We start from the raw sequence: 56269 nt of genomic DNA, 5'->3' as shown, positions 1-56269 counted from the left end.
CGAAGCACAGACAATCTGGCTGGCCATGGCATCGTCGGCAAACATCCGGTGGGTGAACGGCCGGGGAAAGAAAATCAGCGACGGTTGGTCAAGACGGATTTCCCGCTCATTGCCCGGCTTGAGCAGCAACGCCCCCGCTTGCAGAACATGCACGTGGCCGACCGGTTCGCCTTCGTGAACGCTGACGCCGCAAAATGCGCCGCTGTGAAAGGTGCCGGCGTTCACGCCGAAGTGACTGAGTAACGTAGAAAGGCGATCCACGGCTGACTCCCGAAGGCATATCTGGACGATCTGCCGCATATCCTCGACGATTTGCCGCCAAAGCGCTATCGGCAATCCCTAAGATCTCTCCATCGCCGCTGCACTTCGCCGCGCAATCTGGAGAATCACCATGAGCCGCATCCCTGCAATCAGCCTCGACACCGCCACCGACGCCGTCCGTCCTGCACTGGAAGGCGTGAAGAAAAAAATCGGTTTCCTGCCCAACGTCTTCACCACCCTCGCCCAGGCACCGGTTGCACTCGACACCTACCTGCAAGCCTCGGCGATCCTGGGCAAGACCTCACTCAGCGCCCAAGAGAAAGAAGCGATTTATCTCGCCACTTCGCAGGTCAACGGCTGCGACTACTGCCTGTCCGCACACACCGTGTTCGCCGGCAAGGCCGGGCTGTCGACACAGGACATCGTCGCGGCACGTCACGGCGAACTGAATGCCTACGCCGCCCTCGCCCGCCAGTTGACTGAAACCCGTGGCCACTTGAGCGACGCACAATTGGCCGCTGCCCGCGCCGCCGGTATCGATGACCGCAAGATCATCGAAGTGATTGCTCTGGTAGCCGTGCAGACGCTGACCAATTACCTGAACAACACTGCGCTGACCGACATTGACTTCCCGGCCGTCGAGGCCTGAGCAGTCGCTCACGAACTGAAGAAAAATCCGCTGGCGAAAAGATGCTCTTTTCGCCAGCGCTGTTTTTTGCTGCCATGATGTATGTCAGAAAACTCGTAGCGCAAACAGTGTCTGGTGCGCTGAAACCAAACACCCTGCGCGCAGGTCTTTGTTCTCTGACAAATGCCCGGGAAGACACGAACCCCATGACAGACTGGTTGCAAGACAACGGCGAGATGGCGGGGCAGATCCGCCGTCACGACTGGGCAAAAACGCCCCTCGGCCCGTTGGAACACTGGCCCGATGTGCTCAAGACCACCGTCTCGCTCAGTCTTGCCTCACATTTTCCTCAGGCGATCGTCTGGGGCCCGCAGCTGATCACCCTGTATAACGACGCCTTCGTGCCGATTCTCGGCGACAAGCCACAGGCGTTGGGACGGCCTTTCAGCGACATCTGGAAAGAAGCCTGGCATGAGATCAGACCGATCGCCGAGGCGGCATTTGCCGGCCACGCTACCTATATCGAAAACTTTGCCCTCAACATCGAGCGCGGCAGCGGGCCGGAGCAGGCGTTCTTCACCTTCTGCTACAGCCCGATTCGTGACTCGCTGGGCAATGTCGTGGGCATGCTCGACACGGTCACCGAGACCACCCAAACCGTCTATCTCAATCAACGCCTGGCAGTACTCGACGCCATCGGCAACGCGGTGACCAATGCCACCGATGCGCAAGCAATCCTGGCGGCGAGCACGCGGCTGATGGTCGAGCAATTGCAATTGTCCAACTGCGCTTACGCCGACATGGATGCCGATGAGGATGGCTTCACCATTCGCGGCGACTATGCCGCGCCGGGCTCGCCCAGCATCGTCGGGCACTACCGCTTGCGCGATTTCGGTGAGAAGGCTGTACGTCTTCTGCGCGCCGGGGAGCCGCTGGTCATCCACGACAACCGTAGCGAACTGCCGCCTGAAGAGTCGGCGACCTTTCAGGCCATCGGCATCACCGCGACGATTTGTGTACCACTGATCAAGCAGGGCCGCCTGACTGCGCTGATGGCCGTCCACGACAAGGTACCGCGCGTCTGGTCGCGCTTTGAGCAGGCATTGATGAGCGAAGTGACCGAACGGTGTTGGGCGCACATCGAGCGGGTGCGCGCCGACGCCAATGTGCGCGAAGGTCTGTTGGCCCTGGCTGAACTCAATGCGACGCTGGAGCAACGGGTCGAAGAACGCAGCCTGCGCCTGGCCCAGGCGGAATCGGCGCTACGCCAGTCGCAAAAGCTCGAAGCCATCGGTCAATTGACCGGCGGCGTGGCCCATGACTTCAACAATCTGCTGACAATCATTCGTTCGTCAGTGGACTTTCTGCGTCAGCCCAACCTGCCGGAGGAACGCCGCCAACGTTATATGCGTGCGGTTTCCGACACGGTCGAGCGTGCCTCCAAACTGACCAGCCAGTTGCTCGCTTTCGCTCGGCGCCAGCCGCTCAACCCGCAAGTGGTCGATGCCGGGGAGCGTCTGGCCAACATCGGCGACATGCTCGAATCGGTCACCGGCGCGCAGATTCATGTGTGCGTCGAACGCCCCGCTCATCCCTGCTACATCCGCGTCGATCTCAGTCAGTTCGAAACCGCGTTGATCAATATTGCGCTTAACGCTCGCGACGCCATGAACGGCCAGGGCGAACTGAAACTGCGCCTGGAATGCCACATACCGCTGCCGTCGATTCGCGGCCATGCCGGTTCCAGCAGCCACTTCGTGTCGATCGCCCTCGCCGACACCGGTGCCGGTATCGACGCGCACACCCTCGAACACATCTTCGAACCGTTCTTCACCACCAAGCCTGTCGGCAAAGGCACGGGGCTGGGGCTGTCGCAAGTATTCGGCTTCGCCAAGCAGTCAGGCGGCAACGTCGACGTCTCCAGCGTGCTCGGCCAAGGCACCGAGTTCACCTTGTATTTGCCGCAAGTGCCAGCGAACGAGGCTGAAGTGGACGACTCCGAGGACGATGGCGAGGTGCAGCCGGCCTGCGAAAAGCGCCGGGTGCTGGTGGTCGAGGACAACCTGGACGTCGGCCGTTTCGCCAATCAGATCCTCCAGGACCTGGGCTATGAAACTGCGTGGGCGACCAACGCCGAAGAAGCCCTGCAACTGGCGGGCAGCGATGCCATGGCGTTCGATGCAGTGTTTTCCGACGTGGTCATGCCGGGCATTACCGGCGTCGCATTGGCTAAAGAGCTGCGCCAGCGCCGTCCGGATCTGCCGGTGATTCTGACTTCCGGTTACAGCGAAGAACTGGCGCGCAGTGGTTATGAAGGTTTCGAATTTCTTGCCAAACCCTACTCCGCTGAACAGGTCTCGCGGATTCTCGGCAAGACCTGGGCAACGCCCGCGACGTCAGTCGTGAGCGACGCCAGCGCGCTTGAGTAATTTCTTGCAGCGTTTCGACAGATGAAACACCTGTAGCTGCTTGCCGGCCTTGGCGTAGCGTTCCCGCAGGGTTTTCAACGCGGCAATCGCCGAGTAATCGACAAAGCTCAAATGCCGGCAGTCGAGAGTGACTTTGGCCGGATCGTTGGCCGGATCGAACTGGTTGAGAAACGGCGTGGTCGAGGCAAAGAACAGCGTGCCGTGCAGGCGATAGAGTTTGCTGCCATCGGCCTCAAGATGTTCATCGGCGTACAGTTCGCGCGCCTGCTGCCAGGCAAAGTTGAGCGCGGCGATGATGATCCCGCAGAGCACCGCCGTCGCCAGGTCGGTAAACACAGTGATAGTGGTCACGGCGATGATCACCAGCACATCGTGCAGCGGCACCTTGTTGATCACCCGCAACGACGCCCAGGCAAAGGTCTGTTGCGACACCACGAACATCACCCCCACCAGTGCTGCCAACGGAATGCGCTCGATCAGCGGCGACAGAAACAGAATGAACAACAGAATCAACACACCCGCGACCACGCCGGACAAGCGCCCGCGGCCGCCGGAGCTGAGGTTGATCACGGTCTGGCCGATCATCGCGCAACCGCCCATGCCGCCGAACGCGCCGGACACCATGTTCGCCGCGCCAAGCGCCACGCACTCGCGATCCGGGTAGCCACGAGTCTCGGTGATTTCGTCGGTCAGGTTCAGTGTCAGCAGGGTTTCCAGCAGGCCGACCATTGCCATCAGGATCGCGTACGGGGCAATGATGCGCAGGGTTTCGAAATTCCATGCAATGTCCGGCAAAGCGAAGGTCGGCAGACCTCCGGCGATGTGCGCCATGTCACCGAGGGTGCGGGTCGGCAGGCCGAACAGGTAGACCAGCAGACCAACGCCAAGAATCGCCACCAGTGCCGGCGGCACCGCTTTGGTCAGGCGCGGCAGGATATAAACGATGGCCATGGTCAGCAGCACCAGCCCGGTCATCAGGTACAACGGCATACCGCTGAGCCAGTGCTCGCCGCTTTTGAAATGCTCCAGTTGCGCCAGGGCAATGATGATCGCCAGGCCATTGACGAAACCGAGCATCACCGGATGCGGCACCATGCGCACCAGTTTGCCCAGGCGCAACAGCCCGAACGCCATCATGATCAGACCGCCGAGCAGCACAGTCGCCAACAGATACTGCACGCCGTGTTGCACCACCAGCGCGACGATCACCACCGCCATCGACCCCGCCGCGCCGGAGACCATGCCCGGTCGGCCGCCGAACAACGCCGTCAGCGTGCAGATAATGAAGGCCCCGTACAGGCCCATCAGCGGGTTGAGGTGCGCCACCAGCGCGAAGGCTATGCATTCGGGCAACAGGGCAAAGGAGGTGGTGAGTCCGGCCAGGACATCGGCGCGCAGACGAATCGGTTTCATGGCTTACCTGACTGAGCGGCCGATGGGCGGCCGCCGGTTTCGCGAAAAAAGAGGGAGGCGAATGTTACGGAATTGTTCGGCCTCGGGCCAGTGAAACGCTGACATGGGTTGGCTCGGGCCCTATCCTTGCAGGCTTGTCCATTGAATCGAGTTGCAGCATGTCAGCGTTTTTGTCCGCCCGGGATGTGTGTCAGCGTCTGCGCGATGCCGCGCTGGGTGTGCTGGCGTTCGAAGTCTGCGAGGTGATTTCCGAATCCGGGCTGATTGCCGTGGATATCGAGGGCTGGCATTTGCTGCTGGATTTCACCGAGGGACACTTGCATCACTGTGAATCCGCTCGCGACTGCGCCGGGGATGAAGCGACGCTGGACACGTGGCAGCGTTATGGCACAGACCCGGTGAGTCTGCTCAGCACATGGGAACTGGCGCAAATCGAGCGTTTTCTGCGTGAGGCGAATCGCGACCAGGCCTAGTGCATCATCTCCAACCGTGGTGTTCGCTGATGTGGAGACCGACCTAATCCTTGTAGGAGTGAGCCTGCTCGCGATAGCGCTTTGTCAGTCACTGCTGTTGCGACTGATACACCGCTATCGCGAGCAGGCTCACTCCTACAGGGGGGGCGTGTGTATCAGAAGGTGATGTCGGCTGCGGGTTTGACGTCGATTCGCGCTACGGAGCTGGTGAGCTGGGCGAAGTCCTTGTTGTGTTGGGCAATGATGTCGTCGGCGCTCATGGTGCCGTTGTCGACTGTCGAATGCGCGTCTCCCGCAACCACGATGTCGTAGCCCAGCGTATGCGCGCTGCGCACTGTGGCGTTGACGCAGTAGTCGGTTTGCAGGCCGCAGATGATCAGCCGCTCGAAATCCTCGCTGGGCAGCAGCTTGCCGAGGTCGGTCTGATAGAAAGAATCCCCGGTGGTTTTGCGTACACGCAGGTCTTGCGGTGATGTCTCCAGCCCTTCGGCCAGTTGCCAACCTTCGGCTTGGTAAGCCAACGGGCTGTCCTTCTCCTCGTGTTGAATCAGCACTACCGGAACGCCGGCGTCCCGGGCGCGCTGGCTCAGGTCATTGATCGTGGCGATCACGCGGTCGATCTCAAAACACTGATACTCACCAGCACACAGCGCCTGCTGGACGTCGATGATCAGTAATGCGGTGGTCATGTCGAGCCTTCCTTGATCAGTCCTTGAAAATGGGGCGGACTTGAGCCCGCCCCTTTTTACTCCGCTCAGTAACCCAATGACAAGCCGGTATTGCGCCGTGGATCATTGGCGCCGTAAAAGCGGTTCTTGCCAACCGGTTTGCCATCCAGCGACGGCGCGCCAACCAGAATCGCGGCGATATGGTTGGGATCCTGCGGGCCGGCAAACTTGTGGCCCCAGCTTTCAAGGATCTTTCGCGTATCCGGGCTGGCTGCGAAGTCTTCGAGGTTGGTTTCTTCCGGCATCCACTGCTGATGGAAGCGCGGCGCGTCGACTGCTTCCTGCAGGCCCATGCCGTAGTCGATGACGTTGAGCATGGTCAGCAAGGTCGCAGTAATGATCCGGCTGCCGCCCGGCGTGCCAACCACCATGACCACTTTGCCGTCCTTGGTGACGATGGTCGGACTCATCGACGACAGGGGTGCCTTGCCCGGGGCAATGGCATTGGCTTCGCCCTGGACCAGCCCGTACATGTTCGGCACGCCGACCTTGGAGGTGAAGTCGTCCATTTCGTCGTTGAGGATCACCCCGGTCTTGCTCGCCATCACGCCCGCACCGAACCAGTCATTGAGGGTGTAAGTGACCGAGACAGCATTGCCCCACTTGTCGACGATCGAATAGTGCGTGGTATTGCTGCCTTCATGGGGCGCTACACCGGGCTTGAGTTCAGCCGATACGCCGGCCTTTTGCGGCTGGATGGCGTTGCGCAGTTTGGTCGCATAGTTCTTGTCCAGCAGGTGCTCGATCGGATTCTTCACGAAATCCGGATCGCCGAGGTAGCTGTTGCGATCGACGTACGCGTGGCGCATGGCTTCGATCTGGTAGTGCATGCCCTGAGCCGAATGGAAACCCAGATCCTTCATCGGATAGCCTTCGAGGATGTTCATGATCTGGCAGATCACCACCCCGCCGGAGCTTGGCGGCGGCGCCGAGACCACGTGGTAACCGCGATAATCACACTCCACCGGGGCCAGTTCGCGAGTCTTGTACTTGTCCAGATCAGCCTGGGTGATGATGCCCGTGTTGGCCTGGCTGGAGGTGACGATGGCATCGGCGACCCAGCCTTTGTAGAAGCCGTCGGCGCCCTTGTCGGAAATCGTCCGCAGGGTTTTCGCCAGATCCTTTTGCACCAGTTTCTGCCCGACCTGCATCGGCTCGCCGTTGCTGAGGAAAATCGAGCCGGAATCGCGCATGTCCTTCTTGAACACATCCGTCGCGTATTCGAGCAGTTCGACATCGCCCTGCTGCAGTTCAAAACCATCTTCGGCCAGCTTGATCGCCGGGGCGATCATCTCCTTGCGCTGTTTGGTCCCGTATTTGCTCAGGGCCAGCTCCATGCCCGACACCGTGCCCGGTACGCCCACCGCCAGGTGACCGCGAGTACTCAGGTCCGGAATGACGTTACCTTCCTTGTCCAAATACATGTTCGCTGTCGCTGCCAGCGGAGCTTTCTCACGGAAATCGAGAAAGGTCTTGCGCCCATCCGCCAGCTGAATGGTCATGAACCCGCCACCGCCAAGGTTGCCCGCAGCCGGGTAGACCACCGCCAGTGCATAGCCCATGGCCACGGCCGCATCCACGGCATTGCCGCCGTTTTTCAACACATCGACGCCAACGTGGGTCGCCAGATGTTGCGCGGTGACGACCATGCCGTTTTCCGCCGCAACCGGCGCCACCGATGCCGCATGAGCCATGAGACAGCTGAGCGCCAGGGAAGTCGCAATGAGCGATCTGGCCAAAGGTTCGTACTTCATGAGTCGATCTCTTTTTTGTTTTTGGGGACTGCGCGAAACGCAGGGCAACGCTTCAGGAGCAACAAGCAGTATGGTCGGCTTTGCGTATTGCGCCTCCCCGTTCAGCCAGTATGCTGACCGCGTTATCGCCCCCGCTCCGGAGTCGCCGTCATGCCTTATACGTTCATCACCCTGCCCTCGCCGGTCGGCGCATTGAAGCTGGTCGCGAACGGCAGTCGACTCGCGGCCATCCTCTGGGAAAACGACAAACCGAACCGGGTACGGCTTGGGCCGATGAGCGAAGCACCGGACAATCCGATCCTCATGCTGACCGCTCGGCAACTCGATGAATACTTTGCCGGCACACGAAATCGCTTCGATCTGGAGCTGGAATTTGTCGGCAGTGAATTCCAGAAAAAAGTCTGGGCGGCACTGCTGAGCATTCCCTTCGGCGAGACGCGCACCTACAGCCAGATTGCTGCGCAGATTGGCCATCCGGCAGCGGTTCGAGCGGTCGGCGCCGCCAACGGGCGCAATCCGATTTCCATTGTTGCGCCGTGTCATCGGGTGATCGGCGCTTCGGGGAAACTGACTGGCTTCGCCGGTGGGCTTGACGCTAAAGAGCGCTTGCTGACGCTTGAGGGTGGCCAGTGGGCGCAGATCGGTAAAACCGGCGATCTGTTTTAGCCATTCAAGAAAGATCAGAAGATCGCAGCCTTCGGCGGCTCCTACATGAAGATCCGTTGAAGGCTGCGATGTTCATCAAGCGAACAGCTTGTTCATCGCTGCGTACTGCAACAACATGATGGTCTTGGCATCGCAGATGTCGCCGCGCTGGAATGCCGCCAGCGCCTCATCGAACCCCCACTCGAGCACTTCCAGTTCTTCGGTTTCTTCTTCCAGGCCGCCACCGTCGCTGACTTTGGACGCCGCGTCGTATTCGGCGATAAAGAAGTGCAGCTTCTCGGTCACCGAGCCGGGGCTCATATACGCCTCGAACACCTTCTTCACTTCATGCACTCGGTATCCGGTTTCCTCCTCGGCTTCGTCACGAATGCGTTGCTCGGGCGCGGCACCTTCGAGCAAACCCGCCGCCACCTCGATCAGCAAACCGTCATGGCCATTGACGAACACCGGCAAGCGGAACTGGCGGGTCAATACCACCGTGCGCTTTTCGCGGTTGAACAGCAGAATCGCCGCGCCGTTGCCCCGGTCGTAAACCTCGCGAGTCTGACGTTGCCACTCACCGTTGTTGCGGTGGTAATCGAAGGTGATTTTCTTCAGCAGATACCAGTCGTGGGACAACACTTGAGTGTCGACGATGTTGACCCGTTCGGCTGTGTTGGACATCGCGTCTGATCCTGTCTTCATGTGTGAACTGCCATGGTCGGACAAATGCGCCGACAACAAAAGCCCGGCAGCGCTACCGGGCTCGCTCAGCGTCCGCTGTTACTGGAAGTCGACGTCGAAGGCCTGATAGAAGGCGTTGCCGGTGTTGGCGACGATCCACATCAGCACAATGACGTGATGGCCCCTCTTGTGCGCCGGCAGCTTCACTTCATGATCGACCTTCGCCTTCAACTCACCGGCATGACTGTAATAAGGCACCTGCGGGTAGAAGTCTTCGAAGAAAGGCTGTGCTTCCAGTTGTGCACGCGTGATCCGTTGCTGAGGATCCCAGCCTTCCCGGGTGATCAACCAGCGATAACCACGGGTGGTGTGCGGCGCGGTGTAGGTCCAACTGACCTTGAGGATCTGGCCCGGATCGACATTGAGCAGCGGCCAGTTGAAGGAACGACCGAGCTTCTTGCTCATTTCGTCACTGGTGTAGTTCACACAATCGCGGGCATCGGTCTTGCCGCCGCTGAGAATGTAGCCGTCGGCTGGCGGCGCGACGCTGGCAGAGTCGGTTTCGAAAGGCGAAGGACACGGTCCGGCCTCAATCGCCGGGAAGTTCTTGCCGCCTTCCATTTCATTGACCTGCCAGCCGCCGAGCAAGCCAAGGTCAATGGCGACAGCACCGCGACTGGCGGGTGAGATGACGCGACCGTGCTTCAGTTCGGTTTGTGGAATTGCCTGATTCATTTTTTTCACTCCGTTGATTTGAGAACTCTCCTTCCCGAGGAGAGGCCTTCAAGCTAACGGAGACGGTTTTTTTGTCCATTGGCGCTTTTGTCGCAGCGTGATCATGCAAAACCCAAAAAATCCGCAAACACTGGATGGATAACCAGTGATCGACGACGCATCGCACTCAACGTGTGGCTGAACGCCTACACGCTGAGTTGACGAAATCGCCCTTGGGCGATTCAAGACAGTTGCGCCTGGTACTCCTTTTCGTACTGTCCGGCGAGTTGCGTTTTCTGTTTATCGTCGAGCAGCTTGCCGGCCATCTGGAAGAATTTGTGCTCTTCTTCCTCAAGGTGGTGATGGACCTTGTCGGAAAGCTTCTTCGCCGTGGCCAGCCACGCTGGGCTGGACATCTCGGTCTCGTCGAGTTCTTCCATCATCTCGTCCATTTCATGGTGCTCGGAGATGGCGTGGCGGCTCAGATCAACGCCTTCGTCGATTGCCATCAGCGGGATGTAGAAGTGCCGCTCTTCGGCGGTTTCATGGGCTTGCAGTTCTGCTTTGAGCTGTTTGTAGGCCTCGACCCGCTCAGGGCTGTCGCCGCTTGTCGCGATCAGCGCCTTGGCGTAAGCGCGCTGGCGCTCGTGGCTTTCGCGCAGGGCTTCAAAAATATTCACGGGATTTCCTCATCAATCGCGCTCAGGGAAAGGCGCGATGAAGCCTAGACCGCAGCGCTCGTTTGACGGTTCCGCTGGTTTGATCGAAGGGCTTGGAGGCGCCTGCATGGACGCGTTAGGCTGGACGCTCCATTACACAAGGAAGTCATGCATGAATTTGCGTATCGAGTTGACGCAGAATCCTACCGAGGAACAGCGCCAGGCCATTCTTCAACCATTGATTGAATACAACGACGCGAAAACCGGCATATCGAAAACAGAGCCGTTCGCCTTGATGGTCAAAGATGAGCATGGCGCGATACTGGGCGGCTTATACGGACGAGTGACTTTGCGCTGGATGTTCATCGATCTCCTGTCAGTACCGGAACAAGGGCGAGGACAGGGGATTGGCTCCCAATTGATGGCTCAGGCGCAAGCATTGGCCGAAGAGCAGAATTGCTACGGAATCTGGCTCGACACCTTCGACTTTCAGGCGCCGGAGTTTTACCAGAAACTGGGCTTCAGCCAGTTCGGTGAGATCGTTGACTATCCACCGGGACACAAGCGGCATTTCTTTCAGAAGCGCCTGATTGACTGATTGCGCCGTCGTCTTCGCGAGCACGCTCGCTCCCACATTGGAATGCATTTCAACTTGTGGGAGCGAGCCTGCTCGCGAAAGCGCCAGTCGCCTCGACACCCAATCAGAGGCAGGTCGCCATCGCCGCCATCCGCCGCATCGCGACAAAATCATCCTGCTGCGCGTAGTAGTTGAGGGTCGTACCGGAGGCTTCGGTGATCACATCGACGAACGACTCCGCCGAGCGGGTGTAGACCGTCGTGCCGCCGGACTTGCGCGGTTCCAGATAGGCCGCCGCGTCGACGCCGAATACCGCTTCGTCCTGCCAGGCGAATTGCACGCACTGGGCGACGTCTTTCTCCGGCTTGTCCGAGGTCAGGACCTTGTCAGGGCTCTTGGTACGAGCGTCGTTCATCACCGAACCGGCGCACCCGGCCAACAGGGCCGCCGCCAGCGCTACCATCAGCATTCGCATTGCATTCGCTCATCGAGAAAAAAGCGGACTGTAGCACTGCAAGGCGGCAAATCGTTCTGCTTTACTGTTTTTAGGCGCGACATGCGCGAGCAACTGCGCCACCCTACGTCTTCAGCCACACAAGGAAATTACATGGCGCCTAGCGACCAGCGACATGAACACGCTCTGAAATTGTTTCTCGAAGCACGACCCGAACTGCGTGAAACCCTCGACCATCTCAACCCGCTGCTGGCTCAGGCGAAGGGCGAAACCCAGGCGCAGTATCGCGAAGAACGCCTGCATGAGGCGTTTGAAGAAGAGGCGGAAAGACAGGGGTTGTTCGCCTGGGAACTGACGTTGCAGTTGACCGCTGCTTCCCCGGAGGACTATCAGGCACAACGGCTCGAGGTGCATCGCGAGGTGGCGGAAATGGCGGGGTTGGACTGGATCGAGTATTGCGATCTTTACGGCATTACCCCGTAGCTTTCCTGTAGGAGTGAGCCTGCTCGCGATAGCGGTGTGTCAGCGAACGTTTTGTGGATGACACACCGCTATCGCGAGCAGGCTCACTCCTACAAGGGCATCGCGTAAAACTGAGGTTTCGCGGCTGCTGCAATAAAGCTTTATCATGGCCGCAGTTTCGCTGATCGAGTCCATCATGAAGTTCGCCATTGCGCTGTTTTCCGCCGCCCATGCGCCCTCCTCGCGCCGTGCCCTGCTGTTTGCCCAGGCCGCGCTGGCCGGCGGGCACGAGATTGTCCGGCTGTTTTTCTATCAGGACGGCGTGTTCAACGCCTCCGATGCAGTAGTGACGCCACAGGATGAACTGGACTTGCCCAAGCAATGGCGCGCCTTCATCAACGATAAGCAACTCGATGGCGTGGTTTGCATCGCCGCCGCGCTACGCCGTGGTGTATTGAACGAAGAAGAAGCCAAGCGTTACCAGCGTGATGCGATTTCGCTCAGCGCGCCGTGGGAATTGTCCGGTCTTGGTCAGTTGCACGACGCCGTGCAGGACGCTGACCGTCTCGTCTGTTTCGGAGGCGCTTGAACATGGCCAAATCGCTGTTGATCATCAGTCGCCAATCGCCCTGGTCCGGCCCCGGCGCGCGGGAAGCGCTGGACATAGTGCTCGCCGGGGGCGCCTTCGATTTGCCGATCGGCCTGCTGTTTCTCGATGACGGCGTGCTGCAACTGGCCGCCGGGCAGAACGCCAAGGCCCTGCAGCAGAAAGACCTCAGCGCCAACCTGCAGGCGTTGCCGATGTTTGGTGTCGAGGAGCTGTTCTATTGCGCAGAAAGCGCCCACGCCCGCGGTCTTGGCCAACTGTCGCTGGACGAAGCGCAGCCGCTTGCCACCGATCAAATCACCGCCCTTATTGACCGTTACGACCAGGTGATCACCCTCTGATGTCGACTTTGCATGTGTTGTCTCATTCCCCGTTCGGCGACGACCGCCTGACCAGTTGCCTGCGCCTGCTCGGCAGCGCCGATGCGGTTTTGTTGGCCGGTGATGCGGTGTATGCCCTGCAACCGGACACTGTGCCGTTCTCTGCCCTGCAAGCACGGCCAGTCAATCTGTTTGTATTGGTTGAAGACGCTCAGGCCCGTGCGATCGAGGTTCCTGATTGGGCTGAGGCCATCGATTATCCGGCCTTCGTCGAGCTGTCGGTCCGTCACGCCAAGGTCAACAGCTGGCTATGAATTCGATGACCGTCGGCGCCCGCGCCATCGAACTGGACAAAGACGGCTTTCTCGTCGACCTCAGCGACTGGTCGGCCGAAGTCGCCAGCGCCCTTGCCGCCGCCGAGGACATCGAGTTGACCCCCGAACACTGGGAAGTCCTCGAACTGCTGCGCAGCTTCTACGCCGAGTTCCAGCTGTCCCCGGCCACGCGGCCGCTGATCAAGTACACCGCGTTGAAGCTTGGCGCGGACAAAGGCAACAGTCTGCACTTGAATCGACTGTTCAAAGGCACCCCTGCCAAACTCGCCGCGAAGCTGGCGGGCCTGCCCAAACCGACGAATTGCCTATGACCGACTTTCCAGCATTGACCCTCGAAACGCCTGCCGAACATCCGTTCGCGCAATTCGTGCGTATTCTCGGCAAAGGCAAACGCGGCGCCCGCGACCTGACGCGTGAGGAAGCCCGCGAGGCGATGGGCATGGTGCTTGACGATCAGGTTGAAGATACGCAACTCGGCGCCTTCCTGATGTTGCTGCGGCACAAGGAAGAAAGCGCCGAGGAAATGGCCGGCTTCACCGAGGCTCTGCGCGAACGCTTGCAGGCCCCGGCAATGAATGTCGATCTGGACTGGCCGACCTACGCCGGCAAAAAACGCCATCTGCCGTGGTACCTGCTGGCAGCCAAATGTCTCGCACAGAATGGCGTGCGCATCTTCATGCATGGCGGCGGTGCGCACACGGCCGGGCGTCTGTACAGCGAACAACTGCTGGGCGAACTGAACATTCCCCTGTGCCGCAACTGGCAGCAGGTCGGAACGGCACTGGACAGCGACGGCCTGGCCTTTATGCCGCTGGTGGACTGGGCGCCGCAGTTGCAGAAGATGATCGACCTGCGCAACACCCTCGGCCTGCGTTCACCGATCCACTCGCTGGCGCGGATTCTCAATCCGCTGGGCGCGCGTTGTGGCCTGCAAAGCATTTTCCATCCGGGCTACCAGGCGGTGCACCGCGATGCCAGCGGTTTGCTTGGCGATACGGCGATCGTGGTCAAGGGCGACGGCGGTGAAATCGAGATCAACCCCGACGCGACCAGCCATCTCTACGGCACTACCGGCGGTCAGAGCTGGGACGAAGAATGGCCACAGTTGTCAGCGCAACGCCACGTCAAACCCGCCTCGCTGGACATCGAACACTTGAAAGCCGTGTGGCGTGGCGACGTGGTCGACAGTTACCCGCAAATGGCCTTGATTGCGACCATGGCCCTCGCCCTGCGCGGCCTTGGTCAAAATCGTGAACAGGCGTTCATCACCGCCGAGCAATATTGGGCAGCACGCAACACATCGATCTAACCGATCATTAGCGCCCGATCTTTGCGCTTTTTGTTCGAACTCATCGGAATAGACTCGACTCCAACGCATATTGGTTTTGGGAGTCTTGATCATGGGTTTACTCGTCGACGGCCACTGGCAGGACAAGTGGTACGAAAGCAGCAAGGACGGCGCATTCCAGCGCGAGCAAGCGCAGCGACGCAACTGGGTAACCAGCGACGGCCAGCCCGGCCCCAGCGGCGAAGGCGGTTTCGCGGCCGAAGCCGGGCGCTACCACCTCTACGTTTCCCTTGCCTGCCCTTGGGCGCATCGCACGCTGATCCTGCGCAAACTCAAAGGGCTGGAAAGTATGATCGACGTTTCGGTCGTCAGCTGGCTGATGCTGGAAAACGGCTGGACCTTTGACACGACGCTCGGCTCGACCGGTGACAAGCTTGACGGCTTCGAATTCATGCATCAGCGCTATACCGCTGACACGCCTGACTACACCGGGCGTGTGACGGTGCCAGTGCTGTGGGACAAGAAACTCAAGCGCATCGTCAGCAATGAATCAGCGGAAATCATCCGCATGTTCAACAGCGCGTTCGACGATCTCACCGGCAACGATCTGGACTTTTACCCAGAGCCGCTACGCAACGAGATCGATGCACTGAACGAACGGATCTATCCAGCGGTGAACAACGGTGTCTACCGCGCCGGTTTTGCCACGTCGCAGCAGGCCTACGAACAGGCATTCGATGAAGTATTTGCCGAGCTGGATCATCTTGAGCAACTGCTGGGTGCCAATCGCTACCTGAGCGGGGAATACCTGACCGAAGCCGATGTGCGTCTGTTCACCACGATGATTCGCTTTGACGCGGTGTATCACGGCCACTTCAAGTGCAACCTGCGGCGGATTGCCGATTACCCGAACCTGTCGAACTGGCTGCGTGAGATGTATCAGTGGCCGGGGATTGCCGATACAGTGGATTTTCAGCACATCAAGCATCACTACTACGGCAGTCACAAGACGATTAACCCGACGGGCGTTGTACCGAAGGGGCCGGAGCAGGATTTCAGCATGGCGCATGATCGGGCGCGGTTGATTGGGAAAGGGGTTTGGCGCAGGGGCTAACCACAAAAGCAAAAGATCGCAGCCTTCGGCAGCGCCTACATGAGAATGCGTTCCCTGTAGGAGCTGCCGAAGGCTGCGATCTTTTTGCTTTGACTCAGATTTGCGCCTGCGCCCCTTCGAACCACGCCAGTTTCTCGCGCAGTTGCACCACTTCACCGACGATTACCAATGTCGGCGCATGCACTTCATGCTCCGCCACCAATCGCGGCAAGTCGGCCAGCGTGCCGGTAAAGACCCGCTGATTGATCGTGGTGCCCTGCTGAATCAACGCCGCCGGAGTTTCAGCTGCGCGGCCGTGTCTGATCAACTGCTCGCAGATGACCGGCAACCCCACCAGGCCCATGTAGAACACCAGCGTCTGCGCCGGGGCCACCAGGTCAGCCCATGGCAGATCGGTGGAACCATCCTTCAAGTGCCCAGTGACAAACCGCACGGACTGCGCGTGGTCGCGATGGGTCAGCGGAATCCCCGCGTAGGCCGCGCAACCGCTGGCCGCCGTGATCCCGGGTACCACCTGGAACGGGATGCCGTGAGCGGCGAGTTCTTCAATCTCCTCACCACCGCGGCCGAAGATAAACGGATCGCCGCCCTTCAACCGCACCACGCGCTTGCCGGCCTTGGCCAAATCGACCAGTTGCTGGTTGATCTGGTCCTGCGGCACCGCATGTTCGGAACGACGCTTGCCGACATACACCCGCTCGGCATCGCGACGGCACAATTCCAGAATCGCCGGTGCCACCAGACGATCGTAGAGCACCACGTCGGCTTGCTGCATCAGACGCAGTGCGCGAAAGGTCAACAGATCCGGATCACCCGGGCCGGCACCGACCAGATAAACCTCACCAGTGGTGACCATAGGCTCGCCATCCACCTTCGCCTGCAACAGACGCTCGGCTTCAGCGCCCTGCCCGGCCAGTTGCCGATCGGCGATCGGGCCCTGAAACACGTCTTCCCAGAAGCCACGACGCTGCTGCACATCCGGAAACAGGTTTTTCACCTGATGGCGGAAACGTGCAGCCAGCCCAGCCAACTGACCGTAAGTGGAGGGAATCCAGGTTTCAATCTTGGCGCGGATCAGACGCGCCAGTACCGGCGCATCGCCGCCGCTGGAGACGGCGATGATCAACGGCGAGCGATCGACGATCGCCGGGAAGATCACGCTGCACAGGGCAGGCGCATCGACCACGTTGACCGGCACGCAACGCCGATGCGCATCGGTAGAGACTTGCGCATTCAGCGTTTCGTCGTCGGTGGCGGCAATGATCAGCCCGCAACCGTCCAGATCCGTCTCGACGTAGCCGCGCAACAGGCATTCACCGCCGCTGCCAGCGACCAGTTCGGCCAGTTGCGTTTCGATTTCAGGTGCGACCACCCGCAGCAGCGCACCGGCATCGGCCAGCAGGCGGGATTTGCGCAAGGCAATTTCCCCCCCACCGACGACCAACACACGACTGCCGCGCAGGTTGTGAAACAGCGGCAGATATTTCATTTAGCCGATGACCTCAAGGCCACCCATGTACGGCTTGAGCACGTCCGGCACACGGATGGAACCGTCGGCCTGCTGATAGTTTTCCAGCACGGCAACCAGGGTACGACCGACCGCCAGCCCGGAACCGTTCAAGGTGTGCACCAGCTCAGGCTTGCCGGTTTCCGGGTTACGGAAACGCGCCTGCATGCGACGCGCCTGGAAGTCGCCGCAGTTCGAGCACGAAGAGATTTCGCGGTATTTGTCCTGGCTCGGGATCCACACTTCCAGATCGTAGGTCTTGACCGCGCTGAAACCCATGTCGCCGGTGCACAGTGCCAGGGTGCGGTAAGGCAGGCCGAGCAGTTGCAAGACTTTTTCGGCGTTGGCGGTCAGGCCTTCCAGCGCCTCCATCGATTGCGACGGCTCAACGATCTGGACCATCTCGACCTTGTCGAACTGGTGCTGGCGAATCATCCCGCGAGTGTCGCGACCCGACGCGCCGGCTTCGCTACGGAAGCACGGGGTATGGGCGACGAACTTGATCGGCAGCGACTTCGAATCGACGATTTCGCCGGCAACGATGTTGGTCAGCGATACCTCGGCAGTCGGGATCAGGTACAGATCCGCTTCGCCTTCGCGGGCGATCTTGAACAGGTCTTCTTCGAACTTCGGCAGTTGACCGGTGCCTTGCAGTGCCGGTGCCTGGACCAGATAAGGCGTGTACGCCTCTTCGTAGCCATGCTCGTTGACGTGCAGGTTGATCATGAACTGTGCCAGCGCGCGATGCAGACGCGCGATCGGGCCACGCAACAAGGCGAAACGAGCGCCAGACAGCTTGGCAGCGGTTTCGAAGTCCAGCCAGCCGAACTTTTCGCCGAGAGCGACGTGATCTTTCACTTCAAAATCGAATTGGGTTGGCGTGCCCCAGCGGCGCACTTCGACGTTGTCGTCTTCGTCCTTGCCGACCGGCACCGACTCGTGCGGCAGGTTCGGGATACCGAGCAGGATCGAATCGAGTTCGGTCTGGATCGCGTCCAGCTCGACCTTGCCAGCGCTCAGTTCGCCCGCCATGCGCTCGACGTCCGCCATCAGCGGCGCGATGTCTTCGCCACGCTGCTTGGCCTGCCCGATGGATTTGGAACGCGCGTTACGCTCAGCCTGCAGTGCTTCGGTGCGGGTCTGGACGGTCTTGCGCTGTTCTTCCAGCGCTTCGATGCGCGCGGTGTCCAGGGCAAAGCCACGGGAAGCCAGGCGGTCCGCTACGTCCTGAAGGTTGCTACGTAACAGTTTGGAATCGAGCATGTCGGTTTCTCGTTATCAAAGTTTGGTCAGGGACAGGCCAGCCCATGTTGCGAGCAGCCCGCCGAATACGCTCAGTGCCGCATAGCCGAGGGCCAGCAACACTTGCCCGCTTTCCAGCAGGCGCACCGTATCCAGTGAAAAGGATGAAAAAGTCGTCAGCCCCCCGAGGAAGCCGACCATCAACCCGGCACGCACCTCGATCGGCACTTCCGGGCGTATCAAAAACAGGCCATACAACACGCCAATCAACAGGCAGCCCACGATATTAACGGCCAGCGTCGCGGTATAGAAGTGCCGCGGCCAATTGGCGCTGACCCAATTGCCGGTGGCGAAGCGCAACAATGTGCCAGCGACGCCGCCGACCGACACTGCGATGATCAATTGGACCACTACTTTCTCCGCTGCCGAGGGCTCAGACGATCGAGTTGAGCGAGGTGATTGAGCTTCTCGCCGATCTTCAACTCCAGGCCACGGGGCACTGGCTGATAGAACGGAATCGGCTCGAGTTCTTCCGGAAAATAGTCTTCGCCGGCGGCATAAGCGTCCGGCTCATCGTGGGCATAGCGGTACTCGTCGCCATAACCCAACTGCTTCATCAGCTTGGTTGGAGCATTGCGCAGGTGCAGCGGCACTTCCAGGGAGCCGTTTTCGGCCGCTGCGCGCAGGGCGGTCTTGAAACCCATGTACACCGCATTGCTTTTCGGTGCGCAGGCCAGATAGGTGATGGCCTGGGCCACTGCCAATTCGCCTTCCGGGCTGCCAAGACGCTCCTGCACCTCCCATGCCGCCAGGCACAGGCTCAGCGCACGCGGGTCGGCATTGCCAATGTCTTCGCTGGCCATGCGCACCACGCGCCGCGCCAGATACAGCGGATCGCAACCGCCGTCGATCATCCGCGCAAACCAGTACAGCGCGCCGTCGGGATTGGAGCCGCGCACTGATTTGTGCAGCGCCGATATCTGGTCGTAAAACGCTTCGCCACCCTTGTCGAAACGCCGACGGGTGTCGCCGAGCAGGCTTTGCAGCAACTCGGTGCCGATCTCGCTGTTGTCTTCGGCCAGATCGGAGGCGTTCTCCAGCAGATTGAGCAGACGCCGGCCATCGCCATCGGCGGCGGACAGCAGCATCTGAAAACCTTCATCGCTCAGCGTCAGGTTGCGCTTGCCCAACCCGCGCTCTTCGGTCAGTGCGCGGTGCACCAGCTTGCGCAACGCCGCTTCGTCGAGGCTTTTCAACACATAGACCCGGGCACGCGACAACAATGCGTTGTTCAGTTCGAAAGAAGGGTTTTCGGTGGTGGCGCCGATGAAGATCAGCGTGCCGTCTTCAACGTACGGCAGAAAGGCGTCCTGCTGCGACTTGTTGAAGCGGTGCACTTCGTCGACAAACAGGATCGTGCGCTTGCCGTACTGGCCGGCCTGCTGCTTGGCGATCTCAACCGCCTGACGGATCTCCTTGACCCCGGCGAGTACCGCCGAGACGGTTTCAAAGTGCGCATCGGAGACTTCCGCGAGCAACCGCGCCAGGGTGGTCTTACCCACGCCCGGTGGGCCCCAGAAGATCATCGAATGCAGCGCGCCCTGCTCCAGCGCCTCACGCAGAGGCTTGCCGCGAGCGAGCACGTGTTCCTGACCGACGTACTCATCCAGATTGGCCGCACGCAGACGCGCGGCCAAGGGTTGGGCAATCGGTGCACTGCGAAACAGATCCATCACGTAGCGTTGAAACCTCTGATTTTTTAAACCTGTGGCGAGAGAGCTTGCTCCCGTCGGGGCGCGAAGCAGCCCCGCTCTTCATTCAGAAGCGGGGCCTGCTGCGCAGTCCAGCGGGAGCAAGCTCCCTCGCCACAATAGCTCCGACACGGAACCTGGCGTTTATTCCTGGATGACGTCAGCACCCTTGGGAATGTCGAATTTGAATTTGGATGCCGGCACCGCTTCGTTGGCCTTGACCCCGGTAAACAGGATATTGGTGCGCTGGCCGACGCTGTCGATCAGTTGCATGTCATTGAGCAGACCGTTGCGGAATGACAGGCGCAGATTGTCGAAGAGGGTGTCCTTGGTCTTCGGCTTGAGGGTGAAGTCGATCACACCGCCCGCCTCTTTCGCGCTGATATCGAAGCTCTGGCTGATCTTCGAGACATCACCGGACAGCAGCAGCGCCGGGGTCTGGGTCAGACGCTCGTCGAGCTTCTTGATGGTTGCCTGTTCCAGGTCCGGGTCCCACAGGGTGACTTTCTTGCCATCGGAGACCATGGTCTGCTCGGCCGGCGCGTTGGTGTGCCAGTAGAACAGGCCCGGACGCTGCAGGGTCATGTTGCCGGTGGTTTCCTGCAACTGCGTACCGCCGCCGTCGAGGGTCAACTGGGAAAAATTTGCCGACAGGGTTTTCGATGTTTCCAGCAATTGAGTCAGGCGCGCCACGTCCTTTTCATCGGCGTGGGCCGTGAGCGTGGTCAGCGCCAGTACTGGCAATAGCATGCGGATAAGGCGCATTGGAGTCCTCTTGAATACGTGGGAAAGCGGGCGGCGCGTCATTGCGCCGCCCGAGTCATTGCGTTTCAGTCGCGTACCGGGCCCGGGGCCAGGACTTCACGCGAACCGTTGGTGTTCATTGACGTGACGACACCGGCCATTTCCATCGCCTCGATCATCCGCGCGGCGCGGTTGTAGCCGATCTTCAGCTTGCGCTGAACAGCGGAAATCGACGCGCGACGGCTTTCGAGGACGAACTGCACCGCTTCGTCATACAGCGCGTCGGCTTCCGGATCATCACCGTCGCCACCACCGCTACTGCCTTCAAAGCCGCTGCCCGCCTCTTCGACACCGTTTAGGATGTCGTCGTTGTATTCCGGCGCGCCGCGCAGTTTCCACGCCTCGACCACACGGTGAACCTCATCGTCGGAGACGAACGCGCCGTGCACCCGGATCGGCAAACTGGTACCCGGCGGCATGTAGAGCATGTCACCGTGACCCAGCAGTTGCTCGGCGCCACCCTGGTCGATGATGGTCCGCGAGTCGATCTTGCTCGACACCTGGAACGCCATGCGAGTCGGGATGTTGGCCTTGATCAGACCGGTGATCACGTCCACCGAAGGACGCTGGGTTGCGAGGATCAAGTGGATGCCCGCCGCACGCGCCTTCTGCGCGATACGCGCGATCAGTTCTTCAACCTTCTTGCCGACGATCATCATCATGTCGGCAAATTCGTCGACCACCACGACAATGGTCGGCAGTTTCTGCAGCAGCGGCGCTTCGTCGTGAATGCTTTCACGCTTGTACAGCGGATCGCTCAACGGCTCGCCTGCATCCTGGGCTTCCTTGACCTTGGCGTTGAAGCCGGACAGGTTACGCACGCCCATCTTCGCCATCAGCTTGTAGCGCCGCTCCATCTCGGCAACGCTCCAGCGCAAGGCGTTGGCGGCGTCCTTCATGTCGGTCACCACCGGGCACAACAAATGCGGAATGCCTTCGTAGATCGACAGCTCGAGCATTTTCGGGTCGATCATGATGAGCTTGGCGTCGTCCGGGCCGGACTTGAACAGGATCGACAGGATCATCGCGTTCACGCCCACGGACTTGCCGGAACCGGTGGTACCGGCCACCAAAAGGTGCGGCATCTTCGCCAGGTCAGTGATGACCGGCTTGCCGCCGATATCGTGACCGAGCGCCAGGGTGACCGGCGATTTGAAATTGTCGTACTCGGGCGTCGACAGCACTTCGGAGAAGCGCACGATCTGACGGTCTTCGTTGGGAATTTCGATACCGACGGTGGTCTTGCCCGGAATCACCTCGACCACCCGCACACTGGTCACCGCCAGGGAGCGTGCAAGGTCTTTCGCCAGGTTGGCGATGCGGCTGACTTTTACCCCAGCGGCAGGCTGGATCTCGTAACGGGTAATCACCGGGCCCGGATGAATCGAATCCACCGTGACTTCGACACCGAATTCCTTGAGCTTGATTTCCAGCAAGTGGCCGACGGCTGCCAGCGACTCAGGCGAATAGTTGAGTTGTTTCTTTTCCGCAGGATCAAGAATCGAGATCGGCGGCAAGGTGCCTTCCACCGCGCTGTCGACGAACAACGGCGCCTGTTTCTCTTTCTGCACGCGCTTGCTCGGCTCTGGCGCCTTGGCCGGTGCCGGCGAGATGACCGGAGGCACCTGCTTCTCGCGATCGGACATGTGCTTGCTCAGCGCTTGCTCGCGCTCGATCAGGCGCTCCTTGACCTTGGCCTGCTCACGCTTGTCGGTGACAGTGGGTGCGACCACATCATGTACGCGGTCATCGACCTCACGCAGTTGCGCCACCAGTTGCTTGCGCTCGGTGCGCGCCGACCACCAGCGGTTGAGCGCGCCCTGGAACAGTTCGAACAGATCAAGGGTGATCTTGCCGGTGACATCCATCACCTTGAACCACGACAGGTCGGTAAATACGGTCAGGCCGAAGAGGAACAGAGCGATGAACAGCAGCGTACTGCCCTGAATGTTCAGCGCATTTTTCGCCAGATCGCCAAGGCTTTCGCCCAAGGCCCCGCCAGCGCCGGCCGGCAGACCGGTCGCGGCATGGAAATGAATGTGCGCCAGCGCAGCACCGGAAAGCACCAGGAACACCAGACCGATCAGGCGCCAGGAGAATAGCCAGCCGCTCCACTGCCAGGGTTCGTGGCGTTGACGGAAGATCTGGTACGCCTTGACCGCCAGCAGCAACGGAAAGATATAGGCGAAGTAACCGAGCACCATGAACAGGATATCGGCGCTGTACGAGCCTGCCGGACCGCCGAAGTTCTGCACGTCGTCGATCTTGCTGTTATGACTCCAGCCCGGATCGTCCTTGCCGTAAGTCAGCAAAGCCATCATCAGGAACAGGCACAAGGCGCCAATGGCGATCAATGCACCTTCCTTGAGCCGGTAGTGCAGCTGTTGGCGCCAGAGCGGAACGACTGTTTTGGGTGCTTCGGTGGTCTTCTTCAAAACGCTTCTTTTCCTGCGCCCGAGGCGCGTCCATCTATTGAATGACGATAAAAAACTGCCCGATCCAGGCAGGTAAAAAGGTGAAAAGCTCAACTGAGACTACTTTTAACACTGTGCCACTGGTTTTATAAACACAGCCATAAACACTCCGCACAGCGAAAAGCCCGTCACAACCCGGCATTGTACGGGTTTGTGCGCCCGACGCCATGCTTGAGCGCTCAGCCTTGAGCATAGCCAAACGCATGGGAATCGCGTTGCAATTGGAGCATGCATTGTCTTGCGTGACAAAGGCTTATGAGCTGTATTTGATGAACGTAGCGAGGCTGGTCAGATATGGCGGACAGAAATGCTAAGCAGGCATCGATACGGTGACGCTTACGACCACGGGCGACACATCAAGTTGCAGCTCGACAGTCATCGCCCCCGACATCTGTGCAGGACATCGGCGTCGTTTCGCGGCAAACTCTTTCGCGGGGCTGCGCGCCCTCCTGATCGCCCTCCCCTTCTGCAAGCCTGGATGCCATGCTGACTTGGTTACAACGTAATTCCCTGACCTTTCCGCCCCTGGAAAAAGCCATGCGCGAGCCAAACGGACTGCTCGCCGCCGGTGGCGATCTCTCCGCTGACCGGCTGATCCAGGCCTATCGCCACGGCTGTTTTCCCTGGTTCTCCGAGGGCCAACCGATTCTCTGGTGGTCGCCGGATCCGCGCACCGTGCTGTTTCCCGACGAACTGCACGTCTCGCGCAGTCTCGGCAAGTTGCTGCGCAAGCAACGCTATCAAGTGACCTTCGATCAGGATTTCGCCGCCGTCATCCAGGCCTGCGCTGCGCCTCGTGATTACGCCGATGGCACCTGGATCACTGAAGCCATGCAGGATGCCTACGTCGAACTGCATCGGCGCGGTTTCGCTCACTCGGTTGAAGTCTGGGCCGATGGACAACTGGTTGGCGGCCTGTATGGCCTGGCGATGGGTCGATTGTTTTTCGGCGAGTCGATGTTCAGCCGCGCCGACAACGCTTCCAAGTACGGCTTCGCCACCCTGGTGCAGCATTTGAAAGCCGCCGGCTTTGTCCTGATCGACTGCCAGATGCCGACCGATCACCTTCACAGCCTCGGTGCACGGTCGATTCCGCGCAGGGAATTCGCCGACTATCTGCAGCGCCATCTCGATCAACCGAATTCGGCGACATGGGTTTGCTGAGCGACTTTTGCGCAGGTGGCTTACACTTAATCCACCAGCTTATCCCGAGGGTTGATTCATGACCGAGTTGGCGCGTTTGAAGTTCTATGCCACTCAGCCCCACTCTTGCAGTTATCTGCCCGAGGAGCAGGCCACGACGCTGTTTCTCGACCCGAGTCAGCCCATGGATGTGCACGTCTACGCAGATCTGTCGGAAATGGGCTTTCGTCGCAGCGGCGATCACCTGTACCGGCCGCATTGCCAGAATTGCAATGCGTGCGTGCCTGCGCGCATTCCTTCGGCCCAGTTCATTGCCAACCGCCAGCAAAAGCGAATCTACAAACGCAACGCCGATTTGCAAGTGCAGCCAGTCAAACCGCAGTTCAGTGAAGAATACTTCGACCTGTACCAGCGCTACATCGAACAGCGTCATGCCGACGGCGACATGTACCCGCCGAGCCGTGATCAGTTCTCGACGTTCCTGGTACGTGATCTGCCCTTCTCGCGCTTCTACGAGTTCCGACTCGACGGACGGCTGCTCGCGGTGGCGGTCACCGACCTGCTGCCAAACGGTCTGTCGGCGGTGTACACCTTCTACGAACCGAACGAAGAACGGCGCAGCCTCGGTCGTTACGCGATCCTCTGGCAAATCGCCGAGAGCCAGCGCTTGGGCCTTGAGGCGGTGTACCTGGGTTACTGGATCAAGAACTGCAAAAAGATGAACTACAAGACGCAATATCGGCCCATTGAATTGCTGATCAATCAGCGCTGGGTCGTCCTGAACTAAACCCACGGCCTAAACCCCTTGGCGTAAACCCCATTTTTCGGGCACAATGCACGCCGCTTTTGCCTGGCGCAGTTGCACCGGGCCATTCATTGGATACCGAGGGCTTTACTGCATGTCGAAAGAAGACAGCTTCGAAATGGAAGGCACTGTCGTCGACACCCTGCCCAACACCATGTTTCGTGTGGAGTTGGAAAATGGGCACGTCGTAACCGCGCATATTTCCGGCAAGATGCGCAAGAACTACATTCGTATTCTTACCGGTGACAAAGTGCGCGTCGAGCTGACGCCCTATGATTTGAGCAAAGGGCGGATCACTTACCGCGCTCGTTAATCAAGTCAATACAGAACGCCCGGGTTATACCGGGCGTTTTTGTATCTGCGCTTTATTGGTTTGTGTGTATATCCATTTTTTCGGGTGCGGCCGCTGGCGGTTTCGCTCTTACAGCGAGTCACCTTTTCCAAACGCCAAAAAGGTAACCCAAAAGGCTTTGCCCCGGCGTTCAGCCCGCTCGCTGGGGATCGGGGTTCCTTCGTTACGGGATTGATCCCGTAACGAAGCCTGCCAAAGGGGCAAAAGATCAAAAGCCGGATCAAGAGCCCCTCACCCTAGCCCTCTCCCAGAGGGAGAGGGGACTGACCGCGGTGTTTAGGCGAGGTACGCCGACGTGAGATACCGAGTTGAATGCAGGTTTTGAACACCACACAAATCGGCCCCCTCTCCCTCGGGAGAGGGCTGGGGTGAGGGGCGAATCCAACGCAGATCCAAAGCAGACCACACGCTTTTCACCACTCAACAATGAGCGTTAGCTCGAGTGCTTCTGATCTTGATCCACGGGCGACGTCGGAAGGCTGAGCGGATCGATCCCGCAGCGAAGGAACCCGAGCCTGCGAGGGCCTAACGCAGGAGCAAGCGTTTTTTTGCTTACTTTTTTAGGCGTTTGTAAAAAATGTGAGTCGCCGTCAGGGCGAAACCCTAAGCAGCCGTAACCGCAGCAACGGATATTCACCCAAAACCCCCAAACGACAAACAGCAAAAAGGCGCCCGAAGGCGCCCTCTTGATACACGACCGTCAGGCCATTTCCGCAGTAGTCTCGAAGTCAAACGTCAACTCCCCGTCCTTGATGTCGATGTGCACCACACCGCCATGCTCGGCCAGTTCGCCAAACAGAATCTCCTCCGCCAACGGACGCTTGATCTTGTCCTGAATCAGACGCGCCATCGGACGTGCGCCCATTGCCGAATCGTAACCACCGGCCGCCAGCCAGCTGCGCGCCGCATCGGTAACCTCGAGCAACACGCGCTTGTCTTCCAGCTGCGCCTGCAGTTCGGTGAGGAACTTGTCCACCACGCTTTTGATGACCTCATGGCTGAGGCGACCAAACTGGATAATGGTGTCCAGACGGTTACGGAATTCCGGCGTAAAGCTCTTCTTGATCACTTCCATCGCATCGGACGAGTGATCCTGATGGGTGAAACCGATCGAAGCCCGCGCGGCCGTTTCGGCACCGGCGTTGGTGGTCATGATTACGATCACGTTGCGGAAGTCCGCCTTGCGCCCGTTGTTATCGGTCAGCGTGCCGTGGTCCATGACCTGCAACAGCAGATTGAAGACTTCCGGATGCGCCTTCTCGATTTCATCGAGCAGCAATACGCAGTGCGGCTGCTTGGTAATCGCCTCGGTCAACAGACCGCCCTGATCGAATCCGACATAGCCTGGAGGTGCACCGATCAGACGCGATACGGTGTGACGCTCCATGTACTCGGACATGTCGAAGCGAACCAGTTCGATCCCCAACGCTTTGGCCAGTTGCCGCGCAGCCTCGGTTTTACCGACACCGGTAGGTCCTGCGAACAGGAACGAACCGACTGGCTTGTCAGGCGACTTGAGCCCGGCGCGGGACAGCTTGATCGCGGTCGACAGCGAGTCGATCGCCGCGTCCTGACCAAACACCGTCAGCTTCAGGTCACGCTCCAGATTACGCAGCAGCTCCTTGTCGGAACTGGTGACGTGCTTAGGCGGAATCCGCGCGATCTTCGCAACGATGTCTTCGACCTGTGGCACTTCGATTCGCTTGACGCGCATCTCCACTGGTTGCAGACGCTGATAGGCGCCCGCCTCGTCGATCACGTCGATGGCCTTGTCCGGCATGTGCCGGTCATTGATGTAGCGCGACGCCAGTTCGGCAGCGGCACGCAACGACTCGTCGCTGTACTCGATGTTGTGATGCTGCTCGAAACGCCCTTTCAGGCCACGCAGGATACCGATGGTGTCTTCCACCGACGGCTCGACGACATCGACCTTCTGGAAACGACGCGCCAAGGCACGGTCCTTCTCGAAGATGCCGCGAAATTCCTGGAACGTAGTCGAACCGATGCAGCGAATGTCGCCAGACGACAGCAGCGGCTTGAGCAGGTTGGACGCATCCATCACGCCACCGGAGGCAGCACCCGCACCAATGATGGTGTGAATCTCGTCGATGAACAGGATCGCCTGCGGACGTTTCTTCAGCTCATTGAGCAGCGCCTTGAAGCGCTTCTCGAAATCACCGCGATACTTGGTGCCCGCGAGCAGAGCGCCAAGATCGAGGGAATAAACAACCGCATTGGCCAGCAGATCCGGCACCTGGTTGTCGACGATGCGCTTGGCCAGACCTTCGGCAATCGCGGTTTTACCCACGCCTGCTTCGCCGACCAGCAGCGGGTTGTTCTTGCGCCGGCGCGCGAGAATCTGCGCGACACGCTCGACTTCCGATTCGCGGCCGACCAACGGATCGATGCGACCCTGGCGCGCGAGTTCGTTGAGGTTGCTGGCATAAGCATCCAGAGGATTGCCTGAAGAAGAAGACTCACCGCCCTCGTCGTCCTGCATATCTTGTTCACCTTCAGAGTGATCGCCGTGCCCCGGTACTTTGGAAATGCCGTGGGCGATGTAGTTGACGACATCGATGCGCGCAACGCTCTGCTGTTTCAGCAGGAACACTGCCTGACTCTCTTGCTCACTGAAGATGGCGACCAGCACGTTGGCGCCGGTCACTTCGCGTTTGCCCGAGCTCTGTACGTGAAAAACAGCACGCTGCAGGACACGCTGGAAGCCCAGGGTTGGCTGGGTCTCACGATCCTCGTCATGCACGGGGATCAATGGCGTGGTGGAGTCGATGAACTCCTGCAGATCATGCTTGAGTTTGTCGAGGTTTGCGCCGCAGGCACGCAAAACGGTGGCGGCAGCCTCATTATCCAATAGGGCCAGCAGGAGATGTTCGACGGTCATGAACTCATGACGCTTCGAACGAGCCTCCTTGAAGGCTAGATTGAGGGTGACTTCGAGCTCGCGGTTTAACATAGCTTCACCTCATACCCAAGTGGTCGGCGATTAACCGTCCTTCTCGATTTCACAGAGTAGCGGATGCTGGCTTTCCCTGGCGTACTGGTTGACCTGCATGGCCTTTGTCTCGGCGATGTCGCGGGTAAACACTCCACATACTGCCCGGCCTTCTGTATGGACGGCCAGCATGACCTTGGTCGCCAGCTCGCGATTCAGGTTAAAAAACACCTCGAGCACTTCGACGACGAAATCCATCGGTGTGTAGTCATCGTTGAACAAAACCACCTTGTACATCGGCGGCGCCTGTAACGCGGGCTTTGCTTCCTGAACAGCAACGCCTGCCGAATCGTCGTCGTGCTCCTGTGGAAGATCCTTTTGGAGAAGCGGGCGATCCTGATTGAATGTTAGTCGAATCTGGCTGATTGCATGCATGGAAAAAAAGGTTCGTCAGTTGTGCGAATACAGTGGTGGGGGCGGTTGCACACGTTTTCAACTACGACTGCCCGGTCACCTTGACTATCGGGAAAACGGTGTTACAACCAATAGAGCCCACAGTGGGTAAAAAAGATCCGCGGAGTCAATTCTTTTATCGAATTCGATTGCGGATGTCGTGGATGATACTCCAGCGATGGAGTCTGTTGCAGAGGGATTTGAGCATGGCTGTCGGCAAGGTGAAATGGTTCAACAATGCCAAGGGATTCGGCTTTATCAATACCGACTCCCGGGAAGGCCGCGATGAGGATGGCAAGGACATTGATTTCTTCGCCCACTACTCGGCCATCCTGATGGACGGGTACAAGACGCTGAAAGCGGGCCAGACGGTGAAATTCGAGATCGTGCAAGGTCCGAAGGGACTGCATGCGGTAGCCATTGAGTCCGTAATCACCGAACCATCCACCGCTTCTGAAAGTGCCGCTGTCGGCGCAGCTGCCGCCGCCGCTGCCGCAACTGCCAAGGCGATGAGCTGACTGATTCCTGCCTGAATACGCTGAGAAAAAAAACCGCCTGACTCAACCCATCGAGTCAGGCGGTTTTCATGTGCCTGTAACTTTTACATATGCGAAATCAACGCATCCCCGAACCCCGAAGACGAAACCAGCTTGGCCCCATCCATCAAACGCTCGAAATCATAAGTAACAGTCTTCGCGCCGATCGCACCGTTGGTGCCCTTGATGATCAGGTCCGCCGCTTCAGTCCAGCCCATGTGACGCAACATCATCTCGGCCGAGAGAATCAGCGAGCCCGGGTTGACCTGATCCTTGCCGGCATATTTCGGCGCGGTACCGTGGGTCGCTTCGAACATCGCCACGGTGTCGGACAGGTTGGCGCCCGGCGCGATGCCGATACCGCCCACTTCCGCCGCCAGGGCATCTGACAGGTAATCACCGTTGAGGTTGAGAGTGGCAATCACATCGTACTCGGCCGGGCGCAGCAGGATCTGCTGGAGCATGGCGTCGGCGATGGCGTCCTTGACCACAACGTTCTTGCCGGTTTTCGGGTTCTTGAACTGCATCCACGGGCCGCCATCGAGCAGGGTCGCGCCGAACTCTTCGGCCGCCACCTCGTAGGCCCATTCCTTGAAGGCACCTTCGGTGAACTTCATGATGTTGCCTTTGTGCACGATGGTCAGCGAGTCGCGGTCATTGTCGACCACGTATTGCAGGGCCTTGCGCGCCAGGCGCCTGGTGCCTTCGCGGGATACAGGCTTGACGCCGATGCCGCAGTTTTCGTCGAAACGGATCTTGGTGACGCCCATTTCTTCTTTAAGGAATTTGATTACCTTGGTGGCTTCCGGCGAACCGGCCTTCCACTCGATGCCGGCATAAATGTCTTCGGAGTTCTCGCGGAAGATGGTCATGTCGACATCGCCGGGCTTTTTCACCGGGCTTGGCACGCCTTCGAACCAGCGCACCGGGCGCAGGCAGACGTACAGGTCGAGTTGCTGACGCAGGGCCACGTTCAGCGAGCGGATGCCGCCACCGACCGGGGTGGTCAGCGGGCCTTTGATGGAGACTACGTAATCCTTCACGGCGTCGAGGGTTTCCTGCGGCAGCCAGGTGTCCTGATCGTAAACCTGGGTGGCTTTTTCGCCAGCGTAGACTTCCATCCAGGAAATCTTGCGCTTGCCGCCATAGGCCTTTTCAACAGCAGCATCGACAACCTTGATCATCACCGGACTGATGTCGACACCAATACCGTCACCTTCGATGAAGGGGATGATCGGGTTATCAGGAACATTGAGAGAATGGTCTGCATTGACGGTGATTTTGTCGCCGACGGCTGGAACCTGAATCTTCTTGTAACCCATGCTGAACTCCATTGTTTGGATTGAACATCTGGCTTGCTTCGAGCGTAACCCAGTTGAATCAACACGCAAACCCTATGTTCCGCCACCCCGCACATCTCGTTTCGTACAAGCCTGAAAGCAAAGGGAAAAGCGCCAAACTCCAGCATTCGTAACGAGTCTTTGCCCGGTGCCGCCCTGCGACCTTTAGACCAATGGACGAGAATCGTTGCATATGAACCATCGGCAGATTGCCAGCTACCTATGTATAATGCCGCCCGCTGACCACAGGGTCACGACGGCTGGCCTCTCTAGCACGAGACTTTCCGCCTGATTGGTCGGGTTGTTACCGCAGCCTGACTGCTTGACGCTCTACTGATGCACCCAACATCACCGCGAAGAATCTCGACATTCGGTTCATGGATGACTTTGAACGAACGCGCTTACCCGGCGCCCCTCGAGTTTCTGCGCACGCTTTAGCAAAGAAGAGAGAGTTAATCCGAATATGCCCACCCGCTCGAAGATCATCTATACCTTCACCGACGAAGCTCCTGCCCTCGCCACCTATTCCCTGCTGCCGATCATCGAGGCTTACACCGCCTCGGCCGATATCGCCGTGGAAACCCGCGATATCTCTCTTGCAGCGCGCATCCTGGCCAGCTTCCCCGAGCAACTGGGCGACAAAGCCGTAGCCGACCACCTCGCCGAACTGGGCGACCTGGCCGTTACGCCTGAAGCCAACATCATCAAGCTGCCGAACATCAGTGCATCGGTGCCACAGCTGCAAGCCGCGATCAAAGAATTGCAGGCACAGGGCTACAACCTGCCGGATTACCCGGAAACCGTGACCAGCGACGCCGACAAAGACGCCAAGGCGCGCTACGACAAGGTCAAGGGCAGCGCCGTGAACCCGGTTCTGCGTGAAGGCAACTCCGACCGCCGCGCTCCGCTGTCGGTGAAGAACTACGCGCGCAAGCACCCGCACAAAATGGGCGCCTGGGCCAAGGACTCCAAGTCTCACGTCGCTCACATGAGCACCGGCGATTTCTACGGCAGCGAAAAAGCTGTCCTGATCGACGCCGCTGACGCAGTGAAGATCGAGCTGGTCGCCAAGGACGGTAGCGCTATCGTTCTGAAAGAAAAAACCACCGTTCAGGCTGGCGAGATCCTCGATTGCGCCGTGATGAGCAAAAACGCTCTGCGCGCGTTCATCGCTGCCGAGATCGAAAGCGCCAAGGCTCAGGGCGTACTGCTCTCGGTGCACTTGAAAGCAACCATGATGAAGGTTTCCGACCCGATCATGTTCGGCCAGATCGTTGCCGAGTTCTATAAAGACGCACTGACCAAGCACGCTGACGTGCTGAACCAGATCGGCTTCAACCTGAACAACGGCATCGGCGATCTGTACGCGCGCATCAAGGCCCTGCCGGCCGAGCAGCAAGCGCAGATCGAAGCGGATATCGCCGCGGTCTACGCCGTTCGTCCATCGCTGGCGATGGTCAACTCCGACAAAGGCATCACCAACCTGCACGTGCCGAGCGACGTCATCGTCGACGCCTCGATGCCGGCGATGATCCGTGACTCCGGCAAGATGTGGGGCACCGATGGTCAGCTGCACGACACCAAGGCAGTTATCCCGGATCGCTGCTACGCGACCATCTACCAGGCCGTGATCGAAGACTGCAAAGCCAATGGCGCTTTCGATCCGACCACTATGGGCAGCGTGCCAAACGTTGGCCTGATGGCGAAGAAAGCCGAAGAGTACGGCTCCCACGACAAGACCTTCCAGATCAAGGCTGACGGCGTCGTTCGCGTCACCGACAGCAAAGGCAAGCTGCTGATGGAGCAGGCTGTCGAAGCCGGCGACATCTTCCGCATGTGCCAGACCAAAGACGCGCCGATCCAGGACTGGGTCAAACTGGCCGTCAACCGTGCTCGCGCGAGCAGCACGCCGGCGATCTTCTGGCTCGACCCGATGCGCGCTCACGATGGCGTGGTGATCGAGAAGGTTCAGGCTTATCTGAAGGATCACGACACCAGCGGTCTGGACATCCAGATCATGGCCCCGGTCGATGCGATGAAGTACACCCTGCAGCGCACCCGCGAAGGCAAGGACACCATTTCGGTGACCGGCAACGTACTGCGCGACTACCTGACCGACCTGTTCCCGATCATGGAACTGGGCACCAGCGCCAAGATGCTGTCGATCGTGCCGCTGATGAACGGCGGTGGCCTGTTCGAAACCGGCGCCGGCGGCTCGGCTCCGAAGCACGTGCAGCAACTGGTTGAAGAAAACTTCCTGCGCTGGGATTCGCTGGGTGAGTTCCTCGCCCTCGCCGCTTCCCTCGAGCATCTGGGCGTGAACTACAACAACCCGAAAGCGCTGGTGCTGTCGAAAACTCTGGACCAGGCCACTGGCCAGTTCCTCGACAACAACAAGTCGCCATCGCGCAAAGTCGGCAACATCGACAACCGCGGCAGCCACTTCTACCTGGCGATGTACTGGGCTCAGGCCCTGGCCGCCCAGACTGAAGACGCTGCACTGCAAGCGCAGTTCGCGACTCTGGCCAAGACGCTGACCGAGAACGAAGCGACCATCGTTGCCGAGCTCAACGCCGTTCAGGGCAAGCCAGTCGACATCGGCGGTTACTACCACGCCGACGCCGAGCTGATCAGCAAGGCCATGCGCCCAAGCGAAACCTTCAACAAAGCGATCGCTGCGCTGGTTTAAGGTTGTAATGCGGTAAACAGACCCCGGCCTTGTGCCGGGGTTTGTGTTTCCGAACACAACACAAATCCCCTGTAGGAGTGAGCCTGCTCGCGATAGCGGTATACCATTCAACATTGATGGTGACTGACCCGACGCTATCGCGAGCAGGCTCACTCCTACAGGTGATTGGGTTTCAACCAATAGATTGAGGATGACTTATGGAATGGCTCCCCCACATCACCGTCGCCACCATCGTCGAGGACAATGGCCGCTTTCTGATGGTCGAAGAACACAAAGGCGGCCGTAACGTGCTCAACCAGCCCGCCGGCCATCTCGATCCGGATGAAACCCTGATCGACGCGGCCATTCGCGAAACCCTCGAAGAAACCGGCTGGGACGTCGACCCCACCGGGGTGATCGGCATTTATCTGTACACCGCACCGAGCAACGGCGTGACTTACCAGCGTGTCTGCTTCAGCGCCAAAGCCGTGCAGCACCACCCGGATTACCAGCTTGACGACGGGATCATCGGCGCCAAGTGGCTGACCCGCGAGGAATTAATCGCCCAGCGCGATAACTGGCGCAGCGAGCTGATCATCCGCTGCATCGACGATTATCTGGCCGGCCATCACTTCAGCCTCGAGCTGATCCGCCCTTCTCTTTAGCCTTGCGGCCGCGAGCCTGATAGAATCGCGCCCTTTTCCAAGACACTCATTGAATCCCTATGCGTGATCCAGCCCCTTCTGACACATCCAAGAAGCGCGTCATTGTCGGCATGTCCGGCGGCGTGGACTCTTCCGTTTCCGCCCTTCTGCTGATCGAGCAGGGTTATGAAGTGGAAGGCCTGTTCATGAAGAACTGGGAAGAAGACGACGGAACGGAATACTGCACCGCCATGGACGACCTGGCGGATGCGCAGGCTGTCTGCGACAAGATCGGCATCAAGTTGCACACCGCCAACTTCGCTGCCGAGTACTGGGACAACGTGTTCGAGCACTTCCTCGCCGAATACAAGGCCGGGCGCACGCCGAACCCGGACATCCTGTGTAACCGCGAGATCAAGTTCAAAGCGTTCCTCGACTACGCAATGATGCTCGGCGCCGACCTGATCGCCACCGGCCACTACGTGCGCCGCCGCGACATCGACGGTCGCACCGAGCTGCTCAAGGGGCTCGATCCGAACAAGGATCAGAGCTACTTCCTGCACGCCGTTGGCGGCGAACAGATTGCCAAGACCCTGTTCCCGGTCGGCGAACTGGAAAAGCCTGAAGTCCGCGCGATTGCCGAGAAATACGAACTGGCCACCGCCAAGAAGAAGGACTCCACCGGGATCTGCTTCATCGGCGAGCGGCGCTTCAGCGATTTCCTCAAGCAATACCTGCCGGCGCAACCGGGCGAGATCAAGACCACCGAAGGCGATGTCATCGGCCGTCATCACGGCTTGATGTACCACACCATCGGCCAGCGTCAGGGTCTGGGCATCGGCGGCTTGAAAGATGCCGGCGACGAGCCGTGGTACGTGCTGCGCAAGGACCTGGAGACCAACGAGCTGATCGTCGGTCAGGGCAACAACCATCCGTGGTTGTTCTCCAGCGCCCTGCTCGCTTCGGAAATCTATTGGGTCAACCCGATCGACCTGAGCCAGCCGCTGCGCCTGACGGCGAAAGTGCGTTATCGCCAGAGCGATCAGGCCTGCACCCTGGAAAAAACCGCGGACGGCTATCGCGCCGTGTTCGACGAGCCGCAACGCGCGGTGACGCCGGGCCAATCGGTGGTGTTCTATGACGGTGAGATCTGCCTCGGCGGCGGCGTGATCGAAGTGGCCGAGCCGTGGAGCGGCCAGGCATGAGCCCGACTCAGGAGCAACTGACGGCACTGGGCGGCGTGTTTCTCGCCGCCGTGCTGGTGGACCGTATCGCCAAGACCGGCCAGACCAACGAGGCCGGCCTGAGCTGCATGCTCGGCAGCCTGTTGGTGCGGGATCCGAAAGACACGCTGGACGTGTACGGTGGCGATGACATCAATCTGCGCGAGGGTTACCGCGCGCTGATCGGCGCTTTGGAGCGCGATCCGAGCACCTTGCAGCGCGAGCCGCTGCGCTACGCCCTGTCGATGCTCGGGCTGGAGCGACAACTGGCCAAGCGTGACGACATGCTCGAGACGATCGCCAAGCGCCTGCCGCAGATTCAGTCGCAGGTCGAGCATTTTGGCCCGGCTCATGAAAACGTCGTCGCCGCTTGCGGTGCGTTGTATCAGGACACGTTGAGTACCCTGCGCCAGCGCATTCAGGTGCACGGCGACATGCGCAACCTGCAGCAGCCGAGCAATGCCTCGAAGATCCGCGCCCTGCTCCTCGCCGGTATCCGCTCGGCGCGCCTGTGGCGACAGCTCGGCGGTCATCGCTGGCAGTTGGTGATCAGCCGCCGCAAGTTGCTCAAAGAGCTTTATCCGTTGATGCGCAGCGAATAAACGCCGCGTCATGAAGGCTTTGTAGTCTGTAACGCGTAATACGCCGGTCAGTTGGCGACGGACCGGCGGATTTTTTCATGTATGATACGCGCCCCATTTCGTTGCCCGACTGTCCGAGAACACCCCATGCAGCTCTCTTCGCTCACTGCGGTTTCCCCTGTTGACGGCCGCTACGCCGGCAAAACCCAGGCCCTGCGCCCGATTTTCAGCGAGTACGGCCTGATCCGTGCCCGCGTTCTGGTTGAAGTGCGCTGGCTCCAGCGCCTGGCCGCCCACGCTGGCATTCCTGAAGTGCCGGCCTTCTCCGCCGAGGCCAACGCCGTTCTCAACGAACTGGCGGAAAACTTCTCGCTGGAGCACGCCGAGCGCGTCAAAGAGATCGAGCGCACCACCAACCACGACGTCAAAGCGATCGAATATCTGCTCAAGGAGCAGGCGGCCAAGCTGCCGGAGCTGGCCAAGGTCAGCGAGTTCATCCACTTTGCCTGCACCAGCGAAGACATCAACAACCTGTCCCACGCGCTGATGCTGCGCGAAGGCCGTGACGACGTGATGCTGCCGCTGATGCGCCAGACCGCCAACGCCATCCGCGAACTGGCGATCCGTTTCGCCGACGTGCCGATGCTGTCGCGCACCCACGGCCAGCCCGCTTCGCCGACCACTCTGGGCAAAGAACTGGCCAACGTGGTTTACCGTCTCGATCGGCAGATCGCGCAGGTCGCTGCCGTGCCGCTGCTGGGGAAGATCAACGGCGCCGTCGGCAACTACAACGCACACCTTTCGGCCTACCCGCAGATCGACTGGGAAGCCAACGCCCGCGCCTTCATCGAAGACGAACTGGGCCTGGGCTTCAACCCGTACACCACACAGATCGAACCGCACGACTACATCGCCGAGCTGTTCGACGCGATCGCGCGCTTCAATACCATCCTGATCGACTTCGACCGTGACATCTGGGGCTACATCTCCCTGGGTTATTTCAAGCAGCGCACCATCGCTGGCGAAATCGGTTCGTCGACCATGCCGCACAAGGTCAACCCGATCGACTTCGAAAACTCCGAAGGCAACCTGGGTATCGCCAACGCACTGTTCCAGCATCTGGCGAGCAAACTGCCGATCTCCCGCTGGCAGCGCGACCTGACCGACTCCACCGTCCTGCGCAACCTCGGTGTCGGCTTCGCCCACAGCGTGATCGCTTACGAAGCCAGCCTCAAAGGCATCAGCAAGCTGGAGCTCAACGAGCAGAAGATTGCTGCTGATCTCGACGCTTGCTGGGAAGTATTGGCCGAGCCGATCCAGACCGTGATGCGTCGCTACAACATCGAAAACCCGTACGAAAAGCTGAAAGAACTGACCCGCGGCAAGGGCATCAGCCCTGAAGCGCTGCAGACTTTCATCGATGGCCTGGACATGCCAGCCGAAGCCAAAGCCGAGCTCAAGCAACTGACCCCGGCCAACTACATCGGCAACGCAGTGGCACAAGCCAAACGCATCTGATCGACCGTTTGCCCCGTTTGAGACGCCCGGCCGCGCCGGGCGTTTTTATTCCCGTCTGAAAAGTGCTTTTTTTCAATAGGTTACATATGAATTCCGATATTCCTCTTCAACTTCTGGGCGGCCTCACTGCACGCGAGTTCCTGCGTGACTACTGGCAGAAAAAACCGCTGCTGATCCGTCAGGCGATTCCTGACTTCGAAAGCCCGATCGACGCCGACGAACTGGCCGGTCTGGCCCTGGAAGAAGAAGTCGAATCGCGCCTGGTGATCGAACATGGCGAGCGCCCATGGGAACTGCGCCGCGGCCCGTTCGCTGAAGACGAATTCAGCAAACTGCCGGAAAAAGAGTGGACCCTGCTGGTGCAAGCAGTCGACCAATTCGTGCCGGAAGTCAGCGAGCTGCTCGAGAACTTTCGCTTCCTGCCGAGCTGGCGCGTCGACGATGTGATGATCAGCTTTGCCGCCCCGGGTGGCAGCGTCGGTCCGCACTTCGACAACTACGACGTATTCCTGCTGCAGGGCCACGGCAAGCGCAACTGGAAAATCGGCCAGATGTGCGATTCCGAGAGCCCGCTGCTGCAACACGCCGACCTGCGCATCCTCGCCGAATTCCACGAGACCGAAGAGTGGGTGCTGGAGCCGGGGGACATGCTCTACCTGCCACCACGACTGGCCCATTGCGGTGTCGCAGTCGACAACTGCATGACCTACTCGGTCGGCTTCCGCGCCCCAAGCGCCGCTGAAGTGCTGACCCACTTCACCGACTTCCTCAGCCAGTTCCTGACCGACGAAGAGCGCTACACCGATGCCGACGCCAAGCCGGCGGTCGATCCGCACCAGATTCAACATGATGCGCTGGATCGCCTGAAAAGCCTGCTTGCCGAGCACATGAGCGACGAGCGTCTGCTGCTGACCTGGTTCGGCCAGTACATGACTGAGCCGCGCTACCCGGAACTGGTGGTTGGCCCGGAGGACGTCGAAGAAGAAGACTTCCTCGCCGCTCTGCAGGACGGCGCCGTGCTGATCCGCAACCCGAGCGCGCGCCTGGCCTGGTCGGAAGTCGACGACGATCTGCTGCTGTTCGCCAGCGGCCAGAGCCGTTACCTGCCGGGCAAGCTGCGCGAGCTGCTGAAGCTGATCTGCGCCGCTGACGCCCTGCACGCCGATAACCTCGGCGAGTGGCTGAGCGATGAAGACGGTCGCAGCCTGCTCTGCGAACTGGTCAAGCAAGGGAGCCTGGGGTTCGCTGATGAATAAAATTCGCGTTCGTGTCGCAGACTGGCAGAAGGATATCGCCGAGATCCGGCGCATTCGTGAAACGGTGTTCATCGCCGAACAATCGGTACCGCCCGAGCTTGAGTGGGACGCGGATGACGCGACCGCTGTGCATTTTCTGGCATTTGAAGGCGACTTCCCCATCGGTACGGCCCGCTTGCTGCCTGACGGGCACATCGGCCGCGTCTCGGTGCTGAAAGACTGGCGCGGGATGAAGGTCGGTGACGCGCTGATGCAGGCGGTCATCGCCGAGGCCGAAGCGCGCGGCCTGAAGCAACAAAAGCTCAGCGCTCAGGTGCAGGCCACGGCGTTCTATGAACGCCTGGGCTTCAGCCTGGTCAGCGAGGAGTTTCTCGAGGCCGGGATACCGCATGTCGACATGGTTCGGCATTCGGCCTGAGCAGCACTGATCAAACCCTGTGGCGAGGGAGCTTGCTCCCGCCGGGCTGCGCAGCAGACCCTGCTTTGGATTTCAACAGCAAGGCCGCTTCGCGCCCCAGCGGGAGCAAGCTCCCTCGCCACAACATCATCTCCTGACGCCCCGGCATTCAACGATGCCGGGGCGTTTTGCTAACTACGATTCAACTTGCCCCACCCCGGGCCGACAAACTGGCAATATCAAGCCTTTCGAACGCGGAGATAACGGACATGTCCCTACGCACCCTGCTCACCACCCTGCTGCTCGGCTGCAGTTTTTCGGTGCTGGCAGCCACAGAAATCGTCCCTCTCAAATACCACACAAGCGCCGACATGCTGCCGGTGGCGCAGGACTTCATCGGTCAGGACGGTCAGGTCAGCGCTTACGGCAACCAACTGATCGTCAAGGCCGAGCCGGGCAAGATTCAAGAACTGAAGGATTTGCTTGCACAACTCGACACCGCGCCCAAGCGCTTGCTGATCACCGTCGACACCAACGAAAACAATGGCCGTGGCGACGAAGGTTATTCAGTCAACGGCGCCCAGCCGAACCAGACCCGGATCATCAGTCGAAGCACCACCAGCCGCAACGGCGGCGTCCAGCAAGTGCAGACCAGTGAAGGCACTCCGGCGCTGATCCAGGTCGGCCAGAGTGTGCCGATCACCAACACCCAGAGCGATTCCTACGGCGGTTACAGCAGCGAGACTCAATACCGCAACGTCACCCAGGGTTTCTACGTCACCGCCAGCGTCACCGGCGAGACCGTTCATCTGGCGATCAGTACCAACCGTGACCGCATGAGCCAGGAACGTCCCGATGTAGTGAACGTTCAGAGTACCGACACAACCGTCACCGGACGCCTCGGTGAGTGGATCACCCTCGCCGGCGTCAACAGCCAGACTCAGGCCGACAAACAGGGCCTGACCCGCAGCTACTCGACTCAAGGTCGCGATGACATGACCCTGCGGGTCAAAGTCGACGCACTGGACTAAAGCACCGAAAACTGACTGATTAGTCGTATCAGACTAAAGATGTAGTGCTTTAAAAAAAGCACTACAAAACGTTTGACGACGCGAAAAAGCGAGGGCATGATGGCCTCGCTCCCGCTAATCAGAGGCCCTGGCAAGGGCCTTCGAAGCGCCGTTCGCACCTACCCCGCGAACCGTTTCGTGTCTGTACCGCCCACAAGGTGTGTTTGACGAGGTTGCCGACTGGAACGAAGTTGTCCCGAGGGACGGAAGCGTATTTAGGTAACCCGGCTTCACGCTGTTGTCCGTATGAAGGCCCACGACGCCCGCATGCGCCCCGCAGTCCGCCACTACCTGCTCACTTCCCCTCGAGCCCATCGTTCATCCCGTCGCCTACCCCGCCGAATCCGACTTGACCACCAAGCTTCTGGTCAGCGAGCGCAGGAATTTTCCACCGCAGAACAACTTTTCATAAAAGACGCGACGAGGTTTATCTCCATGGCACTGACACGCGAACAGCAAATTGCAGCCCTCGAAAAAGACTGGGCCGAGAACCCGCGCTGGAAAGGCGTGACTCGCACTTACTCCGCTGCTGACGTGGTCCGTCTGCGTGGCTCGGTTCAGCCTGAGCACACCTTCGCGAAGATGGGCGCCGAGAAGCTGTGGAACCTGGTGACCCAAGGTGCCAAGCCGTCCTTCCGTCCAGAGAAAGATTTCGTCAACTGCATGGGCGCCCTGACCGGCGGCCAGGCTGTTCAGCAGGTTAAAGCCGGTATCCAGGCGATCTACTTGTCCGGCTGGCAGGTGGCTGCGGACAACAACTCCGCCGAATCGATGTACCCGGACCAATCGCTGTACCCGGTTGACTCGGTGCCAACCGTGGTCAAGCGCATCAACAACTCGTTCCGTCGTGCCGACCAGATCCAGTGGAAAGCCGGCAAGAACCCGGGCGATGAAGGCTACATCGACTACTTCGCGCCAATCGTGGCGGACGCTGAAGCCGGTTTCGGCGGCGTACTCAACGCTTACGAACTGATGAAGAGCATGATCGAAGCAGGCGCCGCCGGCGTTCACTTCGAAGACCAACTGGCTTCGGTGAAGAAATGCGGGCACATGGGCGGCAAGGTTCTGGTGCCAACCCAGGAAGCCGTACAGAAGCTGACCGCTGCCCGTCTGGCCGCTGACGTTGCCGGTACGCCGACCATCATTCTGGCCCGCACCGACGCCAACGCGGCTGACCTGCTGACCTCCGACTGCGATCCGTACGATCAGCCTTTCGTGACCGGCGAGCGTACTCAGGAAGGTTTCTACAAGGTACGTGCCGGTCTGGATCAAGCGATCGCCCGTGGCCTGGCTTACGCGCCGTACGCCGACCTGATCTGGTGCGAAACCGCCAAGCCGGATCTGGAAGAAGCCCGTCGCTTCGCTGAAGCGATCAAGAAGGAGTACCCGGATCAGTTGCTGTCGTACAACTGCTCGCCTTCCTTCAACTGGAAGAAGAACCTGGACGACGCCACCATCGCCAAATTCCAGCGCGAACTGTCCGCCATGGGCTACAAGCACCAGTTCATCACCCTGGCCGGCATTCACAACATGTGGCACAGCATGTTCAACCTGGCGCACGACTACGCCCGCAACGACATGACGGCCTACGTGAAGCTGCAAGAGCAGGAATTCGCTGACGCCGCCAAAGGCTACACCTTTGTGGCGCACCAGCAGGAAGTGGGCACCGGCTACTTCGACGACATGACCACCGTGATCCAGGGCGGCTCGTCCTCGGTGACCGCGCTGACCGGTTCGACCGAAGAAGAACAGTTCCACTGATAGCGCTTCGCTGAGCAAACGGCCTTTGCGGATCGAACAAAAGCTAACCGCAGAGCCGCAAGATTGACGCCCCGACTGGATCGGGGCGTTTTTTTGCCTGAGTTTTGATGAACACCACAAATCCCTGTAGGAGTGAGCCTGCTCGCGATAGCGGTTTATCAGTTAACTCATGTGCTGGCTGACAGACCGCCATCGCGAGCAGGCTCACTCCTACAGTGGATCTGTGGCGTGGGCGTGAAACATTGATCTGAAGCGGTACAAGCGTCAGAAATTTCCGCTAAAACCGTAGGCTTCGCTACTTGCAGTAACGCGCAAGTAAGACAACTTCCCAACCACTCACTCGTTAAACAGTTACAAAACCACTGCAAACGATATCAATTATCATTCAGCAGCAACTATGTTCGTTACAAACCCTACAAAACATAATTGATGGAAACCCGGCTAATGCCCGCAACGCATGGGCCGCAGGGCTGTGAGCAAGCGCCATGTCCTTAATCCGGTAAATAATTTCGCCTTTGGAATTTTACTTGCCGGGTGTTTAGCCATAAAATCAGCCCGATTGATTGCTGCGACATATCGTCACTGCCTTATTTCTTTATCAAGCTCAGAGACCTTTGCTCTCTGTTAAGGATTACCAGCATGCCCGAAGCGACAGGACTCATGGCCCACAACTGGGGCTTTGCCATTTTCCTTCTGGGTGTCGTCGGCCTGTGTGCCTTCATGCTTGGCGTCTCCAGCCTCCTCGGGTCAAAAGCCTGGGGTCGCAGCAAAAACGAACCGTTCGAGTCGGGCATGCTACCTACCGGTGGCGCCCGCTTGCGGCTCTCAGCCAAATTCTATCTGGTCGCGATGCTCTTCGTGATCTTCGATATCGAAGCCCTCTTTCTCTTTGCATGGTCTGTGTCCGTCCGCGAAAGCGGCTGGACCGGATTCGTCGAAGCTCTCGTTTTCATAGCAATTCTGTTGGCAGGTCTTGTCTACCTGTTCCGAGTGGGCGCCCTTGACTGGGCTCCGGAAGCTCGTCGCAAGCGGCAGGCGAAGCTGAAACAATGAGGCTTTGGCAATGCAATACAATCTCACCAGGATCGACCCCGATGCTCCTAACGAGCAGTATCCGATTGGCCAGCGGGAAACCGTTGCCGATCCGTTAGAAGATCAAGTCCACAAAAACATTTTCATGGGCAAGCTGGAAGACGTGCTGAGTGGCGCGGTCAACTGGGGACGTAAGAACTCCCTGTGGCCGTACAACTTCGGCCTGTCGTGCTGCTACGTGGAAATGACCACCGCCTTCACGGCGCCCCACGACATCGCGCGCTTTGGCGCCGAAGTGATCCGGGCCTCGCCGCGTCAGGCCGACTTCATGGTTATCGCCGGTACCTGCTTCATCAAGATGGCGCCGATCATCCAGCGTCTCTACGAGCAAATGCTCGAACCGAAATGGGTCATCTCCATGGGTTCGTGCGCCAACTCCGGCGGCATGTACGACATCTACTCCGTGGTTCAAGGCGTAGACAAGTTCCTGCCCGTGGACGTCTACGTACCTGGCTGCCCGCCCCGTCCGGAAGCATTTCTGCAAGGCTTGATGCTGTTGCAGGAATCGATTGGACAGGAGCGTCGTCCGCTTTCCTGGGTCGTTGGTGATCAAGGCGTGTATCGCGCCGACATGCCATCGCAGAAGGAACAGCGCCGCGAACAGCGAATCGCAGTCACCAATCTGCGCAGCCCTGACGAAGTCTGATCCAGTTCTGTTCCAAGTAACGAGAAGCTGGCTTCATTCTTTACGTTGACCGAAAGCGAAAAAATAACCATGACTACAGGCAGTGCTCTGTACATCCCGCCTTACAAGGCAGACGACCAGGATGTGGTCGTCGAACTGAACAACCGTTTTGGCGCCGAAGCGTTCACCGCGCAGGCAACCCGCACCGGCATGCCGGTGCTGTGGGTGGCCCGCGCCAGACTGGTTGAAGTCCTGACTTTCCTGCGCAACCTGCCCAAGCCGTACGTCATGCTCTATGACCTGCACGGCGTGGACGAGCGTCTGCGCACCAAACGTCAAGGGCTGCCGACCGGCGCCGATTTCACCGTGTTCTATCACCTCATGTCGCTGGAGCGTAATAGTGACGTGATGATCAAGGTGGCCTTGTCCGAAGGCGACCTCAGCATGCCTTCCGTCACCAGCATCTGGCCGAACGCCAACTGGTACGAGCGCGAAGTCTGGGACATGTTCGGCATCGACTTCAAAGGCCACCCGCACCTGTCGCGCATCATGATGCCGCCGACCTGGGAAGGTCACCCGCTGCGCAAGGACTTCCCGGCGCGCGCCACCGAATTCGATCCGTACAGCCTCAACCTCGCCAAGCAGCAGCTTGAAGAGGAAGCCGCGCGTTTCCGTCCCGAAGACTGGGGCATGAAGCGTTCCGGGGCCAACGAGGACTACATGTTCCTCAACCTCGGCCCGAACCACCCTTCCGCGCACGGTGCGTTCCGCATCATTCTGCAGCTGGACGGCGAAGAGATCGTCGATTGCGTCCCGGACATCGGTTACCACCATCGTGGCGCCGAGAAGATGGGCGAACGTCAGTCCTGGCACAGCTACATTCCGTACACCGACCGCATCGACTACCTCGGCGGCGTGATGAACAACCTGCCGTACGTGCTCTCGGTCGAGAAACTCGCCGGCATCAAGGTGCCGCAGAAGGTCGACGTCATCCGCATCATGATGGCCGAGTTCTTCCGTATCACCAGTCACCTGCTGTTCCTTGGCACCTACATCCAGGACGTCGGCGCCATGACGCCGGTGTTCTTCACCTTCACCGACCGCCAGAAGGCGTACACGGTGATCGAGGCGATCACCGGTTTCCGTCTGCATCCGGCCTGGTACCGCATCGGTGGTGTCGCCCACGACCTGCCGCGCGGCTGGGAAAAACTGGTCAAGGACTTCGTCGAGTGGATGCCCAAGCGCCTGGACGAATACACCAAGGCCGCCCTGCAGAACAGCATCCTCAAGGGCCGTACCGTCGGCGTCGCTGCCTACAACACCAAAGAGGCCCTGGAATGGGGCGTCACCGGTGCCGGCCTGCGTTCGACCGGTTGCGATTTCGACCTGCGCAAGGCGCGTCCGTATTCGGGCTACGAGAACTTCGAATTCGAAGTGCCGCTGGCCGTCAACGGCGATGCCTACGACCGCTGCATGGTTCGCGTCGAAGAGATGCGCCAGAGCATCAAGATCATCGATCAATGCATGCGCAACATGCCCGAAGGCCCGTACAAGGCGGATCACCCGCTGACCACGCCGCCACCGAAAGAGCGCACGCTGCAGCACATCGAAACCCTGATCACGCACTTCCTGCAGGTTTCGTGGGGCCCGGTCATGCCGGCCAACGAATCCTTCCAGATGATCGAAGCGACCAAGGGCATCAACAGTTATTACCTGACGAGCGACGGCGGCACCATGAGCTACCGTACCCGGATCCGTACTCCGAGCTTCCCGCACCTGCAGCAGATCCCTTCGGTGATCAAAGGCAGCATGGTCGCGGACTTGATTGCGTACCTGGGTAGTATCGACTTCGTTATGGCCGACGTGGACCGCTAAGCATGAACAGCACGCTTATCCAGACAGACCGTTTCACCTTGAGTGAAACCGAGCGCTCGGCCATCGAGCACGAGCTGCATCACTATGAAGACCCGCGCGCGGCGTCGATCGAAGCCCTGAAAATCGTTCAGAAGGAACGCGGCTGGGTGCCGGACGGCGCCCTGTACGCGATCGGCGAGATCCTCGGCATCCCGGCCAGCGACGTTGAAGGCGTGGCGACGTTCTACAGCCAGATCTTCCGTCAGCCGGTCGGCCGCCACATCATTCGCGTCTGCGACAGCATGGTCTGCTACATCGGCGGCCACGAGTCGGTGGTCAGCGAAATCCAGAACAATCTGGGCATCGGCCTGGGTCAGACCACCGCCGACGGTCGTTTCACCCTGCTGCCTGTCTGCTGCCTCGGCAACTGCGACAAGGCACCGGCGCTGATGATCGACGACGACACCTTTGGCGATGTCCAGCCTGCTGGCGTGGCCAAACTGCTCGAGGGCTACGTATGACCCTGACATCTTTCGGTCCTGCCAACCGCATTCAGCGGTCGGCCGAGACGCATCCCCTGACCTGGCGTCTGCGCGATGACGGCGAAGCCGTGTGGCTCGACGAGTACCAGGCCAAGAACGGTTACGCTGCCGCGCGCAAAGCCTTCGCCGACATGGATCAGGACGCCATCGTCCAGACCGTGAAAGACGCCGGCCTCAAGGGTCGCGGCGGTGCCGGCTTCCCCACTGGCGTGAAGTGGGGTCTGATGCCCAAGGACGAATCCATCAACATCCGCTACCTGCTGTGCAACGCGGATGAAATGGAGCCGAACACCTGGAAAGACCGCATGCTGATGGAGCAACTGCCCCATCTGCTGATCGAAGGCATGCTGATCAGTGCCCGCGCACTGAAAACCTACCGTGGCTACATCTTCCTGCGCGGCGAATACACCACCGCCGCCAAGCACCTCAACCGTGCCGTGGAAGAAGCCAAGGCGGCCGGCCTGCTGGGCAAGAACATTCTGGGCAGCGGTTTCGATTTCGAACTGTTCGTCCACACTGGCGCCGGGCGTTACATCTGCGGTGAAGAAACCGCACTGATCAACTCCCTCGAAGGCCGCCGCGCCAACCCGCGCTCCAAGCCGCCCTTCCCTGCCGCCGTCGGTGTGTGGGGCAAGCCGACCTGCGTGAACAACGTCGAAACCCTGTGCAACGTGCCGGCGATCATTGCCGACGGCGTTGACTGGTACAAATCGTTGGCCCGCGAAGGCTCCGAAGACATGGGCACCAAGCTCATGGGATTCTCCGGCAAGGTCAAGAATCCGGGCCTGTGGGAACTGCCATTCGGCGTCACCGGTCGCGAGCTCTTCGAAGACTACGCCGGCGGCATGCGCGACGGCTTCAAGCTCAAGGCCTGGCAGCCGGGGGGCGCCGGTACCGGTTTCCTCCTGCCGGAGCACCTCGACGCACAAATGTATGCCGGCGGCATCGCCAAGGTCGGCACCCGTATGGGTACCGGCCTGGCGATGGCGGTGGACGACAGCGTCAACATGGTCTCGCTGCTGCGCAACATGGAGCAGTTCTTCGCCCGTGAATCCTGCGGTTTCTGCACCCCGTGCCGCGATGGTCTGCCATGGAGCGTCAAGCTGCTGATGGCCATCGAACAGGGCAAGGGCCAGCCAGGCGACATCGAGACCCTGCTGGGTCTGGTCGGTTTCCTTGGCCCGGGCAAAACCTTCTGTGCTCACGCACCGGGTGCCGTGGAGCCGCTGGGCAGCGCCATCAAATACTTCCGTCCAGAGTTCGAAGCCGGTATCGCGCCTGTCAGCGCCGCCGTCCCGCCTCTGGCAAGGCCGATCGTAGTCGGCGCGTAAACGCTTAAAAGGCGAAGGGTCCGTGCCCTTCGCCTTTCGTCCGATGACGCCCTTCGGGGCTGTTTGGATTCGGACGCATAACAAGATTCCATTAGCCACGCCCGCTGACACCGGGCCAACGAAGACCTTTGAACCATGGCCACTATCCACGTAGACGGCAAAGCGCTCGAAGTCGACGGGGCAGACAACCTGTTACAGGCATGTCTGTCGCTGGGCCTCGACATTCCATATTTCTGCTGGCACCCCGCGCTTGGTAGCGTCGGGGCCTGCCGCCAGTGCGCGGTCAAGCAGTACACCGACGAGAACGACACCCGTGGTCGCATCGTCATGTCCTGCATGACCCCAGCCACCGACAACACCTGGATCTCCATCGACGATGAAGAATCCAAGGCGTTCCGCGCCAGCGTTGTCGAATGGCTGATGACCAACCACCCGCACGACTGCCCGGTGTGCGAGGAAGGCGGTCACTGCCACCTGCAAGACATGACAGTGATGACCGGCCACAACGAGCGCCGCTATCGCTTCAGCAAGCGCACCCACCAGAACCAGCAACTGGGCCCGTTCATTTCCCACGAAATGAACCGCTGCATCGCCTGCTACCGCTGCGTGCGTTTCTACAAGGACTACGCCGGCGGCACCGACCTCGGTGTGTTCGGCGCCCACGACAACGTGTACTTCGGTCGCGTGGAAGACGGCACCCTCGAGAGCGAATTCTCCGGCAACCTCACCGAGGTCTGCCCGACCGGTGTGTTCACCGACAAGACTCACTCCGAGCGCTACAACCGCAAGTGGGACATGCAGTTCGCGCCGAGCATCTGCCACGGCTGCTCGAGCGGTTGCAACATCTCCCCGGGCGAGCGTTACGGTGAACTGCGTCGTATCGAAAACCGCTTCAACGGTTCGGTGAACCAGTACTTCCTCTGCGACCGTGGCCGTTTCGGCTACGGCTACGTCAACCGTACCGACCGTCCACGTCAGCCGCTGCTGGCCGATGGCACCAAGCTCAGCCTCGACGCGGCGCTGGATAAAGCTGCCGACCTGCTGCGCGGGCGCAACATCGTCGGTATCGGTTCGCCGCGTGCCAGCCTCGAAAGCAACTACGCGTTGCGCGAACTGGTCGGTGCCGAGCACTTCTACTCAGGTATCGAAGCCTCCGAGCTGGAGCGCATCCGTCTGGTCCTGCAGGTGCTGCACGACAGCCCGCTGCCTGTGCCGAACATGCGCGACATCGAAGACCACGATGCGATCTTCGTCCTCGGCGAAGACCTGACCCAGACCGCCGCGCGCATGGCCCTGGCCCTGCGTCAGTCGGTCAAGGGCAAGGCTGAAGACATGGCCGAAGCCATGCGCGTCCAGCCTTGGCTCGACGCGGCGGTGAAGAACATCGGTCAGCACGCGCTGAACCCGCTGTTTATCGCCAGCCTCGCCGAAACCAAGCTCGACGACGTCGCTGAAGAATGCGTACACGCAGCTCCGGACGACCTGGCACGCATCGGTTTCGCCGTGGCTCACGCCCTCGATGCCAGCGCTCCGGCTGTCGAAGGCCTGGACGCTGAAGCCGTGGAACTGGCGCAGCGCATCGCCGACGCCCTGCTCGCCGCCAAGCGCCCGCTGATCATCGCCGGTACTTCGCTGGGTTCCAAAGCCTTGATCGAAGCCGCCGCGAACATCGCCAAGGCCCTGAAGCTGCGCGAGAAGAACGGTTCGATCAGCCTGATCGTGCCGGAGGCCAACAGCCTCGGTCTGGCCATGCTCGGTGGCGAATCGGTCGACGCCGCGCTGCAAGCGGTCATCGATGGCAAGGCCGACGCTATCGTCGTGCTGGAAAACGATCTGTACACCCGCACCGCCAAAGCCAAGGTCGATGCTGCGCTGAACGCCGCGAAAGTGGTGATCGTCGCCGACCATCAGAAAACCGCCACCACCGATCGCGCGCACCTGGTGCTGCCAGCGGCGAGCTTCGCCGAAGGCGACGGTACGCTGGTCAGCCAGGAAGGTCGCGCCCAGCGCTTCTTCCAGGTTTTCGATCCGCAATACCTCGACGCGAGCATTCTGGTGCACGAAGGCTGGCGCTGGCTGCACGCCCTGCGCGCGACCCTGCTGAACCAGCCGATCGACTGGACACAACTCGACCACGTCACCGCTGCCGTTGCCTCGAGCACCGCGCAACTGGCACGTATCGTCGATGCTGCACCTTCCGCTGCGTTCCGCATCAAGGGTCTGAAACTGGCGCGTGAGCCGCTGCGTTACTCCGGTCGCACCGCAATGCGCGCCGACATCAGCGTTCACGAACCGCGTACCCCGCAAGACCAGGACACCGCGTTCGCCTTCTCCATGGAAGGTTACTCGGGCTCTGCCGAACCGCGTCAGCAGGTGCCATTCGCATGGTCGCCGGGCTGGAACTCGCCACAAGCGTGGAACAAGTTCCAGGACGAAGTCGGTGGTCATCTGCGCGCTGGCGACCCGGGCACACGCCTGATCGAAAGCACTGGCGATTCGCTGAACTGGTTCGCCGCTGCGCCGCGTGCCTTCAACCCGGCGCCGGGTACCTGGCAAGCCGTGCCGTTCTTCCACCTGTTCGGCAGCGAAGAGAACTCGTCGAAAGCCGCCCCGGTGCAAGAACGCATTCCGGCGCCATATGTGGCTCTGGCGAAATCCGAAGCCGACCGCCTCGGTGTCAACGACGGTGCCCTGCTGAGCCTGAACGTGGCCGGCCAGACCCTGCGTCTGCCGCTGCGCATCAATGAAGAACTGGGCGCCGGTCTGGTGGCATTGCCTGCGGGCATCGCTGGCATTCCACCGGCATTCGCCGGCGTGTCCGTCGACGGTCTGCAGGAGGCAGCGCAATGACCTGGTTCACCCCTGAAGTGATCGATGTGATCCTGACGGTCATCAAAGCCATCGTGATCCTGCTGGCCGTGGTGGTCGCGGGCGCCTTGCTCAGCTTTGTCGAACGTCGCCTGCTGGGCTGGTGGCAGGACCGTTACGGTCCGAACCGCGTTGGCCCGTTCGGCATGTTCCAGATCGCCGCCGACATGCTGAAGATGTTCTTCAAGGAAGACTGGACCCCGCCGTTTGCCGACAAGGTGATCTTCACTTTGGCACCGGTGGTGGCCATGTCCGCCCTGCTGATCGCCTTCGCGATCATCCCGATCACCCCGACCTGGGGCGTGGCGGATCTGAACATCGGCCTGCTGTTCTTCTTCGCCATGGCCGGTCTGTCGGTGTACGCCGTGCTGTTCGCCGGCTGGTCGAGCAACAACAAGTTCGCCCTGCTCGGCAGCTTGCGTGCCTCGGCGCAGACCGTGTCCTACGAAGTGTTCATGGGCCTGGCCCTGATGGGCATCGTGGTCCAGGTCGGCTCGTTCAACATGCGCGACATCGTCGAGTACCAGGCGCAGAACCTGTGGTTCATCATTCCGCAGTTCTTCGGCTTCTGTACCTTCTTCATCGCTGGCGTCGCCGTGACTCACCGTCACCCGTTCGACCAGCCGGAAGCAGAACAGGAACTGGCCGACGGTTACCACATTGAATACGCCGGTATGAAATGGGGCATGTTCTTCGTCGGTGAATACATCGGCATCATCCTGATCTCGGCGCTGCTGGTCACCCTGTTCTTCGGTGGCTGGCACGGTCCGTTCGGCATCCTGCCGCAACTGTCCTTCGTCTGGTTCGCACTGAAGACCGCGTTCTTCATCATGCTGTTCATCCTGCTGCGCGCTTCCATCCCGCGTCCGCGTTATGACCAGGTGATGGATTTCAGCTGGAAATTCTGCCTGCCACTGACCCTGATCAATTTGCTGGTGACCGCTGCGGTTGTGTTGTTGAACACGCCTGCGGTTGCGGTTCAGTGAGGATTTGACCCATGTTCAAATATATTGGCGACATCGTTAAGGGTACCGGTACCCAGTTGCGCAGCCTGGTCATGGTCTTCGGCCATGGCTTTCGCAAGCGCGACACCCTGCAATACCCCGAGGAGCAGGTCTACCTGCCGCCGCGTTACCGTGGCCGCATCGTCCTGACCCGCGACCCCGATGGCGAAGAACGCTGCGTAGCCTGCAACCTGTGCGCCGTGGCCTGCCCGGTGGGTTGCATCTCGCTGCAGAAAGCTGAAACCGAAGACGGTCGCTGGTACCCGGACTTCTTCCGGATCAACTTCTCGCGCTGCATTTTCTGCGGTCTCTGCGAGGAAGCCTGTCCGACCACCGCGATCCAGCTGACCCCGGATTTCGAGATGGCCGAGTTCAAACGTCAGGACCTGGTGTACGAGAAAGAAGATCTGCTGATCTCCGGCCCCGGCAAAAACCCTGATTACAACTTCTATCGTGTTGCAGGTATGGCAATCGCTGGCAAGCCGAAAGGCGCTGCGCAGAACGAAGCCGAACCGATCAACGTGAAGAGCTTGCTGCCTTAAGGAAGAACGATGGAATTCGCTTTCTATTTCGCATCGGGTATTGCTGTGGTGTCCACGCTGCGTGTGGTCACCAACACCAATCCCGTGCACGCCCTGCTCTACCTGATCATCTCGTTGATCGCCGTGGCCATGACCTTCTTCGCCCTCGGTGCGCCGTTCGCCGGTGTGCTGGAAGTGATCGCCTACGCCGGCGCCATCATGGTGCTGTTCGTGTTCGTGGTGATGATGCTCAACCTCGGCCCGGCCTCGGTGCAGCAGGAACGCACCTGGCTCAAGCCCGGCATCTGGGCAGGACCGGTGATTCTCGCCGCGCTGCTGCTGGCCGAACTGCTGTATGTGCTGTTCGCTCACCAGAGCGGCCAGGCCATCGGCCACACCACCGTAGACGCGAAAGCCGTGGGCATCAGCCTGTTCGGCCCGTACCTGCTGGTGGTCGAACTCGCCTCGATGCTGCTGCTCGCCGCAGCCGTCACGGCGTTCCATTTGGGCCGTAACGAGGCGAAGGAGTAAGACATGCCTGCTATCCCTCTCGAACATGGATTGGCCGTTGCCGGGATCCTGTTCTGCCTTGGTCTGGTCGGCCTGATGGTCCGCCGCAACATTTTGTTCGTGTTGATGAGTCTGGAAGTGATGATGAACGCCTCTGCCCTGGCCTTCATCGTTGCGGGCGCCCGCTGGGCGCAGCCGGATGGACAGATCATGTTCATCCTGGTGATCAGCCTTGCAGCGGCCGAGGCCAGTATTGGCCTGGCGATCCTGCTGCAACTGTATCGCCGCTTCCACACGCTCGATATCGACGCTGCCAGTGAGATGCGCGGATGAACCTGATCTTTCTGACTTTCGTATTCCCTCTGATCGGTTTCCTGCTCCTGTCGTTCTCCCGTGGACGCTGGTCGGAAAACCTCTCGGCGCTGATCGGCGTGGGTTCCATTGGCTTGTCGGCGATTGTCGCTGCCTATGTCATCTGGCAGTTCAACGTCGCACCTCCCGAAGGCGGTCACTACACCCTGGTGCTGTGGCAGTGGATGGCGGTCGAAGGCTTCAAGCCTGACTTCGCCCTCTACGTCGACGGCCTGTCGATCACCATGCTCGGCGTGGTGGTGGGCGTCGGTTTCCTGATCCACCTGTTCGCGTCCTGGTACATGCGCGGTGAAGCGGGCTACTCGCGCTTCTTCTCGTACACCAACCTGTTTATCGCCAGCATGCTGTTCCTGGTGCTCGGCGATAACCTGTTGTTCCTGTACTTCGGCTGGGAAGGCGTGGGCCTGTGCTCGTACCTGTTGATCGGTTTCTACTACAGCAATCGCAACAACGGTAACGCCGCACTCAAGGCTTTCATCGTCACCCGCATCGGCGACGTGTTCATGGCCATCGGCCTGTTCATCCTGTTCCAGCAAGTGGGCACGCTGAACATCCAGGAACTGCTGGTGCTGGCACCGCAGAAATTCCAGGTCGGCGACTTCTGGATCACCCTGGCAACCCTGATGCTGCTGGGTGGTGCAGTCGGTAAATCGGCGCAACTGCCGCTGCAAACCTGGCTCGCGGACGCAATGGCCGGCCCGACCCCGGTGTCGGCACTGATCCACGCCGCAACCATGGTCACCGCCGGTGTCTACCTGATCGCCCGTACTCACGGCCTGTTCACCCTGGCGCCGGAAATCCTGCACCTGGTGGGCATCGTCGGTGGCGTGACTCTGGTTCTCGCAGGCTTCGCCGCGCTGGTACAAACCGACATCAAACGTATCCTCGCCTACTCGACCATGAGCCAGATCGGCTACATGTTCCTGGCGCTGGGCGTGGGTGCATGGGATGGCGCGATCTTCCACCTGATGACCCACGCGTTCTTCAAGGCCCTGCTGTTCCTTGCTTCCGGTGCGGTGATCGTTGCCTGCCACCACGAGCAGAACATCTTCAAGATGGGCGGTCTGTGGAAGAAACTGCCACTGGCCTACGCCAGCTTCATCGTCGGTGGTGCTGCGCTGGCCGCTCTGCCACTGGTCACCGCGGGCTTCTACTCCAAGGACGAAATCCTCTGGGAAGCGTTTGCCAGCGGTAACCACGGTCTGCTCTACGCAGGTCTGGTCGGTGCGTTCATGACCTCGCTGTACACCTTCCGCCTGATCTTCATCACGTTCCACGGTGAAGCCAAGACCGAAGCCCACGCCGGTCACGGCGTCGCTCACTGGCTGCCGCTGTCGGTGCTGATCGTGTTGTCGACTTTCGTCGGCGCCATGATCGTTCCGCCGCTGCACGGCGTTCTGCCAGAAAGCGTTGGCCATGCGGGTGGCGAAGCCAAGCACAGTCTGGAAATCGCCTCGGGCGCCATCGCTCTGGCCGGTATCCTGCTGGCAGCGCTGCTGTTCCTCGGCAAGCGTCGCTTCGTCACGGCGATCGCCAACAGCGGCATCGGCCGTTTCCTTTCGGCCTGGTGGTTCGCTGCCTGGGGCTTCGACTGGATCTACGACAAACTGTTCGTCAAGCCGTACCTTGCGATCAGCCATGTACTGCGCAAAGACCCGCTCGACCAGACCATCGGTCTGATCCCGCGTATGGCCAAGGGTGGTCACACCGCCCTGAGCCGCACCGAGACCGGTCAACTGCGTTGGTACGCTGCTTCGATGGCTGCGGGTGCCGTGCTGGTGATCGGCGCCATCGTGCTGGTAGCGGTCTGATATGAACCTTGCGAATTTGCGAAAGGAAACGAGCCCGTCATGATTCTGCCTTGGCTAATCCTGATCCCCTTCATCGGCGGCCTGCTGTGCTGGATGGCTGAGCGCTTCGGCGCCACCCTCCCGCGCTGGATTGCGCTGTTGACCATGACCCTGGAACTCGCACTCGGCCTCTGGCTGTGGGCCCACGGTGACTATTCATTCGCACCGGCGCCGGGCGCCGATCCGACCTGGGCGCTTGAGTTCAAGCATGTCTGGATCCAGCGTTTCGGCATCAACGTGCACCTGGCCCTCGACGGCCTGTCGCTGTTGATGATCCTGCTGACCGGTCTGCTGGGTATCCTCTCGGTACTCTGCTCGTGGAAAGAGATTCAACGTCACGTTGGCTTCTTCCACCTGAACCTGATGTGGATCCTGGGCGGTGTGGTCGGTGTGTTCCTCGCCCTCGACCTGTTCATGTTCTTCTTCTTCTGGGAAATGATGCTGGTGCCGATGTACTTCCTCATCGCGCTCTGGGGTCACAGTTCTTCGGACGGCAAGAAAACCCGGATCTACGCAGCGACCAAGTTCTTCATCTTCACTCAGGCTTCCGGCCTGATCATGCTGGTGGCGATCCTCGGTCTAGTGCTGGTCAACTTCAACAACACTGGCGTGATTACCTTCAACTACGCCGACCTGTTGAAAACCAAGATGTCGATGACCACCGAGTACATCCTGATGCTCGGCTTCTTCATCGCCTTCGCGGTCAAGCTGCCAGTGGTTCCGTTCCACTCCTGGCTGCCTGACGCTCACGCCCAGGCGCCGACTGCCGGTTCCGTCGACCTCGCCGGTATCCTGCTGAAAACCGCGGCCTACGGCCTGCTGCGTTTCGCCCTGCCGCTGTTCCCGAACGCTTCGGCCGAGTTTGCGCCGATCGCCATGACCCTGGGTCTGATCGGGATCTTCTACGGCGCGTTCCTCGCGTTCGCCCAAACCGACATCAAGCGTCTGATCGCCTTCTCTTCCGTTTCCCACATGGGCTTCGTGTTGATCGGCATCTACTCCGGCAGCCAACTGGCGCTGCAAGGTGCAGTGATCCAGATGCTCGCGCACGGTCTGTCGGCAGCGGCACTGTTTATCCTCAGCGGTCAGTTGTATGAGCGTCTGCACACTCGCGACATGCGTGAGATGGGTGGCCTGTGGTCGCGCATCGCCTACCTGCCGGCCATCAGCCTGTTCTTCGCTGCGGCGTCGCTGGGCTTGCCGGGTACCGGTAACTTTGTCGGCGAGTTCCTGATCCTGATCGGTTCCTTCGCCAGCGCTCCATGGGTCACGGCGATTGCCACGTCCGGTCTGGTGTTCGGTTCGGTCTACTCGCTGATCATGATCCACCGTGCCTACTTCGGCCCGTCGAAATCCGACGCGGTGCTGCATGGCATGGACGCGCGCGAACTGATCATGGTGCTCGGTCTGGCGGTGCTGCTGATTTACCTCGGCGTCTACCCGCAACCGTTCCTCGACACCTCTGCCGCCACCATGCATGGCGTGCAGCAGTGGCTCGGCACCGCCTTCTCTCAACTCGCTTCGGCCCGGTAAGAGCGCTATGGAATTCACGATTCAACACTTTATTGCGCTTGCGCCACTGTTGATCACCAGCCTCACCATTATCGTGGTGATGCTGGCAATCGCCTGGCGCCGCAACCACTCGCAGACCTTCCTGATTTCGGTGGCGGGTCTGAACCT

At 59.9% G+C, this 56269-nt stretch carries 55 protein-coding genes (2 of these 55 running past the window's edge); 38 read left to right on the top strand and 17 right to left on the bottom strand.

Annotated elements, in window-relative coordinates; all coding sequences use genetic code 11:
• Positions 1 to 261, bottom strand: partial view of an AraC family transcriptional regulator gene (locus BLU71_RS05185; RefSeq protein ID WP_083352463.1) — the 5' end (the start) only. 555 nt of this gene lie to the left of the window's left edge; only the first 261 of its 816 coding nucleotides appear in the window; it begins with the start codon at positions 259 to 261; its stop codon lies off the left edge, out of view.
• Positions 262 to 391: 130 nt separating this feature from the next.
• Between BLU71_RS05185 and BLU71_RS05180 the strand changes: the two genes are divergently transcribed.
• Positions 392 to 910, top strand: a complete 519-nt coding sequence (locus tag BLU71_RS05180) for a carboxymuconolactone decarboxylase family protein (RefSeq protein ID WP_064363615.1) — start codon at positions 392 to 394, stop codon at positions 908 to 910.
• 185 nt (positions 911 to 1095) lie between these two features.
• Positions 1096 to 3318 (top strand): response regulator, encoded by a 2223-nt coding sequence (locus BLU71_RS05175; RefSeq protein WP_083352462.1) that lies wholly within the window; start codon positions 1096 to 1098, stop codon positions 3316 to 3318.
• On the opposite strand, the gene BLU71_RS05170 is transcribed toward BLU71_RS05175, so the two are convergent.
• Positions 3286 to 4731, bottom strand: a complete 1446-nt coding sequence (locus BLU71_RS05170; RefSeq protein WP_083352461.1) for a SulP family inorganic anion transporter — start codon at positions 4729 to 4731, stop codon at positions 3286 to 3288. The two genes, BLU71_RS05175 and BLU71_RS05170, sit on opposite strands and share 33 nt — an antisense overlap.
• 158 nt (positions 4732 to 4889) lie before the next feature.
• Here BLU71_RS05170 and BLU71_RS05165 point away from each other — a divergent pair, with 158 nt between their 5' ends.
• On the top strand, positions 4890 to 5204 hold the full coding sequence (locus BLU71_RS05165; protein ID WP_083352460.1) for a DUF7693 family protein: 315 nt from the start codon (positions 4890 to 4892) through the stop codon (positions 5202 to 5204).
• A gap of 155 nt (positions 5205 to 5359) precedes the next feature.
• On the opposite strand, the gene BLU71_RS05160 is transcribed toward BLU71_RS05165, so the two are convergent.
• Positions 5360 to 5893 (bottom strand): cysteine hydrolase family protein, encoded by a 534-nt coding sequence (locus tag BLU71_RS05160; RefSeq protein ID WP_042609240.1) that lies wholly within the window; start codon positions 5891 to 5893, stop codon positions 5360 to 5362.
• Positions 5894 to 5958: 65 nt separating this feature from the next.
• Positions 5959 to 7686, bottom strand: coding sequence for a gamma-glutamyltransferase (ggt, locus tag BLU71_RS05155; protein WP_083352459.1), 1728 nt, complete (start codon positions 7684 to 7686; stop codon positions 5959 to 5961).
• Between the two features lie 150 nt (positions 7687 to 7836).
• On the opposite strand from ggt, the gene BLU71_RS05150 reads away from it, so the two are divergent.
• Complete coding sequence (locus tag BLU71_RS05150; protein WP_083352458.1) at positions 7837 to 8352, top strand: methylated-DNA--[protein]-cysteine S-methyltransferase; 516 nt, start codon at positions 7837 to 7839, stop codon at positions 8350 to 8352.
• A 75-nt stretch (positions 8353 to 8427) separates the two neighbouring features.
• On the opposite strand, the gene BLU71_RS05145 is transcribed toward BLU71_RS05150, so the two are convergent.
• From BLU71_RS05145 to BLU71_RS05135, 3 genes are all read right to left on the bottom strand, one after another.
• Positions 8428 to 9015 (bottom strand): NUDIX domain-containing protein, encoded by a 588-nt coding sequence (locus BLU71_RS05145; protein ID WP_065616036.1) that lies wholly within the window; start codon positions 9013 to 9015, stop codon positions 8428 to 8430.
• A 99-nt stretch (positions 9016 to 9114) separates the two neighbouring features.
• A complete protein-coding gene (locus BLU71_RS05140) occupies positions 9115 to 9750 on the bottom strand; it encodes a lytic polysaccharide monooxygenase auxiliary activity family 9 protein (protein WP_083352457.1) in 636 nt (211 codons plus the stop codon).
• Positions 9751 to 9971: 221 nt separating this feature from the next.
• Positions 9972 to 10409 carry a hemerythrin domain-containing protein gene (locus BLU71_RS05135; protein ID WP_083352456.1) on the bottom strand — a complete coding sequence of 146 codons (438 nt, stop codon included), beginning with the start codon at positions 10407 to 10409 and terminating at the stop codon, positions 9972 to 9974.
• A 151-nt stretch (positions 10410 to 10560) separates the two neighbouring features.
• Here BLU71_RS05135 and BLU71_RS05130 point away from each other — a divergent pair, with 151 nt between their 5' ends.
• On the top strand, positions 10561 to 10986 hold the full coding sequence (locus tag BLU71_RS05130) for a GNAT family N-acetyltransferase (RefSeq protein ID WP_083352455.1): 426 nt from the start codon (positions 10561 to 10563) through the stop codon (positions 10984 to 10986).
• A gap of 103 nt (positions 10987 to 11089) precedes the next feature.
• On the opposite strand, the gene BLU71_RS05125 is transcribed toward BLU71_RS05130, so the two are convergent.
• Entirely contained in the window at positions 11090 to 11440 is a 351-nt protein-coding gene (locus tag BLU71_RS05125) for a hypothetical protein (RefSeq protein ID WP_042609233.1), read from the bottom strand.
• A 132-nt stretch (positions 11441 to 11572) separates the two neighbouring features.
• Here BLU71_RS05125 and BLU71_RS05120 point away from each other — a divergent pair, with 132 nt between their 5' ends.
• The 7 genes from BLU71_RS05120 (at position 11573) to BLU71_RS05090 (ending at position 15545) form a co-directional block, all read left to right on the top strand.
• Complete coding sequence (locus BLU71_RS05120; protein ID WP_042609232.1) at positions 11573 to 11902, top strand: DUF6388 family protein; 330 nt, start codon at positions 11573 to 11575, stop codon at positions 11900 to 11902.
• A 175-nt stretch (positions 11903 to 12077) separates the two neighbouring features.
• A complete protein-coding gene (tusD, locus tag BLU71_RS05115; protein ID WP_083354301.1) occupies positions 12078 to 12470 on the top strand; it encodes a sulfurtransferase complex subunit TusD in 393 nt (130 codons plus the stop codon).
• Between the two features lie 2 nt (positions 12471 to 12472).
• Entirely contained in the window at positions 12473 to 12829 is a 357-nt protein-coding gene (tusC, locus tag BLU71_RS05110) for a sulfurtransferase complex subunit TusC (protein WP_042609231.1), read from the top strand.
• On the top strand, positions 12829 to 13122 hold the full coding sequence (gene tusB / locus BLU71_RS05105) for a sulfurtransferase complex subunit TusB (RefSeq protein WP_042609230.1): 294 nt from the start codon (positions 12829 to 12831) through the stop codon (positions 13120 to 13122). Before tusC ends, tusB begins: the two co-directional genes overlap by 1 nt.
• Complete coding sequence (locus BLU71_RS05100; protein WP_016770652.1) at positions 13119 to 13454, top strand: TusE/DsrC/DsvC family sulfur relay protein; 336 nt, start codon at positions 13119 to 13121, stop codon at positions 13452 to 13454. The genes tusB and BLU71_RS05100 overlap by 4 nt, the downstream gene beginning before the upstream one ends.
• A complete protein-coding gene (locus BLU71_RS05095) occupies positions 13451 to 14452 on the top strand; it encodes a glycosyl transferase family protein (RefSeq protein ID WP_083352454.1) in 1002 nt (333 codons plus the stop codon). The genes BLU71_RS05100 and BLU71_RS05095 overlap by 4 nt, the downstream gene beginning before the upstream one ends.
• A 91-nt stretch (positions 14453 to 14543) precedes the next feature.
• Positions 14544 to 15545: a glutathione S-transferase family protein gene (locus tag BLU71_RS05090; RefSeq protein ID WP_083352453.1), complete on the top strand. Its 1002-nt coding sequence runs from the start codon at positions 14544 to 14546 to the stop codon at positions 15543 to 15545.
• Between the two features lie 94 nt (positions 15546 to 15639).
• Here BLU71_RS05090 and cysG read toward each other — a convergent pair whose 3' ends face one another.
• The 6 genes from cysG to ftsK form a co-directional block, all read right to left on the bottom strand.
• Entirely contained in the window at positions 15640 to 17034 is a 1395-nt protein-coding gene (gene cysG / locus BLU71_RS05085; protein WP_064363630.1) for a siroheme synthase CysG, read from the bottom strand.
• Positions 17035 to 18315: a serine--tRNA ligase gene (gene serS / locus BLU71_RS05080; protein WP_065616030.1), complete on the bottom strand. Its 1281-nt coding sequence runs from the start codon at positions 18313 to 18315 to the stop codon at positions 17035 to 17037.
• 15 nt (positions 18316 to 18330) lie between these two features.
• A complete protein-coding gene (gene crcB, locus BLU71_RS05075; RefSeq protein ID WP_083352452.1) occupies positions 18331 to 18705 on the bottom strand; it encodes a fluoride efflux transporter CrcB in 375 nt (124 codons plus the stop codon).
• On the bottom strand, positions 18705 to 20027 hold the full coding sequence (locus BLU71_RS05070; protein ID WP_042609225.1) for a replication-associated recombination protein A: 1323 nt from the start codon (positions 20025 to 20027) through the stop codon (positions 18705 to 18707). Before BLU71_RS05070 ends, crcB begins: the two co-directional genes overlap by 1 nt.
• 162 nt (positions 20028 to 20189) lie before the next feature.
• On the bottom strand, positions 20190 to 20810 hold the full coding sequence (gene lolA, locus BLU71_RS05065; protein WP_042609224.1) for an outer membrane lipoprotein chaperone LolA: 621 nt from the start codon (positions 20808 to 20810) through the stop codon (positions 20190 to 20192).
• A 65-nt stretch (positions 20811 to 20875) separates the two neighbouring features.
• The gene (gene ftsK, locus BLU71_RS05060) at positions 20876 to 23284 is read right to left on the bottom strand and encodes a DNA translocase FtsK (RefSeq protein WP_065616029.1); all 2409 of its coding nucleotides are present in this window, start codon (positions 23282 to 23284) and stop codon (positions 20876 to 20878) included.
• A gap of 522 nt (positions 23285 to 23806) precedes the next feature.
• Here ftsK and aat point away from each other — a divergent pair.
• The 3 genes from aat to infA all read left to right on the top strand — a co-directional run bounded on the left by aat (position 23807) and on the right by infA (position 25584).
• Positions 23807 to 24487 (top strand): leucyl/phenylalanyl-tRNA--protein transferase, encoded by a 681-nt coding sequence (gene aat / locus BLU71_RS05055; RefSeq protein WP_083352451.1) that lies wholly within the window; start codon positions 23807 to 23809, stop codon positions 24485 to 24487.
• 58 nt (positions 24488 to 24545) lie between these two features.
• Positions 24546 to 25253, top strand: a complete 708-nt coding sequence (locus tag BLU71_RS05050) for an arginyltransferase (protein ID WP_042609221.1) — start codon at positions 24546 to 24548, stop codon at positions 25251 to 25253.
• A 112-nt stretch (positions 25254 to 25365) separates the two neighbouring features.
• A complete protein-coding gene (gene infA / locus BLU71_RS05045; RefSeq protein WP_002553999.1) occupies positions 25366 to 25584 on the top strand; it encodes a translation initiation factor IF-1 in 219 nt (72 codons plus the stop codon).
• 739 nt (positions 25585 to 26323) lie between these two features.
• On the opposite strand, the gene clpA is transcribed toward infA, so the two are convergent.
• On the bottom strand, positions 26324 to 28594 hold the full coding sequence (clpA, locus tag BLU71_RS05040; protein WP_016775266.1) for an ATP-dependent Clp protease ATP-binding subunit ClpA: 2271 nt from the start codon (positions 28592 to 28594) through the stop codon (positions 26324 to 26326).
• A 30-nt stretch (positions 28595 to 28624) separates the two neighbouring features.
• Positions 28625 to 29008, bottom strand: a complete 384-nt coding sequence (clpS, locus tag BLU71_RS05035) for an ATP-dependent Clp protease adapter ClpS (protein WP_011334948.1) — start codon at positions 29006 to 29008, stop codon at positions 28625 to 28627.
• Between the two features lie 224 nt (positions 29009 to 29232).
• Between clpS and BLU71_RS27865 the strand changes: the two genes are divergently transcribed.
• Entirely contained in the window at positions 29233 to 29544 is a 312-nt protein-coding gene (locus tag BLU71_RS27865; protein ID WP_065616027.1) for a cold shock domain-containing protein, read from the top strand.
• 83 nt (positions 29545 to 29627) lie between these two features.
• On the opposite strand, the gene icd is transcribed toward BLU71_RS27865, so the two are convergent.
• Positions 29628 to 30884 (bottom strand): NADP-dependent isocitrate dehydrogenase, encoded by a 1257-nt coding sequence (gene icd, locus BLU71_RS05025; protein WP_056788899.1) that lies wholly within the window; start codon positions 30882 to 30884, stop codon positions 29628 to 29630.
• Positions 30885 to 31365: 481 nt separating this feature from the next.
• On the opposite strand from icd, the gene BLU71_RS05020 reads away from it, so the two are divergent.
• From BLU71_RS05020 to nuoN, 22 genes are all read left to right on the top strand, one after another.
• Entirely contained in the window at positions 31366 to 33591 is a 2226-nt protein-coding gene (locus tag BLU71_RS05020; protein WP_083352450.1) for an NADP-dependent isocitrate dehydrogenase, read from the top strand.
• 197 nt (positions 33592 to 33788) lie between these two features.
• Positions 33789 to 34235 (top strand): NUDIX hydrolase, encoded by a 447-nt coding sequence (locus BLU71_RS05015; protein ID WP_083352449.1) that lies wholly within the window; start codon positions 33789 to 33791, stop codon positions 34233 to 34235.
• Positions 34236 to 34294: 59 nt separating this feature from the next.
• Positions 34295 to 35419 (top strand): tRNA 2-thiouridine(34) synthase MnmA, encoded by a 1125-nt coding sequence (gene mnmA / locus BLU71_RS05010; protein WP_083352448.1) that lies wholly within the window; start codon positions 34295 to 34297, stop codon positions 35417 to 35419.
• Positions 35416 to 36039, top strand: a complete 624-nt coding sequence (hflD, locus tag BLU71_RS05005) for a high frequency lysogenization protein HflD (RefSeq protein ID WP_039763308.1) — start codon at positions 35416 to 35418, stop codon at positions 36037 to 36039. The genes mnmA and hflD overlap by 4 nt, the downstream gene beginning before the upstream one ends.
• A gap of 126 nt (positions 36040 to 36165) precedes the next feature.
• Complete coding sequence (purB, locus tag BLU71_RS05000; RefSeq protein ID WP_083352447.1) at positions 36166 to 37536, top strand: adenylosuccinate lyase; 1371 nt, start codon at positions 36166 to 36168, stop codon at positions 37534 to 37536.
• An 86-nt stretch (positions 37537 to 37622) separates the two neighbouring features.
• Positions 37623 to 38792 (top strand): cupin domain-containing protein, encoded by a 1170-nt coding sequence (locus tag BLU71_RS04995; RefSeq protein WP_016775274.1) that lies wholly within the window; start codon positions 37623 to 37625, stop codon positions 38790 to 38792.
• Positions 38785 to 39210, top strand: a complete 426-nt coding sequence (locus tag BLU71_RS04990) for a GNAT family N-acetyltransferase (RefSeq protein WP_016775275.1) — start codon at positions 38785 to 38787, stop codon at positions 39208 to 39210. Before BLU71_RS04995 ends, BLU71_RS04990 begins: the two co-directional genes overlap by 8 nt.
• Positions 39211 to 39458: 248 nt before the next feature.
• Complete coding sequence (locus tag BLU71_RS04985) at positions 39459 to 40220, top strand: secretin N-terminal domain-containing protein (protein ID WP_042609214.1); 762 nt, start codon at positions 39459 to 39461, stop codon at positions 40218 to 40220.
• Positions 40221 to 40694: 474 nt separating this feature from the next.
• Positions 40695 to 42020, top strand: coding sequence for an isocitrate lyase (gene aceA, locus BLU71_RS04980; RefSeq protein ID WP_003223815.1), 1326 nt, complete (start codon positions 40695 to 40697; stop codon positions 42018 to 42020).
• Between the two features lie 639 nt (positions 42021 to 42659).
• A complete protein-coding gene (locus tag BLU71_RS04975) occupies positions 42660 to 43073 on the top strand; it encodes an NADH-quinone oxidoreductase subunit A (RefSeq protein ID WP_003223812.1) in 414 nt (137 codons plus the stop codon).
• A 10-nt stretch (positions 43074 to 43083) separates the two neighbouring features.
• Positions 43084 to 43758, top strand: a complete 675-nt coding sequence (locus BLU71_RS04970) for a NuoB/complex I 20 kDa subunit family protein (protein WP_016775278.1) — start codon at positions 43084 to 43086, stop codon at positions 43756 to 43758.
• Positions 43759 to 43827: 69 nt separating this feature from the next.
• Positions 43828 to 45612, top strand: coding sequence for an NADH-quinone oxidoreductase subunit C/D (gene nuoC, locus BLU71_RS04965; RefSeq protein WP_042609213.1), 1785 nt, complete (start codon positions 43828 to 43830; stop codon positions 45610 to 45612).
• 2 nt (positions 45613 to 45614) lie between these two features.
• Positions 45615 to 46112 carry an NADH-quinone oxidoreductase subunit NuoE gene (gene nuoE / locus BLU71_RS04960; RefSeq protein WP_003223804.1) on the top strand — a complete coding sequence of 166 codons (498 nt, stop codon included), beginning with the start codon at positions 45615 to 45617 and terminating at the stop codon, positions 46110 to 46112.
• Entirely contained in the window at positions 46109 to 47464 is a 1356-nt protein-coding gene (nuoF, locus tag BLU71_RS04955) for an NADH-quinone oxidoreductase subunit NuoF (RefSeq protein ID WP_064363636.1), read from the top strand. The genes nuoE and nuoF overlap by 4 nt, the downstream gene beginning before the upstream one ends.
• 135 nt (positions 47465 to 47599) lie before the next feature.
• Entirely contained in the window at positions 47600 to 50314 is a 2715-nt protein-coding gene (gene nuoG / locus BLU71_RS04950) for an NADH-quinone oxidoreductase subunit NuoG (RefSeq protein ID WP_083352446.1), read from the top strand.
• Positions 50311 to 51318, top strand: coding sequence for an NADH-quinone oxidoreductase subunit NuoH (gene nuoH, locus BLU71_RS04945; protein WP_039763316.1), 1008 nt, complete (start codon positions 50311 to 50313; stop codon positions 51316 to 51318). The genes nuoG and nuoH overlap by 4 nt, the downstream gene beginning before the upstream one ends.
• 11 nt (positions 51319 to 51329) lie before the next feature.
• Positions 51330 to 51878, top strand: coding sequence for an NADH-quinone oxidoreductase subunit NuoI (nuoI, locus tag BLU71_RS04940; RefSeq protein ID WP_016775283.1), 549 nt, complete (start codon positions 51330 to 51332; stop codon positions 51876 to 51878).
• A 9-nt stretch (positions 51879 to 51887) separates the two neighbouring features.
• The gene (nuoJ, locus tag BLU71_RS04935) at positions 51888 to 52388 is read left to right on the top strand and encodes an NADH-quinone oxidoreductase subunit J (protein ID WP_007951462.1); all 501 of its coding nucleotides are present in this window, start codon (positions 51888 to 51890) and stop codon (positions 52386 to 52388) included.
• Positions 52389 to 52391: 3 nt separating this feature from the next.
• Complete coding sequence (gene nuoK / locus BLU71_RS04930) at positions 52392 to 52700, top strand: NADH-quinone oxidoreductase subunit NuoK (RefSeq protein WP_003180046.1); 309 nt, start codon at positions 52392 to 52394, stop codon at positions 52698 to 52700.
• A complete protein-coding gene (gene nuoL / locus BLU71_RS04925) occupies positions 52697 to 54550 on the top strand; it encodes an NADH-quinone oxidoreductase subunit L (protein ID WP_083352445.1) in 1854 nt (617 codons plus the stop codon). The genes nuoK and nuoL overlap by 4 nt, the downstream gene beginning before the upstream one ends.
• Positions 54551 to 54589: 39 nt before the next feature.
• On the top strand, positions 54590 to 56122 hold the full coding sequence (gene nuoM, locus BLU71_RS04920; protein WP_042609209.1) for an NADH-quinone oxidoreductase subunit M: 1533 nt from the start codon (positions 54590 to 54592) through the stop codon (positions 56120 to 56122).
• Between the two features lie 7 nt (positions 56123 to 56129).
• On the top strand, positions 56130 to 56269 hold the 5' portion of the coding sequence (nuoN, locus tag BLU71_RS04915; protein WP_024013420.1) for an NADH-quinone oxidoreductase subunit NuoN. Its footprint extends 1324 nt past the window's final position; 140 of the gene's 1464 nt are visible here — the first part of the coding sequence; it begins with the start codon at positions 56130 to 56132; the stop codon falls past the right edge of the window.

The organism is Pseudomonas moraviensis (assembly GCF_900105805.1).
Taxonomy (GTDB): Bacteria; Pseudomonadota; Gammaproteobacteria; order Pseudomonadales; family Pseudomonadaceae; genus Aquipseudomonas; species Aquipseudomonas moraviensis_A.
Note: the sequence above shows the minus strand (reverse complement) of the source record. Positions and strands in the feature narration are given on the sequence as shown.

Excerpts from the sequence above, each read along its gene's own strand:
- BLU71_RS05180 (WP_064363615.1), top strand. The coding sequence starts at position 392 with ATGAGCCGCATCCCTGCAATCAGCCTCGACACCGCCACCGACGCCGTC.
- BLU71_RS05175 (WP_083352462.1), top strand. The coding sequence starts at position 1,096 with ATGACAGACTGGTTGCAAGACAACGGCGAGATGGCGGGGCAGATCCGC.
- BLU71_RS05170 (WP_083352461.1), bottom strand. The coding sequence starts at position 4,731 with ATGAAACCGATTCGTCTGCGCGCCGATGTCCTGGCCGGACTCACCACC.
- BLU71_RS05165 (WP_083352460.1), top strand. The coding sequence starts at position 4,890 with ATGTCAGCGTTTTTGTCCGCCCGGGATGTGTGTCAGCGTCTGCGCGAT.
- BLU71_RS05160 (WP_042609240.1), bottom strand. The coding sequence starts at position 5,893 with ATGACCACCGCATTACTGATCATCGACGTCCAGCAGGCGCTGTGTGCT.
- ggt (WP_083352459.1), bottom strand. The coding sequence starts at position 7,686 with ATGAAGTACGAACCTTTGGCCAGATCGCTCATTGCGACTTCCCTGGCG.
- BLU71_RS05150 (WP_083352458.1), top strand. The coding sequence starts at position 7,837 with ATGCCTTATACGTTCATCACCCTGCCCTCGCCGGTCGGCGCATTGAAG.
- BLU71_RS05145 (WP_065616036.1), bottom strand. The coding sequence starts at position 9,015 with ATGTCCAACACAGCCGAACGGGTCAACATCGTCGACACTCAAGTGTTG.
- BLU71_RS05140 (WP_083352457.1), bottom strand. The coding sequence starts at position 9,750 with ATGAATCAGGCAATTCCACAAACCGAACTGAAGCACGGTCGCGTCATC.
- BLU71_RS05130 (WP_083352455.1), top strand. The coding sequence starts at position 10,561 with ATGAATTTGCGTATCGAGTTGACGCAGAATCCTACCGAGGAACAGCGC.
- BLU71_RS05125 (WP_042609233.1), bottom strand. The coding sequence starts at position 11,440 with ATGCGAATGCTGATGGTAGCGCTGGCGGCGGCCCTGTTGGCCGGGTGC.
- BLU71_RS05120 (WP_042609232.1), top strand. The coding sequence starts at position 11,573 with ATGGCGCCTAGCGACCAGCGACATGAACACGCTCTGAAATTGTTTCTC.
- tusD (WP_083354301.1), top strand. The coding sequence starts at position 12,078 with ATGAAGTTCGCCATTGCGCTGTTTTCCGCCGCCCATGCGCCCTCCTCG.
- tusC (WP_042609231.1), top strand. The coding sequence starts at position 12,473 with ATGGCCAAATCGCTGTTGATCATCAGTCGCCAATCGCCCTGGTCCGGC.
- tusB (WP_042609230.1), top strand. The coding sequence starts at position 12,829 with ATGTCGACTTTGCATGTGTTGTCTCATTCCCCGTTCGGCGACGACCGC.
- BLU71_RS05100 (WP_016770652.1), top strand. The coding sequence starts at position 13,119 with ATGAATTCGATGACCGTCGGCGCCCGCGCCATCGAACTGGACAAAGAC.
- BLU71_RS05095 (WP_083352454.1), top strand. The coding sequence starts at position 13,451 with ATGACCGACTTTCCAGCATTGACCCTCGAAACGCCTGCCGAACATCCG.
- BLU71_RS05090 (WP_083352453.1), top strand. The coding sequence starts at position 14,544 with ATGGGTTTACTCGTCGACGGCCACTGGCAGGACAAGTGGTACGAAAGC.
- cysG (WP_064363630.1), bottom strand. The coding sequence starts at position 17,034 with ATGAAATATCTGCCGCTGTTTCACAACCTGCGCGGCAGTCGTGTGTTG.
- serS (WP_065616030.1), bottom strand. The coding sequence starts at position 18,315 with ATGCTCGATTCCAAACTGTTACGTAGCAACCTTCAGGACGTAGCGGAC.
- BLU71_RS05070 (WP_042609225.1), bottom strand. The coding sequence starts at position 20,027 with ATGGATCTGTTTCGCAGTGCACCGATTGCCCAACCCTTGGCCGCGCGT.
- lolA (WP_042609224.1), bottom strand. The coding sequence starts at position 20,810 with ATGCGCCTTATCCGCATGCTATTGCCAGTACTGGCGCTGACCACGCTC.
- aat (WP_083352451.1), top strand. The coding sequence starts at position 23,807 with ATGCTGACTTGGTTACAACGTAATTCCCTGACCTTTCCGCCCCTGGAA.
- BLU71_RS05050 (WP_042609221.1), top strand. The coding sequence starts at position 24,546 with ATGACCGAGTTGGCGCGTTTGAAGTTCTATGCCACTCAGCCCCACTCT.
- infA (WP_002553999.1), top strand. The coding sequence starts at position 25,366 with ATGTCGAAAGAAGACAGCTTCGAAATGGAAGGCACTGTCGTCGACACC.
- clpA (WP_016775266.1), bottom strand. The coding sequence starts at position 28,594 with ATGTTAAACCGCGAGCTCGAAGTCACCCTCAATCTAGCCTTCAAGGAG.
- clpS (WP_011334948.1), bottom strand. The coding sequence starts at position 29,008 with ATGCATGCAATCAGCCAGATTCGACTAACATTCAATCAGGATCGCCCG.
- BLU71_RS27865 (WP_065616027.1), top strand. The coding sequence starts at position 29,233 with ATGGCTGTCGGCAAGGTGAAATGGTTCAACAATGCCAAGGGATTCGGC.
- icd (WP_056788899.1), bottom strand. The coding sequence starts at position 30,884 with ATGGGTTACAAGAAGATTCAGGTTCCAGCCGTCGGCGACAAAATCACC.
- BLU71_RS05020 (WP_083352450.1), top strand. The coding sequence starts at position 31,366 with ATGCCCACCCGCTCGAAGATCATCTATACCTTCACCGACGAAGCTCCT.
- BLU71_RS05015 (WP_083352449.1), top strand. The coding sequence starts at position 33,789 with ATGGAATGGCTCCCCCACATCACCGTCGCCACCATCGTCGAGGACAAT.
- mnmA (WP_083352448.1), top strand. The coding sequence starts at position 34,295 with ATGCGTGATCCAGCCCCTTCTGACACATCCAAGAAGCGCGTCATTGTC.
- hflD (WP_039763308.1), top strand. The coding sequence starts at position 35,416 with ATGAGCCCGACTCAGGAGCAACTGACGGCACTGGGCGGCGTGTTTCTC.
- purB (WP_083352447.1), top strand. The coding sequence starts at position 36,166 with ATGCAGCTCTCTTCGCTCACTGCGGTTTCCCCTGTTGACGGCCGCTAC.
- BLU71_RS04995 (WP_016775274.1), top strand. The coding sequence starts at position 37,623 with ATGAATTCCGATATTCCTCTTCAACTTCTGGGCGGCCTCACTGCACGC.
- BLU71_RS04990 (WP_016775275.1), top strand. The coding sequence starts at position 38,785 with ATGAATAAAATTCGCGTTCGTGTCGCAGACTGGCAGAAGGATATCGCC.
- BLU71_RS04985 (WP_042609214.1), top strand. The coding sequence starts at position 39,459 with ATGTCCCTACGCACCCTGCTCACCACCCTGCTGCTCGGCTGCAGTTTT.
- aceA (WP_003223815.1), top strand. The coding sequence starts at position 40,695 with ATGGCACTGACACGCGAACAGCAAATTGCAGCCCTCGAAAAAGACTGG.
- BLU71_RS04975 (WP_003223812.1), top strand. The coding sequence starts at position 42,660 with ATGCCCGAAGCGACAGGACTCATGGCCCACAACTGGGGCTTTGCCATT.
- BLU71_RS04970 (WP_016775278.1), top strand. The coding sequence starts at position 43,084 with ATGCAATACAATCTCACCAGGATCGACCCCGATGCTCCTAACGAGCAG.
- nuoC (WP_042609213.1), top strand. The coding sequence starts at position 43,828 with ATGACTACAGGCAGTGCTCTGTACATCCCGCCTTACAAGGCAGACGAC.
- nuoE (WP_003223804.1), top strand. The coding sequence starts at position 45,615 with ATGAACAGCACGCTTATCCAGACAGACCGTTTCACCTTGAGTGAAACC.
- nuoF (WP_064363636.1), top strand. The coding sequence starts at position 46,109 with ATGACCCTGACATCTTTCGGTCCTGCCAACCGCATTCAGCGGTCGGCC.
- nuoG (WP_083352446.1), top strand. The coding sequence starts at position 47,600 with ATGGCCACTATCCACGTAGACGGCAAAGCGCTCGAAGTCGACGGGGCA.
- nuoH (WP_039763316.1), top strand. The coding sequence starts at position 50,311 with ATGACCTGGTTCACCCCTGAAGTGATCGATGTGATCCTGACGGTCATC.
- nuoI (WP_016775283.1), top strand. The coding sequence starts at position 51,330 with ATGTTCAAATATATTGGCGACATCGTTAAGGGTACCGGTACCCAGTTG.
- nuoJ (WP_007951462.1), top strand. The coding sequence starts at position 51,888 with ATGGAATTCGCTTTCTATTTCGCATCGGGTATTGCTGTGGTGTCCACG.
- nuoK (WP_003180046.1), top strand. The coding sequence starts at position 52,392 with ATGCCTGCTATCCCTCTCGAACATGGATTGGCCGTTGCCGGGATCCTG.
- nuoL (WP_083352445.1), top strand. The coding sequence starts at position 52,697 with ATGAACCTGATCTTTCTGACTTTCGTATTCCCTCTGATCGGTTTCCTG.
- nuoM (WP_042609209.1), top strand. The coding sequence starts at position 54,590 with ATGATTCTGCCTTGGCTAATCCTGATCCCCTTCATCGGCGGCCTGCTG.